This is a genomic window from Dactylosporangium sp. NPDC049742, assembly GCF_040674675.1.
Lineage (GTDB): Bacteria > Actinomycetota > Actinomycetes > Mycobacteriales > Micromonosporaceae > Dactylosporangium > Dactylosporangium maewongense.
The window spans coordinates 110,665-166,728 of the sequence record NZ_JBFANF010000016.1 but is presented as its reverse complement, the minus strand read 5'-3'; the positions used below and the strand labels follow the sequence as shown (position 1 = coordinate 166,728).

Sequence of the window (56,064 nt, the reverse complement as noted above, 5' to 3'; positions counted from 1 at the left end):
CCTGTTCGGCCCGTTCTACGTCGCCATGCCGATCCACGTCGCCACCGACCTGCACGGCTCGGCGACGCTCCTGGGCACCTACTACACCGCGTTCGGCGCCGGGGCGCTGCTCGGCGGCCTCGTCACCGGATACCTGCGACGGCTGTCACTGTGGCCGACCACGATCGGCATCGTCCTCGCCTTCGGCACCGCGATGCTGCCGCTCGGCCTCGACGTGCCGACCCCGGTGGCGATCGGCAGCTTCGCGCTCGCCGGCGCGATCTGGGCGCCGTACATGGCGACGTCGATGGCGCTCTTCCAGCGCACCACGCCCGCCGCCGACCTGCCGCAGGTCCTCGCCGCCAACGGCGCCGTCCTCGTGCTCGCGGTCCCGCTCGGCACGATGCTCGGCGGCCCGCTCGTCGCCCTGCTCGGCGCCCGCCCCACCCTCCTCGCTTGCGCGGCCGCGACGATCGCCCTCGGCGTTTTTGTCATACCCGTGTGGTGGTATCGACGGCATGGAAGCGGTGGCGGTCCGGCATGACACAGGTTCACACTCGGAGTTCCGGCTCACGCAGGTGGCCGACCCCCTCGTCCCCGCGGTGCGCAAGGCGGGCTTCACCCGCGAGGACGGCGTCTGGCTGAAGCGGTTCCCGGCGGACACCCCGCACCTGGACCGCGCCTGGGAAAACTTCGCCCGCCTGATCGTCATGATGCTTCGCCAGTCCGCCGGCCTGGACCCGGTCCCGTGGGACACCGCCCTCGACGAGGTCTGCCGCCGGCTCGACGCCGCAGGCGTCGACTGGTGGCTCACCGGCAGCGCCGCCCTCGCCGTCCGCGGCCTTCCGGTCACCCCGGGCGACCTCGACCTGGTCGTCTCCGCCGCCGACGCCCACCGCGTCGGCGACCTGCTGCTGGACGGCCTGATCGAGCCCGTCGCCCCGGCCGACTGGTTCTGCGACTGGTGGGGCAGGGCGATGCTCGGCGCCCGCGTGGAGTGGGTCGGCGGCGTCGGCCCCGCCGCCGACCAGCCCGCCCCGACCGACTTCGGCCCGACCGCCGCCGCCCACCTCGATCTCGTCCACTGGCGCGACCACGAGCTCCGCTTACCCCCGCTGCCCCTCCAGCGCGCCGTCAGCCTGCGCCGCGGCCTCCACGAGCGGGTCAAGCTGATCGACGCCATCGAGTGACCCGTGCCGCCACCCCGGCGGACGTGACCAGCCACCACGAGCAGCGGCGACGCCTGGGCGCCGTGGCCAGGGTTCCTACACCAACGGACCTCAAGGGCCCGCGATGTCATTGCACCCTGCCCTGCGCCGGGGCGGGAAGCCGTGTCCCGGCGTGTCATGTCCGTGCGGCTGTGCCACTCGCGCGAGGAGGTATCCGACCGATACCACCGACGCGCGGTGGGCAGTCCTCGGGCCGCCGCTGCCGGCGTCGGCTTGCCGCAACCCGAGCGGCGGCCGGTGGGCCGGCACCCCCAGCCCACCGCGGGGCGCATCGTCTCGCAGTCTGTGCACGAGACCGCCGAAGCAACCGTCCCGAACCGCGCGAGCGGCTCCGACCCGCACAAACGCGTCAACGGCCGCGTACGCCGCATCAGCGTCGACCCCCTCGGCCCATGACCCGCCGCCGAGCCCGACCAGCACCACCCATCACTACGGGCTGGACACAGGCTCCAGAGCGCACCCTCCCGGCGACGGCCGGTCGCACGGTCGTCGTGGCGCGTTCCTTGATAGTGGATACATCTCCGCTATAGTGGATTCGTGGCTGGTGGTGCTGGGTTCCTCTCCAGCGGGTTGTCGATGGCTGAGCTGGGGTTGCGGATACGGGCTCGGCGGCGTGCGCAAGGGCTTGCGCTGGAGCAGCTGGCCGAGCTGAGCGGCGTGAGCCGCAGCATGGTGTCGGATGTGGAGCGCGGCACGAAGACGCCGACCGTCCTGGTCCTGGACAGGCTTGCGACGGCGTTGGGCACGTCGATCTCCCGCCTGCTGGACGAGCCTGCCGGCAACGCGTTCGTGCTGCTGCGCAACGGACAACAACGGGTGGTCCGCGACCCGGCGGGGTGGGAGCGGCGCATCCTTTCGCCGGTGCTGCCCGGCGTCGAGTTCGAGTTCATGCGCACAGTGCTGGGACCCGGTGTCGACGCCGGGGAGTTCTCGCCGCACCGTCCGGGCTCGCGCGAATACGTGGCGGTCGAGTCGGGCCGTCTCACGCTCACGATCGACGGTCAGGCATCGACGCTGGAGGCAGGCGACTCGGTCTACTTCCCCGGCGACTGCCGGCACGCGTTCGCCAACAGCGGGGACGTCGAGTGCGTCTACTACCTGGTGATGGATCTCGGGCTGGCCGGGCCGCACGCGGCCCGGCCAGACGGGGAGCGGTGATGGACGAGCTGAGGCGGGTGGGCCGGCTCGCCGCCGACGTCACGGCCGATCATTTGAGTGGTGTCCGTGACCGGCCGGTCTGGCAACCGGTGACGGAGGCCGACCGTGCCTGGTTGATGGGTCAGGATCTGCCTTCGGCAGGGCGGCCGTTGACCGATCTGGTCCGCGACATCCGCACCCGCGTGCTGCCGTACCCGATGGGCAACGGTCATCCCCGGTTCTTCGGCTGGGTGAACTCCGCACCGTCCGCGGCCGGCGTGCTGGTCGCGCCGATCGCCGCCGCCCTGAACCCGAGCTGTGCCGGCGGCGACCACGCCGGCGTGCTCCTGGAGCACACCGTGCTGAGGTGGCTTGCCGACCTGGTCGGTTTCCCGCACCGTCCGGGCGGGGGACTGCTGACCAGTGGCGCCTCGATGGCGACCGTGGTCGCGCTGGCAGCCGCCCGGCAGCGCGCCGTGGGCCGGGACGGCGCCGACGTCCGTGAGGAAGGGCTCTACGGTCTCCCGCCGATGGTCCTGTACGTGTCCGCGGAGGGGCACAGCTGTCTGCGGAAGGCCGCCGAGCTGCTGGGTCTGGGCAGCCGTCACGTGCGGGTGGTGCCCGTGGACGGCGGGTTCCGCATGGACGTCGACGCGTTGCGGGCCTTGGTGACCCGTGACGCGCGGGCGGGGCTGCGACCGTTCTGCGTGGCGGCGAGCGCCGGCACCGTCAACACCGGCGCCGTCGACGCGTTGGACGAGATCGCGGACGTCGCCGCCGCCCACGGGCTCTGGTTCCATGTCGACGGCGCGTACGGCGCGCTCGGTGCGCTCGCCTCCGGCGCCGCGTCCGCCGGCTACGCGGGTATGGCGCGGGCCGACTCGCTCGTCCTGGATCCGCACAAGTGGCTCGGTGTGCCGGTCGACTGCGGATGCGTGCTCTGGCGGGATCCGGCGTTGACCCGGGCCACGTTCAGCCTCGTACCCGCCTACCTGCGCGACGACCACGAGGACGGGCCCGGATGGTTCTCCGAGTACGGCCCCGAGCAGACCCGCCCGTTCCGGGCGCTGCGGACCTGGGCCACCATGTCACACCTCGGCAGGGACGGCATCGTCCGGCTGGTCGGCACGACGGTCCGGCTCGCACACACCCTGGCCTCGATGATCGACGCCGCCCCCGACTTCGAGTTGCTCGCCCCGGTCAGCACCTCGATCGTCGCGTTCAGGTACCACCCCGCCGACCGGGACGACCGGCTGGATGACCTCAACCGCCGGATCCCCGCGATCGTCCAGCACCGCGGGCGCGCCTTCCTGACAGGCACCCGGCTGGCCGGGGCCGAGGCCCTTCGCGCCTGCCTGCTCAACCCGGCGACCACCGAAGACGACCTCGTCCTGCTGCTCGACGAGATCCGCGGCGCGGCGACCACCGCAACCGCCGAGATCCGCCCATGAGCACCGGGCACCTCGTCGTCGACCTCGGCGGTGTGGCGTTCCACTTCGATCACGCCCGCCGGCTCGACCGTTCACGAACACCGGACCGCTGGAAGAAGACGCGTTGACCCGCCGGTATCCCGACGTGTTCGCCCGGTTCGACCACCTGTTCTTCAGCCACCGCCTGCGCCACCGCAAGCCGGACCCGGCCGCCTTCACCGCGGTGGCCGCCCACCTCGGCGCACCCAGCGACGAGATCACCTTCATCGACGACAGCCCAGCGAACGTGGCTGCGGCCCCGAGGCCGGATGGCACAGCCACCAGTACCACGACGTGGCCCTTCTGCGACACGATCTCGCCGAAGCGGAGGTCGTCAATGGCCGCCGTGCAGCTCGGTGACGGTGACGCCGGTGGCGCGTAGGGCGGCGAGGTCGGCGGGTGGGAGGAGGGACAGCGGGGTCACCTGTAGGTGCTTGAGGTTGCGCAGGGACTCGATGCCACGCAGGGAGCGCAGGTCGAACTCGCCGGTCTCGCCGTCCCACTGGGGCCAGACGGCGTGCTGGATGTCGTAGCCGCCGCCGGTCCAGTGCAGCCGCTCGACGGAGTCCAGCTGCTGCTGGGTGAGCTCGATCGCGAGGACGCGGGTCAGGTTGGCGTCGTCCAGGGTGTACTCGTCGAACGGCTCGGGCAGGGGCAGCGGCACCCCGAGGAGGTCGAGGACGGCGAGCTTGAGGATCGGGTTGCCGAACGGCGCCGCGTCGCGGGCGGGCAGCAGCTGGTCGACGTGGACGCCGCGCGCGGCCAGCGCGACCAGCACGTCATGCTGCGCGGCGGGCGCCGGCACGTCGACGCGGGTGAGGCGCGGGCAGTCCAGCAGCGGCCGCAGGTCGGTGGCCGGGGTGACGCCGAGGCTGAGCAGGGCCAGCGAGGGCAGCTCCGTGAGCGGCGTGAGGTCGGGGACGGCCGACGCGGGCAGGTGCAGCACCCGCAGTTCGGGGAAGGCGGCGATGCCGTCCAGGCCGCGGATCACCGGGTCGGTGCCGGCGGGGACGGCGCTGCGCAGCAGGGCGTCCTCGGTCCAGCGGGCCTCGCCGACGCTCCCGGCGATCGGGGCCCGCAGCAGCTCCCCGTGGCGGGCCTGCCGGTCCTGGACGCTCTGCCGCGACAGCGACCCGCGCACGGGCGACGTGTAGTCGCATTCCAGCAGCGCCAGCCGCAGGCAGTCGTCCATGCGGGCAACGCTACTGGACGGCGGCGAGGGCCTTGACGATGTTGCGTTCGGCGAGGTCCAGCATGAAGTCGCGGCCCGGGAAGTCGGTGGCGGCGATCCGCAGCGGGCCTTCCACGAGCGAGAGGGTCTGCGCGTACTCGTACAGGCGCAACCGCCGCGGGTCGAGCTCGACGGGGCGCAGCGCGGGGTAGTCGTCGCCGAAGCGCAGCCGCAGGAACGCGTGCTCCCACTCGACGTCGAAGAACGTGAGTCCCTCGATGTCGATGACGACGGCCTCGCCCGCGGGGGTGACGAAGACGTGGTCGGGCCCGAGTTCGCCGTGGATCAGCGTGTACGACTGCCGCGCCGTCACCGCGCCGCGCAGCGCCCGCACGTGGGCGGCGATCCGGTCCCGGTGCGCGGAGAGCCGCCCGTCGAGCGCGGTAGCGGCGTCGAGGTGCGCCAGGGCCCGGTCGACGATGACGTCCTCGGCCGGTCGCTGCCCGGACCCGGTCGGGCCGAGCAGCCGCCCGTACCAGGAGGAGGTCGTCGTGTGCATGCGGCGCAGGGCGTCGCCGAGGGCTTCCAGCGGCGCCGCGGCGCCCGCCCGGTCGTCCCGCAGCAGCGTCTCGAGGCGCACCGCGCCGACGTCCTCGATGAGGGCCAGATCCGCGTCCAGGTGGTCGCAGGACCGGTCGAGCACGAGCAGGTGCGGCACCCTGACCCCGGCGCCGGTGAGCGCCGCGTGCGCGGCGGCGAACAGCTCGGCGCCCGACGCGTCGGTGAACGGGTCGTCCGGCACGGCCGACGGCGACGGCGGCCAGTAGTTCTCGCCGGCGGCCCAGACGTACAGGATCACGGCCTGACCGTCGTCGAGCCGGAGCCGGTACACGCCCTTCTTGGACCCGCCGGTCACCCGGTCCAGCGCCACCAGGCGCCGATCGGACCCGAACCGCGCCGCCACCAGGCCGCGCAGATCCTCCACCCGCAGAAACTCCCGCATCACGGCCCCCGTCCGTCCCCGCCGACCCGCCGACCCGCAATCGTGCCCGACCACCTCGCGGGCCGGCAACTCGATGACAGCCGGGGCGGTAGCCGTACACCACCTGCCGCAGCCGCCGCGTGAAGGCTCGTGTCACGGACGGGCCGGCCGTCTCGTCTCGGGTGTCGTAGGCCGAGCGAGCGGAGGGTCATCATGCGGGTGTCGAGGCGCCTGGCGGTGTTCGGCGCCAACGGGGCGACCGGGCGGGTACTGGTCGAGCAGGCGCTCACCGCGGGGCATCACGTCGCCGCGGTCGTGCGGCGGCCCGGCGAGTTCCCGCTGCGGCACGAGCGGCTCGAGGTGGTCGCCGCCGACGTCCTCGACGAGCGGGCCGTCGACGCCGCCGTCGCGGGCCGGGACGCGGTGCTGTCGGCGCTGGGGGTACGGGCCGGGAAGCAGCCGGTCAGCGTGTACTCGCGCGGCGCGGCCAACATCGTCGCCGCGATGCGGCGGCACGGGGTGCGGCGCGTGGTCGTGGTCACCTCCGCCGGCGTCGACCCGCGCCCGTACTCCGGCGGCGGGTTCCTGTTCAACCGGATCCTGCTGCCGTACCTGACGCGGGTCCTCGGCCGGACGCTGTACGACGACATGCGGCGGATGGAGGAGCTGCTGCGCGGCAGCGACGTCGACTGGACGGCCGTGCGGCCCAGCGGCCTGTTCCACCTGCCGGCGGCCACGGCGTACACGATGGTCGAGGGGTTCGCCGACGGCATGTACACCGCCCGCGAGGACCTGGCCGCCAGCATGCTCGCGCTGCTCGACGACGACCGGTTCGTGCGCACCGCGGTCAGCGTCGTCACCACCGAGGCGAACCCCGGGCTCCTGCAGTGGATCCGCAGCGAGGCGGCGGCCAGGCGTTGACCCGCCACGGCCACCCCGGCGCGCGTCGGTAGATTGCGCTGATGCGGCTCACCAAGTACGGCCACGCCTGCGTCCGCCTCGAGTCCGGCGACCTGGCCCTGGTGATCGACCCCGGCGTCTACTCCGATCCGGCGTGCCTGTCCGGCGCGACGGCCGTGCTCATCACGCACGAGCACGCCGACCACGTGGACGCGGCCGCCCTCGCCGCCCACCCGGACGTCACCGTCTACACCCATCCGGCGCTCGCCCCGTCGCTCGGGGCGGTCCCCGTGGAGGTCGGCGACACGTTCACCGCGGCGGGCTTCGATGTCCGCGTCGTCGGCGGCCGGCACGCCGAGATCATCGACGGGCTGCCCGGCTGCCCCAACGTCGGGTACATCGTCGACGGCGTCTACCACCCCGGCGACTCGCTCTTCGTGCCCGCGGAGCCGGTCGACACCCTGCTCGTCCCCGCGTCCGGGCCGTGGGTCAAGCTCGGCGAGGTCATCACGTTCGCCCGCGAGGTCCGGCCGGCCCGCGCGTTCCCGATCCACGACGTGAACCTCAGCGAGATCGGCCAGTCCCAGTTCGACGAATGGCTCGACGAGACCGCGGGCACCGCGTACGCCCGCATCCCCCTCGGCGCCTCGGCCGACCTCGCCTGAGCCCGGGCCCGGCGACTCGGAGACCCGGCGGCACCGGGCGGGCAAGGGCCGTGGCGTGCGGCGGTGGCGTGCGGCGGTGGCGTGCGGCGGTGGCGTGCGGCGGTGGCGTGCGGCCGTGGCGTGCGGCGGGGTTGCGCTGGCATGCTGGTCGCCTGACTGGACGGGCATCGGTGAGGCGGATGGGCAGGGCGGGCAGGAGGAAGGCGGCGCTGGTCGTCGCGGCCCAGGGCGGTGACGACCGGGCGCTCGACGGGCTCGTCGCGGCCCATCTGCCGCTGGTGTACTCGATCGTGCGGCGGGCGCTCGCCGGGCATCCGGCCGCCGTCGACGACGTCGTGCAGGACACGATGGTGCGGGCGCTGCGGCAGCTGCCGTCGGTGCGGGAGCCGGAGAGCTTCCGGGCCTGGATCGCGGCGATCGCCGTGCGACAGGCCGCCACGTTCCTGCACGGGGAGCGGGTCGCCGCCGGGCGGCGGGCGGCGCTGGACGACGTCGCCGGCGCGCCCGACGCCGGGGACTTCGAGGACCTCACCATGCTGCGGCTGGAGCTGGCGGCGCAGCGCCGGCAGGCTGGGCAGGCGGTGGCGTGGCTCGACCCCGACGACCGGCTGCTGTGGTCGCTCTGGTGGCTGGAGGTCGGCGAGGAGCTGAGCCGCGCCGAGCTCGCCGCCGCGCTCGGTGTGAGCGTCGCGCACGCCGCGGTGCGGGTGCAGCGCCTGCGCCGGCGCCTGGACCAGGCCCGCGCGCTGGTCGCCGCGCTCGACGCCCGGCCGCGGTGCCCCTGGCTGAGCACCGTCGTCGCCGACTGGGACGGCATCCCCGGCCCGTTGTGGCGCAAGCGGATCGGCCGGCACACCCGGTCCTGCGCCACGTGCGCGGGCGCCGCCGAGGACCTCGTGGACACGGAGCGGCTGCTGACCGGGCTCGCGCTGCTGCCCGTGCCGGTGACCCTCGCCGCCGCGCTCGCCGCCCGCGGCCTGCCGAGCACCGCATCGACCGCCACGTCCGCCGCCTGTTCGCCCGTACCGCCGGGTACGGGCGCCGCTCCGGGTGCGGGTGCGGGCGCTGCGCCGGGTGCGGGTGCGGGCGCTGCTCCGGGTGCGGGCGCCGCTCCCGGTACGGGTACAGGTGCCGCTCCTGCCGTAGGTACGGGCGCCCTTCTCGGCCCAGGTGCGGTTGGCGCCACGCCGCCCGCCGTCGTGGCCGGGCCGCCCGCCGCGGCCGGGTGGCTGGCGGGCGTCCCGGTCGCGAAGGTCGCGGCCGCCGTGACGGTCCTGGCCGGCGCCGCCGTCGCCGCCGTGGCCTGGCCCGGCCGCGCCGACACCCCGCCCCCGCCGGTGACCGCGCCGTCCCGGACACCCCCGCCGTCCCGGACACCCCCGCCGTCCCGGACACCCCCGCCGGAGTCCGCGCCGCCCGCCGCGCTGCGCCTCGGACCGGTGTCCCTGGAGTCCGGTGCCGTCCCCGGGCGGTACCTCGGCACGACCGGCCAACTGGGCGCCCTCGTCACCGCGACCGGCCCGGCGACGTTCGAAGTCGTGCCCGGCCTGTCCGACGCGGCGTGCTTCTCGTTCCGGTCGGCGAACGGGCAGTACCTGCGCCACCAGTCGTGGCGGCTCCGGCTGAGCCGCGACGAGGGCAGCTTCGTGTTCCGCGGCGACGCCACGTTCTGCGCGACCGCGACCGCGACCGCCACCGGCACCGCCACCGGCGAGGTGTTCCTGGAGTCCGCCAACTACCGCGGCCACTTCGTGCACCGCCAGGGTTACGAGCTGTGGGTCGACCAGGCGGACGGCAGCGCCGCGTTCCGCGCCGACAGCGCGTTCCGGGTGCGCCCGCCGCTGCCGTGAGCCCCGCGATCCCCTGGGATCCGGGCGAATCGGCGCCGGGCCGCGGGGCGGGCAACTACCGTCAGGACGGTGAGCTTGCGTGGCACGGTGGTCGCGATCGTCGTGTCGAGCGTGCTGCTGGCCGGGTGCGGCGCCGCGCCGAAACCGCCGGCCGGGACACCGTCAGGGCCGCCACCGTCCGGGGTGCTCGTCCTGTACGACACGACCGGGCCCTACGGTGACCTCGGCGAGCTGTACGCCGTCCAGGCCGGCAACCTCGCGTCCCACTTCGGGAAGTGGGAGGCCGCGCCGGTCACCAGGTACGCGAGGGGCAGCGCGGCACGGCACCGGCTGACGATCTACATCGGGTCGACGTACGACGAGCCGCTGCCCGACGCGTTCCTCGCCGACGTCGCCGGCGGCGCGCCCGTGCTGTGGCTGGGCGCGAACATCTGGCAGCTCATCGGCAAGTACGGGGGCACCGGCCTCAGCTCGGCGACCATCGACGAGACCGCCGTGTCGGCCGTCCGGTACCGCGGGACGGAGCTCACCCGCAACCCCGCCGCCGGCGCCATGGTCCGCATCGGCGTCGCACCCGACGCGAAGGCGGCGACCCTCGCCGGCGCCGTCCAGCCGGACGGTTCGGAGGCTCCCTATGCGGTACGGGTCGGCGCGCTCACGTACGTGACCGAGGTGCCGCTGACCTACGTGACGTTCGACGACCGGTACCTGGTCCTCGCCGACCTGCTGTACGCGCTGCTCGACCCGCAGACGCCGGACCGGCACCGGGCGCTGGTGCGCATCGAGGACGTCGGCCCGCACTCCGACCCGGCGCAGCTGCGCGCCATCGCCGACTTCCTGTCGGCCCGCAAGATCCCGTTCGCGGTGGCGGTGTTCGCGGTGTACGACGACTGGGCGGGCGTGTATTCCGGCGGCGTACCCGTACACCGGACGCTGAGCGGCACGCCCGCAGTCGTCGACGCGCTGCGGTACATGAGCGAACACGGCGGCACGCTCATCATGCACGGCTACACGCACGGCCTCGTCGGGGTCCGCAACCCGTACGGCGTCAGCGCCGAGGACTACGAGTTCTACCGCGCCCACGTCGACGACGCCGGCGTGGTCCAGCTGGACGGCCCGGTCCAGGACGACTCGCCGGAGTGGGCGCTCGGCCGGCTCACCGCGGCCCGCCAGGAGTGGACCGCGGCGGGCCTGCCGGTGCCGGACATCTGGGAGTTCCCGCACTACACGGCGAGCGCCACCGACTACCGGGCGATCGCCTCGGCGCCCGGCATCCGGGCCCGTTACGAGCAGGTCCTGTACTTCTCCGGCGTCCTGTCCGGCACGCCGGCCGGCACCCGGTCGGTCAGCCAGTACTTCCCGTACCGGGTGCAGGACGCCTACGGGACGCCGGTCATCCCCGAGACGCTCGGCAACGTCGCCACCCAGCGGTTCAACCAGCACGGCGTGCGGCTCGCCGCGGACCTGATCGCCTCCGCGCGCCGCCAGCTCGTCGTCCGCGACAACGTGGCGAGCTTCTTCTACCACCCGTTCCTCGGCCTGCAGTACCTGCCGGAGCTCGTCGACGGCATCCAGCAGCTGGGCTACACCTTCGTGCCGGCGACGTCACTCCTGTGAGGCGGGAGCCCACGCCTCGCCATCGACTCGTCGGCGCGGCGCTTCGGGTCGTGGAACTGCAGGGCCGAGCCACCGGATCGACCCGCGGACCCGGCTGAACGGCCGGACGGCAGCGCGCCCAGGGCCGGCCCGGGTCAGCCGGGAAGCAGGCGTCCGGCGATGGCGTGGGCGACGGTGTCGAGGCGTTCGGGGTTGCCGCGGATGGCCCAGCTCAGCTCGATGTGCAGGAACGGCGCGCCGATGTCGGCGGCGGCCCTGCCCTGGACGTTGGTGGTGCCTTCGAGCCGGCCGAGGGTGGCGGTCCAGGCGCGGCGGACGACGACGCCCGCCTCCTGCAGGCCTGCGGCTACGTCGCGGGCGAGCGGCGAGACGCGGCCCGCGCCGGTCGACACGACCGCCTGCGCGCCGGGAAGGTGCTTGTCGGCGAAGCCGTGCAGCTGCACCTGGCTCAGGCCGCCGCGGGCCAGCTCGGTCGCCAGGACGTGGAACATCGACCTGTCGTTGTGGGCGACGTCCGCGCCGCCGTTGCCGGCCATGCGGTGGGCGCCGGCCATGAGCAGGACGCTGCCGGGGACCATGCGGTGGAGGGCGACGCCGAGCCTGTCGGTGTTGATGTCGAAGCCGGGGTGCGGCACCTCGATGACGTAGCGCGGCGGCGCGGACCGGTCGGCGAGGACGAGACCCCAGGCCGGCCCGTAGGTCACGCTCATGGAGAACATGCTGTGGCGGCGTCCGGTCGCGGCGTCGACGCTGTGGGAGGAGTCGTACCCCAGACGGCCGAACGCGCCGTCGAGGTCCGTGACGTCGCCGGAACCCGCCAGCAGCAGCCGCGCGGCGGCCCGCCCCTGTGCCCGCTCGGCCTGGTCCGGGTCCCGGTAGGGCCCGTCACGGGACAGCAGCGCCGTGCGCTCCGCGACCACCGCCAGGAGGTCGTCGGACGGCACGGGCGCCCGCCCGGCATCAGGGCCACCACGACCGCGGGGCTGCACGGGACACTGTCCAAGACTATCCAACGATTGGAGCCCGGTATGCGAGAGCGCGCTCTGCGAGCCCTGCGGGCGCACGTTCCCGAGCTGGCCGACGTCGCGGTCACCGAGCTCGGCAGGGGCCTGGACAACACGGCGTTCCTCGCCGGCGGCCTGGTCCTCCGGGTTGCGGAGGCTGCCACGGTACGACGTGAGGCGGCGCTGCTCGACGCGCTGGCCGGACGGGTGTCGCTGCCTGTGCCGGCGGTGCGCTTCGCCGACGCGGAGACGGGTGTGCTGGCCTATCCGCTGCTGCCCGGCCGCCCGCTGCTGGGCCGGTCGGCGCCCGCCGCGCTGGCCGGGCCGATGGGGTGGTTCCTGCGCGAGCTGCACGCGATCGAGCCGGCCGACGTGCTCGGCCTGGTGCCGGTCGAGGACGCCGACCCGGCCGAGTGGCTGGAGGACCTCGACGGCCCGCCCGAGCTGCTGGACCGGCTGCACACCGGCGTCCCGGCGCCGGCGCCCCGCAGGGTCCTGGCCCACGCCGACCTGGGCGCCGAGCACATCCTGGAGCGGGACGGCACGGTCACCGGGGTCATCGACTGGACCGACGCGGCCGTCACCGACCCGGCGCTGGACTTCGCCCGGCTGTACCGCGACTTCGGCGCCGACTTCCTCGCCGCGGTGCTGGACGCCTACGGCGGCCCCACCGACCCCGCGTTCGGCGAGCGGGTCGTGTTCTTCGCCCGGTGCGCGGCGCTGGAGGACATCGCGTACGGCGTACCCGAGTACGTGCGAGCCGCCCAACGCTTTCTGTCAGTTGACGCTAACGTCGGTGATGACCTGGCAGGAGGAGCGTGGGCATGGGACACGTGAAGATGGGCGCGGTGGTGTCGCTGGACGGGTTCATCGCCCGCGACGACGACACCGTCGGGCCGCTGTTCGACTGGTTCGGCAACGGCGACGCCGAGTGGCGGTGGTCGCCGCGGCAGGACGAGCCGTGCCGCACCACCCTGGCGTCGAAGTACTTCGTCCAGTCCGTCTACCCGAACATCGGCGCGGTCGTGATCGGGCGGCGCCTGTTCGACCTGACGGACGGGTGGGGCGGCGTCCCACCCGCGGGTGAGCACGTCTTCGTCGTCACCCACACGCCGCCGACCGGCTGGAAGCACGCGGACACCGCGCCGTTCACGTTCGTGACGGGTGGCGTCGCGGCCGCGATCGAACAGGCCCAGGAGCTGGCCGGCCCCGACCGGATCGTCGACGTCGCGGCCGGGCAGATCGGCGGGCAGGCGCTGCGCCTCGGCCTGATCGAGCAGATCGTGCTGCACGTGGTGCCGGTCGTGTTCGGCTCGGGCCGCCCGTTCTTCGGCGGCGCCGGCACCGGCGACCCCATCACCCTCGGCAACCCGTCCCGCATCGTGCAGGGCGACCGCGTCACCCACCTGCTGTACGACGTCGCTTGACAGCGGGCCGCGGGCTGGGTTCGCTTGACAGCGCGGCCCGGGATGGGGGACTGTGGCAGTCGGCCACGCAGACGGCGTGGACAGTGGTGCACGAAGGACTGAAGCCTGTGATCCGGGTAGGCCGAGCGGCCGCCTGAGCGTCGATGTGACGACGCGTGCGTTGGGCGGCCCCATGCGTTGTTCGCCCATCGTTGGTCTTCTCACGTCTTGAGGTATCACCGTGTCCTTGGATGCCCGCATCCAGCAGTCCGTCGTCGTCAACCTCTCCAGCCGCCCCGCACCCGTGCGGGTCGGGCCGTTCGTGATCGGGGTCGACCCGACGACGGCGAGCCCCAGCATCAACTACGCCACCCCGCGCCCCGACGCCCCGATCACCGCCGGCGACGTCGCCGACCTGGTCGCGGCGTTCCGGGCCGCCGACCGCACGCCGCGGTTGGAGTACGTCACCGGCTGCGCCCCGTCGCTGGAAGGGCTGCTGCGCGCCGCCGGTTTCGTGGTCGAGGCGCGGCACACGTACCTGTGCTGCCGCCCGTCGACGCTGCGGACGCCCGCCGTGCCCGACCCGTACCAGCTGCGGACACCGGACACCGACGAGCTGCTCGCGGCGCTGATCGGCGCGCAGAACGCCGCCTTCGGCGCGGAGCCCGTCGCGTCCCCGGCGGATGTTGCCCGGGTCCGCCGCCTGCAGGCCGCCGGCGGCGTCGCCGTCATGGCCGTCACCGGCGACGAGTGCGCGGGCGGCGGCCAGGCGGTCCCACCCGCCGACGGGGTGAGCGAGGTCGCCGGGATCGCCGTGTGTACGCCACACCGCCGCCGCGGCCTCGCCGGTGCCATCACCGCCGACGTGACGGCCCGCCTCTTCGCGTCCGGGGTGGACCTCGCCTGGCTGGAGGCCTCCGGCGAGGACTCCTGGCGCGTCTACACCCGCGTCGGCTACGAGCGTGCCGGCGAACGGCTGTACATGACGATGACCTGATCGCAACCCCAGCGGCGGTCCTGGCCTGCGCCGGGGCCGCCACCGGTCAGGGGTTGGTGGCGAAGCGCTCGGGGCGGATCAGGACGGCGACGCGACGGTCCTCCAGCATCGCCCGGTCGTACTCGTCGAGGTCCGGGTGCACGCCGCCGGCGGCGTGGTAGACGTCGCGCAGCAGCAGCCTGAGCGGCTCGGCGCCCACCTCGGGCCCGACGACCTCGGCGGCCCCGGCCACCGAGATCCACTCCCAGCCGGCCCGGAAGACGAGCGTCGCCCGCGGGTGACCGGCCAGGTTCCGCAGCTTGGCCGTGTCACCCCGGGAAACCAGCGCGACGACCGGCTCACCGGTGCCCGGGTGCGGCAGGACGCCGGCGTTGACGACCGACGTCGACGCCTCACCGTCCGGCCTGATCGTCACCAGCACGGCCAGCCAGTGCTCCCGCCCGGCCAGCTCCGCCACCCGCCGCAGCCCCGCCTCGATCGTCGTCATGCCGCCACCCTAACCACCGCCGCCGGCTCAGGCGCCCGCATCGTAGGCGTGCAGGCCGAGCAGGACACCGGCCGGATCGGTGATGTAGCAGCCGTGACCGAGACCCGGCAGGGTGAACGGCTCGACGACGACCGTGCCCCCGTGGGCGCGGACCACCTCGAGGGTCTTCGGCAGGTCGTCGACCCGGATCACCGGCACGGTCCGCGGCTGCCCGTCGCGGGAGGCGAGCAACCCGGTGTCGACCCCGGCCCCGTCCCCATGTGGCGCGACGAGATAGTCGGCCGCGGCGAACGGCTGCGCGTGCCACCCGAACGCCGCCGCCATGAACGCGTTCGTAGCGGCGAGGTCCGGGCTGTTGATCTCGACGTAGGTGACGGGCTGGGTCATGTGGGCTCCTCAGGTCGCAGTGTCGGTGCGTGCGCGTGGCGGCCGGCCAGGTCACGGGTCCAGGCGCCGATCGTGTCGAGCGGCCCGGTCAGCAGCTCGTGCCACCGGTGCCGCCCGCGCGTCTCGGCCCGCACGAGCCCGGCGTCGAGCAGCACCCGCAGATGCTGCGACACCGCCGGCCGGCTGATCGGAAAAAGCTCGGCCAGCTGCCCGGTCGTCGCCGGCCCCAACGCCAGCCGCTGCAGCATGGCCCGCCGGGTCGGATCAGCAACCGCCGCGAGGGTGATGTCAAGGTCAGTCATTGGTAAGTCAAAACTTACGCGTTCCTACCCCGCCGCGCCACCCCTTGCGTCGGCGCATCACGACCTGCGCGGACGGGAGGAGTTCGAGGCGCCGGCCGCGGAGCCTGGGCCGTCGGGCGCGTCATGCGGCCGTCGGTCTGCCCGCCGGGACCGCGTTCGTGAGCGCCGTCTGCGTCGTGATCCCGGCGCGCGGAATCCGACGAATCCATGTGCCCGAATTGACGGGATCACCGCCAGTGAATTTGTGTGAAGGTTCGCCACGCGGTTTCGGTCGCCGTAGGTGATCTTGGCTGGTCGATGGGCGTCCTGACGGGCCGGCCAGCGTGACGGGCTGTGTTCCCTGCCTGCCAACGGGTTCGAAGCCCGTTGCGCGGGTGTGTCGCGCTGCCGTAGGTTGCCGAGGTCTTTCAGCGATTACGGGGGATCGATGTGACCGGCAGGTCGTCTTTTGGTGTGCGCAGAATCGTTTCTTCGGCGATTGTGGCCGGTCTGCTGACGTCGGTGCTGCAGGTTGTCGGCGTCGGTTCCGCTGGTGCGCAGGTGCCGTGTGTGGCGTCGCGCAACGATGTCGCGGCGGCGCTGGCGTCGGCGAAGGCGTGTGGTGGTGCGGTCGAGGCGATCGACCGGCGGACCCCGACGTCCCGGACCGTCATCGGGAAGAACGGCACTGCGACCGTCGAGCATCATGTGAGCCCGCGCTGGGTGCGCCGGGCCGACGGCTCCTGGACGGACCTCGATACGACGCTGCGGTTCGATGGCGGCACTCTGGCGGCCGCGGCGACGCTGCTGCCGGTGACGTTCTCGCCCGGCGGGTCGGGACCTCTGGCGACGCTGACCGACGGCGGCCGGAAGCTGGCGATGACGTGGCCGGGCCGGGCGTTGCCGAAGCCGGTGTTGTCCGGTGCGACCGCGACGTATGCCGAGGTGCTGCCGGGCGTGGATCTGCGGCTGACGGCGCTGGCGGAGGGGTTCTCCGAGGTGCTGGTGGTGCATTCGGCGCAGGCTGCGGCGAACCCGGCGCTGGCGCAGTTGTCGTTCGGGTTGCAGACGACCGGGGTGACGCTGGGCACCGACGCGGACGGCGGCGTGCACGCGAAGGACGAGCGCGGCGCTGTGGTGTTCTCCTCGCCGCGGGCGACGATGTGGGACACCGCCGACGCGGTGGTGAACGAGCGGACCGAGATCCGGTCGGCGCAGTCGCAGACCGCTGGTCGTGCGGCGCCGCGGGTCCGGGCGATGGGTGAGACCCTGACCGGCAGCACGCTGAAGATCGTTCCTGACAAGGGTTTCCTGACCGATCCCGCGACGCGGTATCCGGTGTACATCGATCCGACGTTCACCGGGAACAAGGCGAGCAACGCGTGGGCGGTGGTGGCGTCGCGGTCGGACCTGGCCGGGTCGAAGTTCTGGCAGACGACGTTCATGTCCAACAGCGCGACGTACGGTGACGCGGGTTCGGGTCTGACGTGTGACAACTTCACCGGGAACACCTGCACCAGTCCGACGTACAGTGTGCGGTCGTTGTTCCGGATGGAGACGTACGGCGCGGCCGGCGCGACGGTGCAGAGTTCGAACTTCGAGATCCTGCAGAAGTGGTCGTGGACGTGCAACCCGGCGTCGGACGCGAAGCTGTGGATCGTCGGCGGGTTCGACAGCAATACGACGTGGAACAACCAGCCGGCGTGGGACGGCGGGCACACCGCGACCGTGCCAGCCAACCGCGCAGTGGGTTCCCCGGCCGGCTGCGCGAACGCGGGCACGGTCAGCTTCGACACGACGTCGATGGTGCAGTACGCCATCGGTCAGGGCTGGACGTCCCTCAGCGTAGGGCTGCGGGCGGTCAGTGAAGGTACGAACCTGCAGTGGAAGCGGTTCGATCAGAGCACGGCGGTGCTGCACATCCAGTACGACCACGCGCCGTCCGCGCCCGCCCTGGCGGATCTGAAGGTCGGTGACAACGCGCTGACCAGCTGCGGTGTGTCGGCGAGCGCGCCGACGCGGGTGAACACCACGAACGGGTTGAAGCTCAACGCGATCCTCAACGATGCCGACGCCGCCCAGGGTGACCTGGTCAAGGCGGAGTGGGCGGTCACCGGTGTCGCGGCGCAGCACGTGCCGGCGGCCGAGACGGCCGGGCTGACGTCCGGGTCCAACCATCAGGCGACCATCCCGGCGGCCGCGTTCACCAACGGCGCGGCGGTGTCGTGGCGGGTGCGTGGGGTCGACACCGACAGCAGCATGGCGGGTGGCTGGAGTCCGTGGTGTTACGTGCTGGTGGACAACACCGCGCCGAGCCCGCCCGGCATCGCCAGCACCGACCTCGCGTTGCGTGTCGGTGGCGGCATCGTGCCCGGCGCGGCGGCGACCGCGGTGGTCGGCCGCAGCACGACGGTGACGTTCACGCCGAACGCCGCGGATGCCGGGTCGATCGTCGGGTACCGCTACGGCGTCGCCGCGGACATGGACGCGGAGCCGACGATCTGGTTGCCGGCGAATCTGGGCAGCACTGTGACGGCCGCGGTGGTGCCGTTGCAGGCGGTGTTCTACAACAGCATTGTCGTGACGGCGGTGAAGGCTGACGGCACGGCGGGCACGAACACGTCCGCGCGGTTCCGGGCCAACCCGGGCACGGTGACCCCGGCGGTTGCCGGTGACGCGACCGGTGACGGGCGCGCCGACCTGACCGCGTTGTCCGACGTCGGCGGTGGCAAGAGCGCGTTGTGGCGGTGGGACTCGACCGCCACCGGTTCGGGGCTGAACGCGCCGCTCGCGCCGCAGGGCAACGCGGGTGTCTTCACCAACGGGCAGAGCCTGACGGTGCCGGGGGACTTCGACGCCGACGGCCTGTCCGACACGGCGGTGTTCGCACAGTCCGGCTCGGACGTGACCGTCGCGGTGCAGCGCTCCGACGCCAACCGGCTGCTGACCCAGCCGGTGTCGCTGACGATGTCCGGGTGGACGATCGCCAAGATGAAGCCGGTCGGCGGTGACTTCAACGCCGACGGCAAGGCCGACCTCGCCGTCGGCTACGACCTGGGCAACGGTAACTGGAGCATCAACGTCCTGCTGTCGACGTCGACGCCGGGTGCGGTGAGCTTCGCGGCGCCGGTGGCATGGTTCCAGTACCCGGCTGGTGCGTCGGACCCGACGCGCGTGAAGCTGCTGTCCGGGGACTTCAACGGTGACGGGCGCACCGACATCGCCCAGTTCTTCGATTACGGCGCCGCCCAGACGAAGCTGTGGGTGCACTGGGCGCAGACCAACTCCACGTTCGGCAGCCCGATCCTGCAATGGGACTCCGGACCCGGCTACTGGTACTGGTCCGACAGCAACTTCGTCGCCGGCGACTTCACCGGCGACGGCAAGACCGACATCGCTGCGATCGTGGCACCGAACCACACGTTCAACGGCACGACCGCGACCGCGACATTCTTGGCCAAGACCGACGGGACCGGCGTCAACGGTCCGGTCGTCCAATGGAACTCGGGTGCGAACGCCTGGGACTGGGCCAAGGTCACCGGCTACCCCGGCGACTTCGACGGCGACGGCAAGACCGACCTCGGCCTGCTGTACCGGTGCTGCGGCCCCTACCAGGCGCAGGTGTGGATCTCCACGTCGACCGGCACCAACCTGCCTGAACCGGTCAGGGCCAGCACCGGCGGCATCGGACCCGTCGGCAGTGCGTCGGTCGTCCTCGGACCCGGCAGATACCAGCTGGTCAACGCCGCCTCGCAGACCTGCGCCTCGTTGGCGCTCTCGCCAGGGGGCCCGCCTGTCAACGGCCAGCCGTGCGCCGCCACCGACTCCGTGCAGAAGTTCACCTTCACGCCGCACAGCCCGCAGTACGTGTCGATCCATTCGGTGGGGATGGTGATGTCGTGTCTCGCCGGCTCCGGAATCGCCGACAGCACTGCGGTGGGCTACGGCCCTTGCGAGGGAGTCGAAACGTGGCCGACGCCGGCCCAGTACTGGACCGTCGAGTACGTCTCCGGCGCACCCTCGGCCGCGGTCGTCAGGCTCATCGCCCTGCCGTCCGGCAAGTGTCTCAACCTCGACGGCGCGCTCGCCGCCCCGTTCACGCCCATCTCCCAGCGGACCTGCGACAGCCAGCCGGCTCAGCAGTGGCTGCTGCGGCCAGTCGCCTGACCGCCACCACCGGCACGGAGGAGTTGAATTGATGCGCACCACCATGCCCAGTTGGCGGCGGACCCTGACGGTCGTGCTTCCGCTGGTGATCGCCGCGACGATCGGTGTGGAGACACCGGGGTTCGCCGCGCCGCCGAAGAAGATCGCCAAGCCGAAGGCGGTCGCCTCCGTTCCGGGGCGGTACGTGGTGCCGTCCGGGACGACCGGCGACCCGACCGCGGACAAGAACATGCGCTCGGCCAAGGCGGTGCGCTGGCCCACCGCGGCGACCGCCGAGGTGCGGCTGCCCGTCGCATCGGACCCGGGGCCGATGGTCCAGGCCGACGCCGTGGACCTGGCGCCGGTGACCGGCATGCCGGTGAGCGTGGGCTCGACGGCGCAGAGCGGCAAGCGCACGGCCCTCGCCGGCGGGGGCGGCAGCCCGGCATCGGTGCGGGTCGAGGTCCTCGACCCGGCGGCCGGGAAGGCCGGCAAGGCCAACCGGTCCGTCGTCACCCGGATCACCCGCACCGACGGGGTGAGCTCCGGCGGCGCGGTGCGCGTCGCGCTGGACTACAGCGGGTTCCGGGACGCGGTCGGTGGTGACTGGTCCAACCGGCTGCGGCTCGTACAGCTGCCGGAGTGCGCGCTGGAGAACCCTGACGCGCCGCAGTGCCAGGCGACGGCCCTGCCGACGGTCAACGACCCGGCGACCGGCAAGCTGACCACGACGGTGTCGCTCACGTCGGTGGCGCCGGCGAAGACGGCCGCGGGCGCCTCGACGATGTCGGCGGCCGCGGCGAGCGGGTCGGCGGGCGCGGTGGTCGCGCTGGCCAGCTCACCGCAGTCCTCGACCGGCGGCGGCGACTACGCGGCGACCCCGCTGAAGGCGACCAGCAGCTGGTCCGGCGGCGGTCAGTCCGGCGACTTCACCTGGTCCTACCCGATCGAGGTCCCGACGGCGCTCGGTGGACCGTCCGCGCAGGTCGGCCTGTCCTACTCGGCGCAGTCGATGGACGGCAAGACGGCCGCGACGAACAACCAGCCGTCGTGGATCGGCGACGGGTTCGACTACGCGGCCGGTGCGGTGAGCCGCGTGTACCCCGCCTGCGTCGACGACGGCAAGACCGGCATCGGCGACCTGTGCTGGGGGACCGACAACGCCACGCTGACGCTGCCCGGCCACGCCGGCGAGCTGATCCAGGTGTCGACCAGCCCGGACGTCTGGAAGATCAAAGAAGACGACGGCAGCAAGGTCGAGCGGCTCACCGGTGCGACGAACGGGGCGCGCAACGGGGAGTACTGGAAGGTCACCACGACCGACGGCTGGGAGTACTACTTCGGCCTGAACCAGCTGCCCGGCTGGTCGAGCGGCAAGTCCACGACGCAGTCCGTGTACACGGTGCCGGTCTTCGGCAACAACGCCGGCGAGCCCTGCTACAACGCCACGTTCGCCAACGCCTCCTGCGACCAGGCATACACCTGGAACCTCGACTACGTCGTCGACCCGCACGGCAACAGCATGTCGCTGTGGTACGCGCAGCAGCTCAACCACTACGCGCGCAACGTGACCAATAGCGCCGTCTCCACGTACGTGCGGGCCGGGCACCTCGACCACATCGACTACGGCACCCGCCGCGACAGCAACGTCGACAGCATCTACTCCGTCGGCGCGGCGCCGGCCCGGGTCGAGTTCGGCCTGCAGGACCGGTGCGTCACGCAGGGCGCGACGTGCGTGAAGTCGACGCCGTCGAACTGGCCGGACGTGCCGTGGGACCAGCAGTGCGACTCCACGACGTCGTGCCCCGACGTATACACGCCGGCCTTCTTCACGCAGAAGATGCTGTCCACGATCACCACGAAGGTGTGGACCGGCACCGGCACCACCTACCGCGACGTGCGCCGCTGGACGCTGAACCACCAGTTCAAGGACCCCGGCGACGGGCACGCGAAGACCCTGTGGCTCAGCGGTATCTCCGCCGCCGGCCTGGCCGCGACGCCGAACCTCACCACCCCCGACGTCACGTTCGCCTCGGTGCAGCTCAGCAACCGGGTCGACACCGCGGTCACCAAGGACCCGATCATCCGGTTCCGCGTCTCGTCGATCACCAATGAGGCCGGCGGCGTCACCGCGGTCACGTACTCGTCGCCGGAGTGCGTCAAGAACACGAACATGCCCGCCGCGGCGGACACGAACACGAAGCGCTGCTACCCGGTCTGGTGGACGCCGTACGGCGGCACCACCGCGACCTTCGACTGGTTCCACAAGTACGTCGTCACCGGCGTGACCGCCAGCGACCCGACCGGTCTCGCGCCCGCCGAGGTCACCTCCTACTCGTACGACACGCCTGCCTGGCACTACGACGACAACGAGATCGTGACGCCGAACCACAAGTCGTGGGGCCAGTGGCGCGGCTACTCCAAGGTCCGGACGCTGCACGGTGCATCCGGCACCAACCAGGAGCAGACCGACACCATCTACTTCCGCGGCATGCACGGCGACAAGCTGAGCACCGGCACGCGGACCGTCACGATCCCGGCCGACGCGACCTTCGGCGGCGCCGCGATCAACGACGAGGACTGGCGGCGCGGCCTGACCCGTGAGGTCATCCAATACAACGGCGTCGGCGACAACGCACCGGTGGTGTCCAAGAGCCTGACGGAGCCGTGGGAGTCCGGGCCGACCGCGACCCGCACCCGCAACAGCGTGACCGTCAACGCCTACATCACCAACACGAAGTCGTCGACGACGAAGACCGCGCTCGACGGCAACCGGGGCTGGCTGACGGCGAAGTCGACCAACACGTTCGACACCGAGACCGGCCTGGCCGACCCGATCGGCCGGATCATGAAGGTCGACGAGACCAACGACGACACGTCGGCCAACGACAACCGGTGCACGATCAACACCTTCGCCACCGACCCGAACGGCAAGATCCGCACCGTCGTCGCGCAGCAGCGCAAGCTCGCGGTCTCCTGCTCGGCGACCCCGAACCTCGCGACGGACCTGATCTCCGACGTACGGACCTGGTACGACTACGCGACGTCCTTCAACTCGACGGTCACGAAGGGTGACGTCACCCGGACCGAGCGGCTCGCCGACGTCGTCGCCGGCGCCGCGACGTACATCAACAGCGCCGAGGCGACGTACGACGTCTACGGCCGGACGCTGACGTCGAAGGACGTCCTGGGCAACGTCACCACCACCGCCTACACGCCCACCACCGGGTCGCTGCCGACCAGCATGACGTCGACGGCCGCCAACGGCTGGGTCTCCACCGTGTACTCCGACCCCGCGTACGGCAACCCGACCGCCAAGGTGGACCCGAACAACCGGCGTACCGACCTGGAGTACGACGCCTTCGGCCGGCTCACCAAGGTGTGGGAGCCCGGCCGCGCCAAGGCGACGCAGACCCCCAACCTCAAGTACACCTACGTGATGGGCGGCACGACCGGCGCCACCTCCGTCGCGTCGTCGAAGCTGAACCCCGCGGGCACCGGCTACAACACCACGTACCAGGTCTTCGACAGCCAGCTGCGGCCGCGCCAGACCCAGGTGCCGGCGCCGGGCGGCGGCGTGATTCTGTCCGACACGATCTACGACTCCCGCGGCCTGACCGTCCAGACCAACAACGCCTACTTCCAGGCGGGCGTCTCGTGGGGCTCCCTGTTCGTGCCGTCCAGCCCGGTGCCCGGCCGGATGCTCGCCACGTACGACAACGCCCGGCGCCAGATCGCGTCGATCTTCCAGAAGAACGGCGTGGAGCAGTGGCGGACCACCACCGCGCACGGCGGCGACTACAGCGACGTGACCGCGCCCCCCGGCGGGGTCGGCACGACCACCTACGTCAACGCCACCGGCCAGGCCACGAAGATCATCAACTACCACTCGAACGTGCCGAGCGCCGACAAGCTCTCCACGGCCAACCGCGCGATCACCACGTACGAGTACGACAAGCGCGGCTACCCGTCGAAGATCATCGACCCCATGGGGTCGATCTGGACCTACGAGTACGACGTCCGCGGCCGGATGAAGCTGTCCAACGACCCGGACCGCGGCCAGACCACGTACACCTACGACGACGCCGACCGCCAGGTCACCGTGACCGATTCCCGGCCGGTCACCCGGACCACCGTCTACGACCAGCTGAGCCGGCCGACCGAACGCTGGCAGGGCGCCGCCGGGACCGGGACGCTGCTGGCCCGCACGACGTACGACTCGCTCGCCAAGGGTATGGCCGACACCAGCACCCGCTACGTCGGCGGCGCGACCGGCGCCCAGTACACCAGCAGCGTTCTGGGCTACGACGCCGCCGGCCGGGTGACCAGCGCCGCCGTCACGATCCCGTCGACCGAGGGCCTGCTGGCCGGCACGTACACGACGAACACCACCTACAACGCCGACGGCAGCGTCAACACGGTGCAGCTGCCGGCCATCGGCGGCACCGCGCTCGGCGCGCAGCCGGCCGAGACGCTGACCTACGGCTACGACAGCATGGGCCTGCCGACGACGCTGTCCGGCGCGAACACGTACCTCACGAACAGCGCGTACGACAGCCTCGCCCGGCTCAGTGCCACGCTGAACAACGACGGCGGGTCGAAGAACCTCGCCCAGATCTACGCCTACGAGGACGGCACCGGCCGCCTGCTCGAGCACGGCGTCTACGACAACGACACCAGCAACGTCTACCAGGACGCCTACTACGAGTACGACACCATCGGCAACGTCACGGGCATCAAGGACCTGACCAACCAGTACGGTGCCGGTCCCGACGACAACCAGTGCTTCCGCTACGACTACTTCCGCCGGCTGGTGCACGCCTGGACGCCCGCCAACGGCGCCTGCGGCACGACCGACCCGACCAACCCGACCCTCGGCGGCCCGGCACCCTACTGGCAGTCCTGGACCTACGACGAGGTCGGCAACCGCAAGACCCAGGTCGACCACGTCAGCGGCGGCACCACCACGGCCACCTCGACCATCCCGGCGCCGACCGCGGCCCACCCGCACTCGCTGAGCAAGGTCGACTACGCCGGCGTCGGCGGCGCGAAGACCAACACCTACGCCTACGACAACGCCGGCAACATGACCACGCGTGCGGTCGCGGGCAAGCCCTCCCAGACCCTCCACTGGGACGCCGAGGGCCACCTGGACTCGGTCACCGACACCAGCGGCGCCTCCGCCACCTACGTCTACGACGTCGACGGCAGCCGGCTCATCTCGCGCGACTCGACCGGCGCCACGCTGTACATCGGCTCACAGCAGCTGCACCTCTCCACCAGCAACGTCGTGTCGACCACCCGCTTCTACGGCGCGACCGCCTTCCGCACCAGTGGCGAGGGCCTGTGCTGGACGGCGTCGGACCCGCACGGCACCAGCACGCTGAGCTTCAAGGCCGCGACGCTCACGAAGACCCAACGCCGGATGACCCCGTTCGGCCAGTCCCGCGGCACCGCCGCGACCTGGCCGACGAACCTGGGCTTCGTCGGCGGCACCGACGACCCGACGGGCCTGACCCAGCTCGGCGCCCGGCCCTACGACGCCTCCATCGGCCGCTTCGTCGCCATCGACCCGATCTTCACCTCCACCGACCCGCAGACCTTCAACGGCTACTCATACGCCCACAACAGTCCGATCAACGCCGCCGATTCCAGCGGCCTGAAGGACGACTTCTACCTGTACGTCGGCACCACGGTCGAACGGTGGACCAAGGGCAACTACCGCTACACCAGGATCATCGACTGGTACGTCGGGTGCTCTTTCGACGGCTGGTGCAACATCGGTGTGTTCTACGGCGAGTTGGTGGCCTTCTTCCGCACCTACGTCCCGCCGGCTGGGGTGCCGTACGTCCCGCCCGCGGTGTACAAGGCCCAGGCCGCGATCCCTCGATGCCCCAGCATCATCACGCCACCGCCGCCGCCGAGCTGCTTCGTCCTCGACCTGAAGTGCGCCTTCAAGGACCCCGGGGCCTGGTGGCGGACCAACGGCAAGCCCCTCGCGGTCGGCGCTTCCGTCATCGGCCTCGGCACCTGCCTCTGGTCCCTTGGCCTCGGCTGCGCGCTCGCGGGCGGTGCCGCCTCGACCCTGAGCATGACGGACCGAACATACGACTTCGTCCAGAACAAGGAGTACAACGACGGCTTCTGGGCCAACGCCAAGTACGGCGGCGGCATGGCCCTGGACACCCTGGGCTTCCTTCCTGGCCTCGGCCTCGCCCGTGGCTTCGCAAGCAGTGATCGGGCCGCTTCGGCGGCGGGGCGCGGCGCCGGCGCCTCCGGGGCTTCGGAAGCTGCGTTCGTGGAAACGACCAACGCCGCCGGCGGCAAGGTCTGGCTCTCCACCATCGATGACATCAAGCAGGTGCACTTCCAGCACATCGTTGACGGCAACCGGGGTGCCAATATCCACATCCTCACCGGAGTCCACGGAAACGAACAAGGTGCATGGTGGGCCGAATACATGTTTTACTCGCAAGATGCGGCGCGATGGGGTTCTAGGCCAGGAGTCCGGCTCTATGACATGTCGGTGATGGGTGATGACGAAATCACCGCTGTCCTGCGGAAGCCGGACTTGGTCATTGGCGCGTTCTGCTTCAGTCGGAACTGCCTGACGGATCTCATGTAGCGGGAGGTGGAATCATGAGCAGCAACAGCGATCCGCCGCTGAAGGAGTACATCGGTGAGATCGAGATCGGGGACGATCCCCCCGTTCCGTTGAGCGTCTGGGCCGTCAACGCCTCGACGGCGTACCACATGGTGGTGCAGCAGTATGGAGAGGGGCACGTGATCTCGCTCTGGAACGAGGACGAGGCCAACACTGTTCGGTAGTGCGGCGCGTCGGGGCGCCGTATCCGGTCGTCGAAACCGGAATACGGCGCCTTGTCCCTCCATCTCCGCCGGACGGCGCGGTGCGGCGGCGATTCTGCGACAGCGGCATCCGAGGGGAATCTTGCAGGTGATGACGGAGCCTTCTGCCACAGTGCCGTGTGCCTTCTAGATTTATGTGGCCCGGACGGGAGAGGGACATGAGCATCGAAGAACCCAGTTTCCGGCCCGGTAGCCGTCCTCAGCGTTACGTCCCTGGTCCCCAGCGTCGTCATGTCGGTGCCGAAGAACCGGCGACGCGGGAGTACATCGGCTGGATCAACCTCGGCGACGGGAATCGGATCTCGCTGAGCGTCTTGGCCGCAGATGTCGACGAGGCATACGAGCGCGTGGTGGAGCAGCACGGAGAAGGGCACGAGCTGTCCATCTGGAACGAGGAAGAAGCGCACACCATGCGGTAGGTTGGCATCCGGACCGGAGCTGGGTGTTTGAGAAGTGGGTCTGTTTGTCGTCAGGCGCAACCGCTTGCGTCGATGCCGCCAAGGTAAGCCGGACGTCCCAGCTGCGGCGATGCTCATCGGGTCTGACCGACGTGCAGGTCTTGACCGTATGACCGACCTCATCGCCGGTTATTGCACCCAACGCCGTATCTTGCCGCGGTGACCTACTTCGCGGACCTGACGCACGCGTACTCGCTCTTCGACCACGACACCGTCAGATACGAATGGGGCACGCTGGACTACCGGCCGCGGTACGAGCGGCTCAGCGTCGGCTGGTTGGATGGCTCGCAGCCGTTCGACACGGGCCCGGTCCCGGACGGGTTCGCCGATGCGTTGCTCGACATCGTCGGCAACCCGGCCGTCAACGAGACGCGCGGCCTGCACGGCTGTGAGTTCTGCCCGTCGGACACGAGTCTCATCGCCGATCCGCGGTCGGACGGCGAGTCCTGGCTTGCGTTCCGCGAGATCAGGGTGCCGGCCCGGCCGGGCGTGATGTTCGCGGCGCCGGCGCTGATCTGGCATTACGTCTCCGCTCATGCTTACCGGCCGCCCGCGGAGTTCGTCGAGGCGGTGCAGCGTTATGACGCCGGCTGGGCCACCGAGCCGAGCCCCTGGATCCCGCCCGACGGGGAGCGCGCGGTCTGGGGCCGCACCGCCAGGAACGTCATGCTTCGGTGTGTGAGGTGCGGCCAGAAGTTCGAGTTGCACTACACGCCGGACGAGCCTGGTCGCAGGGCGTTATCGCTGGCCACCCAGCAGCTCAGGGAACAGTGCCCCGACCACGCCAAGGAATGGGAATTCTGGGACAAGATCCGATGATGCATCGGCGTGCCCGCGTGACCGCCGATGCCGCCGACGTGGCCAGATGCTCCGGCCGCGGCGGTACCCCTCGGACCTGACCGACGAACACTGGGCGCTGGTCGGGTCGCTGCTTCCCGCGCCCAAGCACGGTCCGGGGTGCCGGTGAGCCACAGGGAGTCGGTGCCGGTGTCTCGTTCGCGGCACGGGTGTCGCCGGGCGCGAGGGAGACATGCGACAGTGCACACCCGCCTGCCGGTTGTCGGTGGGGCCGGGTGGAATCATGAGCAGCAACAGCGATCCGCCGCTGAAGGAGTACATCGGTGAGATCGAGATCGGGGACGATCCCCCCGTTCCGTTGAGCGTCTGGGCCGTCAACGCCTCGACGGCGTACCACATGGTGGTGCAGCAGTATGGAGAGGGGCACGTGATCTCGCTCTGGAACGAGGACGAGGCCAACACTGTTCGGTAGTGCGGCGCGTCGGGGCGCCGTATCCGGTCGTCGAATTTATGTGGCCCGGACGGGAGAGGGACATGAGCGTCGAAGAACCCAGTTTCCGGCCCGGTAGCCGTCCTCAGCGTTACGTCCCTGGTCCCCAGCGTCGTCATGGCGGTGCCGAAGAACCGGCGACGCGGGAGTACATCGGCTGGATCAACCTCGGCGACGGGAATCGGATCCCGCTGAGCGTCTTCGCCGCAGATGTCGACGAGGCATACGAGCGCGTGGTGGAGCAGCACGGAGAAGGGTACGAGCTGTCCATCTGGAACGAGGATGAAGCGCACACCACGCGGTAGGTCCGGCCCAGCGGCAGGCCTACGCGGTGGGGGTGGTGGCGCAGGCCCAGTCCTGCTGGCCGGGTGGGGAGTAGGCGGAGACGCCGGCGGCGCCGGAGGCGCGGACCTTGAAGCACATGTATGTGCCGGGGGTGAGGCCGTCCCAGGTCAGTGACGTCGAGTTGGCGCCGGTGGTGCGGGACCTGGAGCCGTCGATGACGGTGAAGCCGGTCTCGTCGGTGGAGTTGTCCGTCCACTGGAGACGGATGGCGGTGGGGCTCACGGGGGTGGCGGTCAGGTTGGACGGGGCGGCGGGGCCCTGACCGGCGAGGCTGGTGGCGCAGACCCAGTCCTGCTGGCCGGCCGGGTGGTAGGCGGACGGGCCCGCGGCGTTGAAGGCGCGCACCTTGAAGCACATGTACGTGTCCGGGGCCAGGCCGTCCCAGTCGAGGGTGGTCGCGTTGGCGGCGGTGTCGCGGGACTTGGCGCCGTTGAGGACGCTGAAGCCGGTCTCGTTGCTGGAGGCGTCCGTCCAGCGGAGGCGGATCGTGGTGGTGCTGATGGGGGTCGCGGTCAGCTTCGACGGCACCGCGGGCGCTCCGGCGACCTCGGCCCTGCTGGGCGGTGGCGACGGTGGGGTGGGGACCGCCGCCGACGGGCCGCGGGTGGCGGGGACGGACGCGGCGGGGGAGCCGGGGGCCCCGGTGAGGCCTGCGGCGCCGGCGGCCGGGCCGGGCTCGGTGGTGCCGGCGGCGTGAGCGGGTGTCTGGGGGTCGCCGCCGGGCAGCAGCGCGACGGTAGCGGCGGCCGCGGCCAGCAGCAGCACCACACCGGCGGCGGCCAGGATGACCCGCCGGCGGCCGCGGGCGGGTGCGGCGGTCAGGGGGCGGGTCGGCTCCGCGGTCAGCGCCTCCCGAGCGGCGGCGGCGAAGGCGGAGCCCGAAGGCCACCGGTCCGCGGGATTCTTGGCCATCGCCCGCGCGACCACCGAGCGGACCGCCGGAGCTAAGGAAGCAGGCAAGGGTGGCGGCTCGTCGTGGGCGTGGCGGAGCGCGATCTGCAGCATGCTCTCGCCGGTGAAGGGCAGTTCGCCCGCGAGGCAGCGGTACGCGACGACGCCCAGCGAATAGATGTCCGACTGGGCGGTCGCCGGCTCGCCGGCCGCGCGTTCCGGCGCGATGTACGACGCGGTGCCCAGCAGCAGCCCCATCGACGTCTCGTGGGTGCTGGTGGACGAGCGGGCGATGCCGAAGTCGGTGAGCACGGTGCTGCCGTCGGGGCGGATCAGCAGGTTCGCGGGCTTCACGTCGCGGTGCGTCACGTCCTTCTCGTGCGCCGCGTGCAGCGCGAGCGCGGCCTCGGCGACCAGCCGCATCGTGGTCTCGGCGGACAGGCGCGGCGAGCGGTCCAGGGTGCGGGCCAGGGACTCGCCCTCGATGTACTTCATGACCAGGTACACGCCGGCGGTGGGGTCGTCGCCGAAGTCGTACACGTCGACGACGCCGGGGTGGCTGATCGTGGCCATGGTGCGCGCCTCGGCCCGGAACCGCTCGATGAACGACGGGTCGCCGGCGGGTGCGCGTAGCAGCTTGACCGCGACGGTGCGCCCGAGCACGCGGTCGTGCCCCTGCCACACGTCGCCCATGCCGCCGGAGGCGATGTGCTGCCCGATCTCGTAGCGCCCCGCCAGTACCGTGCCCGAACGTGTCATCCGGCTCACCCACCCCTCCGTACGCAGGCGATCGTAGTGGCTGTGTGCGTTGACACATCGCCAGGGATCTTTCCGGGCGGGGGTGCGCGGCGCATGATCAGCGCATGGCGTTACAGGCCCGGGCGAGGCGAATCGCCGCTGCGTTGGTCATCCTGCCCCTGCTGCTCGGCTGCGGCTGCTGCGAGGGGGCCGGGGTCGCTGCCGACTCGGTCTTCGGCGGGAGCCGCAAGCCGTTCACCGAGCAGGACGTGATCGGCGACTGGTCCAGCGACTGCGACGGCACGATCAGCATCCGCGCCGACGGCACGGCCACCGTCAAGGGCCTGCCGACCAGCGAGGACACCAACGACGTGCGGACCTACGCCGACGGCGAGTTCACCTGGAAGATCGCCGCCGCGGACAAGAACCACGATCAGGAGGTCCAGTTCGCCAGCAAGGGCAGCGTGGAGTTCAGCGCCCACGCGGAGCGGACCTGGGGCGACTTCGAGGACCTCGAGTACTACCTGACCCGGCCGAGCGACCCGATCTACTGCGTGCTGAGCAAGCAGTAGCGTCAGGCGGGCTGGTCGCCGGGCACGTCGGTGATGAAGCCGACCTGCGGCGGCGCCTGGTCGCGGCACACGGCGGGCGAGACAGGTACGGACGCCGTGCCGCCCGCCAGCCCGACGCGGAACGTGCCGGGAGCGCCGGTGCAGGACGTCGCGGTGTACGTGATGCGGGTGCTGTCCGGTGTCCACGCGGGTGCGGTCCCGGTGCGGTCGCTCACCTGGTGCTTGCCCGCACCGTTGACGCGCATCACCCAGACGGTGTTGTTGTGCACGTACGCGATGCGCTTGCCGTCGGGGGAGAGGCGCGGCTCGGCGTTGACCTCGTCCTCGGTGAGGCGCACCTCGTGGCCGCCGGTGCTGGCGTAGACCACGCCGGCGCGGGCGTAGACGTCGGTCCCGGCGGCGGCCGCGTGCGCGGGGGAGGACGCGAGAAGGCTGCCCAGCCCGGCAGCGGCGGCGAGTCCGACGAGCGTGATCGTGGTGCGGTTCATCCGTGGCCTCCTGTGGTGCGTCGCTTCCCGGTGACGCAGTGACCATCGGCGCAACCGCGCTGCACCTGAACGGTTCCCGCCCGAAAACCGGTGTGACGGTCAGGGCGTCACACGGAACATCTCCAGCGCCAGGCGGTTCGAGCCCGAGCCGCGGGTGGTGGCGACCCAGTCGTCGCCGAGCCCGGCGAGCCAGCTGCCGAACCGGCCGCGGTCCTCGCCGGAGCGCGCCGCGTACACCCGCACGAACGGCTTGTCGCCGGTCGCGCCCTGCACGGCGACGAGCCCCGCGGTGAGCGCGCAGTCCCAGCTCGCCGACAGCCCCGACAGGCCGCTGTCCGGCGCCTTCCAGCGCACCGCTCCGGTCTGGAAGTCCAGCAGCCGGAAGCCGCCCTCGTCGGCGGTGTCGCGCACCAGCAGCGTCGTGCCGTCGCTCTCCAGCGGCACGCCCCGCTCGTCGGAGCGCCAGACGGTGCGGCCGGTCGCGAGGTCGTACACCTGGACCGCGTCGCCGGAGGTCGCGGCCGCGATCCTCGTGCCGGCGCCGATGAGGACCGCCCCCGCGTGGCGGTCGCCGAACGCCCGCTGACACTCGCCGCCGCGTTCGTGGCCGCTGTAGACGGCGCCGGAGGTCGTCTTTTTCCCGGTGTCGCCACTGTACGAGGTGACGGCGACCGTGCAGTTCGAATCGCCGGCGGGCGGGTCGTGGTCCGTGGTGACGATCAGGTCCCCTGCGGCGAGCGCGAACCAGCCCCGCTCCCGCGGTACAGACGCCGCCGACGCCACACCGGTCGCCGGGTCGAGCAGGGTCAGGCCGCCCTGGGGTGCCCCGGTCAGCAGCAGCCGCGGACCCGCCTTCGGTGCGAACGGCCCCCGCCGCCCGATCGTGTCGGCGCCCACGTTGCCGGTCGCCTTCGGCAGCCGCCACAGCTCCCGCCCGTCGCGCATGCCGAGCGCCACCAGCGTGCACACCACCCCACCGGCCGGGCAGTCTCCACTGTAGACAGCGTCGGCGTAGACGACGGGCCGCCACAGCGACGGCGGCGTGCCCCAGACCGGGGTCCCGGTCGCGGCGTCGAGCACGAACACGCGATGGGTCAGCGCCGCCGCGTCCGCCTCCTGGAGGACGACCCGGTCGCCCGCGACGACGGCCACGTGGGCGGCCTTGTCCCGGCGCCACAGCTCTCGCCCGGTCTGCCTGTCCAGCCCGAGCAGCGTCTGGTCGCCGATGACGACTGCGACGTCCCCGACGACCGCCACGTCCTGCGCCCCGGTCTCGACCTGCACCGTCCACAACGGACGCGGCCCGGGGTCGGGCGTCTCGCCGTGGCCGCAGGCAGCCGTCGCCAGGATGATGCCGATCGTGCCCGCGACAGCCCACCGCATGCACCTCACCGTAGTCCCTGGCGCGACAATTGCCACATGACCGGCGACGACCTGGTGCGGGCGGGCGGGGTGTTCGAGGACGACGCCCTCATCGCCCGCGTGAACGGTGCGCTGCGGGGCATGTGGTCGCGGCTCGACGCGGTGCCCCGCGACGACCCGTTCTGGTCGCGGACCAACCACCGGACCACGTGGTTCAAGGTGCACGACCACGCCCGCGCGTGCCTCGACCGCGACCCGTCGGACGCGGAGGCCCGGCTCGCGCTGGTCGGGTTCGCGATGCGGGCCGGCACGTTCGACGGCCTCGACCTGCTCGCCGACGACGCCATGGCGCGCGACGGCGCGGTGCACGACCTGATCGCGGTCACCGAGTGGGTGTGGCTGGAGGTTGGCGTCGACCCCGGCCCGACGCTGGAGCGGGCGCTGCTGATGGTCGGCGGACCGGCGCTGCGGCGGCTGTCGGCGTCCGGCATGCGCGCGGCGGCGGCCGGTCTCGCGTTCCTCGGCGGGGCGTCGTTCGCCGAGTCGATCGGGCGCGATCGGTGGCAGCTGCTGCTGTACGCGCTGGTGGACCCGTCGTTCGACGAGCGGGCGCGGGAGTGCCTGCGCGACGATGCGTCCGCCGTCGGCGAGCTGATGGACGCGGCGCGGTGGTGGGCGACCTACCGCGACACCGACGTCACCGGACGCCTTCGGGAACTGCTCGTGAACGCGGCGCCGACAGCAGGTACCGGCGGACCTCCGTCGCCACGATGACGGCGCCGGCGCCGGGCCCGCCGGTCGCCGGGCCGAGCATGACCGCCACCGCCAGCCGCGCAGCGACGTTCATCGAGACCTCCCGTCAAGGGGTCCGGCCGCGCCGTGGCGAGGTCAGTGGACGCCGGACAGCAGGCGGCGGATCGTGGGGATGAGGGCGGCGAGGACGGCGGCGAAGAGCAGGGCGGTGCCGCCGAGCGTGCCGAAGTACCAGGTCTCGCGCGCCTCGTCGTAGTAGCGGGCGAGCACCCCGGACATGGCGGTGCCGAGCGCCACGGACAGGAAGAACAGCGCGACGGTCTGGGTGCGGAACGCCACCGGCGCGACCTTCGTCGCCAGGGACAGCCCGACCGGCGACAGCAGCAGCTCAGCGATCGTGAACACCAGCAGGATCCCGGCGAGGGCGAGCAGCGGCGCGCTGTTGGGCCCGCCGCCGGCGAGCGGCAGGAACAGCAGGAACGCCAGCCCCATCACGGCGGTGCCGGCGGCGAACTTGGCGGGGGTCGACGGCTGCCGGTCGCCGAGCCGCGTCCAGAGGGCCGCGAACGCGCCGGACAGCACGATGATGAACACCGGGTTGATCGCCTGGACCCACGAGACGGGCATCTCCCAGCCGAGGATGGTGCGGTCCAGCCGCCGGTCGGAGTAGATCGTCACGACGGTGAACTGCTGCTGGTAGAGCGACCAGAACACCGCGCTGGCCAGGAACATCGGGATGAACCCGAGCATGCGGCGGCGCTCGACGGCGGTGACGGCGCGGCTGGTGAGGATGACGGCGAAGTAGGTGGCCGCGGCGACGGCGCTGACGACCACGACGGCCGTCGCGAGCCGGTCCGCCGGCAGCAGCCCGCTGACCACGACCGCCCCGATCGCGGCCGCCCCCGCGACGGCGACCGCGGCGACGAGCCATCGCCGCGAGGCGGGCAGCGGGTTGGGCACCTCGCGGGCGGCGCCCTTCAGGTCGCGCCGTCCCAAGGTGTACTGGATGAGCCCCACCGCCATGCCCGCGGCCGCCAGCCCGAAGCCGTAGTGGAAGCCCACGTTCTCCTGCAGCAGCCCCGTCAGCAGCGGCCCGGCCAGCGCGCCGAGGTTGACGCCCAGGTAGAACAGCGAGAACCCGGCGTCCCGGCGCGGGTCGTCCGCGGCGTACAGCGACCCCACCAGCGACGTCGCGTTTGCCTTCACCCCACCCGAGCCGACCGCGATCAGGACCAGGCCCACGCTCACCCCGGCCAGCCCCGGGATCAGGGCGAGGGCGAGGTGCCCGGCCATGACCAGCACGGCGCTGCCGAACAGGACCCGTTCCGGCCCGAACAACCGGTCCGACGCCCACCCGCCGAGGATGGTGGACAGGTAGACGGCGCCGCCGTACGCGCCGACGATGCCGGCGGCGGTAGCCCGGTCGATGCCGAGCCCGCCGTCGGCCGCCGAGTAGTACAGGTAGATGAGCAGGATGCCCTGCATGCCGTAGAACGAGAACCGCTCCCACAGCTCGACCCCGAACAGGTTCGCGAGCACCCGCGGCTGCCCGAAGAACGTGCGCTCCCTGGTTCCCCCCACCGTCATACCGCGTACGCCTACCCGCACCCACCCCGTCCAACCACCCCTGGCGAGGAAATATCGACGTCTGTGAAAGCTAGTCGCGCAGCGGTGGCGATTCCAGGAGCGTGAGGACGGCCGTGCCGATGCCGGCGGGAGTCGCGTCGCCGCCGATGGTGAGGTCGTACGTCCAACCGTCGCCGGGCGCGTCGACCGGGCGGGGCTCCCATCCGCCACCGCCGAGGTCGGGCAGCCAACGCCGGAGGTGCACCGCGTCGGCCGTGACGTGGACGCTGACGTACCGGGCCGCCCGCTGCCACGAGCGCCACGAACGGTAGCGGCGCGGGGAACTGGCCAGGTGCGGCGCCGTCACCTCCCGCATCGTCGGCCACGACGCCGGCCACGGGATCTCGCGCGATCTGGCGAGGGCGACCCCGATGGCGTCGCCGAGCGCCTCGGCGGTGACGTCCGGGTACCCGTCGAGCACGTCGACGTGGCGCTCCGAGATGCCCGCACGGCCCGAACGGTGCACGGTCTGCAGCAGCAGCCTGCCGTCGATCTCGTACACGGCCGCGGCACCCCGCACGGTCAGACCCCGAACGGCGCGGCGTACGCGATCGTGCCGGAGGGGACCTCGACACCGTCCCGCAGCGCCATCGCCATCAGCGCCTCGTCGGGCACGTCGAACGGCGCCCTGATGCCGAACTGCGAGGCCCGGCCGAACCCGAACCGCGGGTAGTAGTCGGCGTGCCCGAGGACGACCACGGTCTGCTCGCCCATGGCCCGCGCCGCGTCGAGCGCCGCCCGGATCGCCGCGGACCCGGCGCCCTGCCGCTGCACCCGCGGCAGGACCGAGCACGGCGCGAGCGCGAGCGCCGGCTCCCCGCCGATGTGGCACCGGGTCAGCAGCGCATACCCGACCGCCTCACCGTCCTCCCCGGCCGCGACGACGGACAGCCCGTCGATCCACGCCGGGTCCGCCCGCAGCGCGTCGACGAGGTCGGCCTCCTCCGCCGTCGGGAACGCGGCCAGGTTGATCGCCCGCACGGCCGGCCCGTCCGCCGCGGTCTCGACCCTGGTCACCCACCTCGTCACGCCCGCCATCCTATCGACGCCCGCTGTGCCGAGACCGGCGGATACTCAGACGTCGTTGAGTACCGCGACGGATGGTCTCTGCTGTTCGAGCCGTGATGCTGGTCGGTATGGGGAAGCGGCACGCGCTCGTGGCCGGGCAGCTCGCCGGGGTGTGGATGCTGGGCTCGGTCGGGCTGCCCGCCGCGGTCGGGGTCGCGGTCGCCGCCGCGTTCGCCCACAGCCCGGCAGGTCTCATCGGGGGCGGCATCGTGGTCGCCGGTGTCTTCCTGCTCGTGCTGTGGCTGATCGTGAAGGCGACCGCGGCGGCGTCGGTGCTCGGCGGGACGACCGGGCGGCAGGTGTGGTGGGTGCTGCTCGTGCTGGGGTTCGGTGTGGCGCTGTGGGGGTTCGGGTGGGCGCTGACCGACGAGGCCGGGCTCGGCGTGAGCCGCGACGGTGCGCTCACCCAGCTGTGCAGCGGCATTCCGTTCGCCCTGGTCGCCGGGGTACTGCTGCGCGGCTGGCCGGCCCGGCTGACCGCGGCCGGGACCCTGGTGGCGCTCGTCGGGGCCGGGCTCGTCGCCCTGGCCCGGTCGTCGCCGGCCCTTCCGCCCGCCGTTGAGCTGCCCCACGATCCGCCGTACGTCGTCAGCATCCCCGGCTACCGTCCCACCGACCCCTCGTTCGGCGGGGTCGTCGGCACCCGGACGTTCACGCCCACCGACCCGGCGGCGATCCCGCAGCCGCGCTGGATCACCGTCCTCGCCTACGCCCGGCAGTACGCGGTGACCGACCCGGCCCCGTGCGGCGAGACGGCGTACGACTCGAGCCTCCGGAGCGCCGAGTGCACCGCCGAGCCGGACGGCTGGGTCTACCGTCGCGGCGTCGCGGAGCACGGCTACCAGGTCACCTCCGGCCAGTCGCTCGTCGTGGTGGCCGGTCCGCTCGTCGTGGACCGCCAGGTGCTGCGGGCCGCCGCCGCGACGGTCCACCCGGCGTCCCCGGCGGAGCTGACCGCGCTCAGTTTCGAGGGCGAGGAGGGCATCTTCTTCGCGTCGTCGCCCGGCTTCATCCCACGCAAGCAGGGCATCCCGCCCGGCCTCCGGCTCGAACCCGCCGACCCCGCCGCCTCACCGCAGAGCGTCGTGATCGACGTCTTCGCCGACCTGTCGGAGAACACCTGCGGCGTGGCCACCTGCACCGCGGAGCCCGGCGGCCTGCTGTACCGCCGCACCGACGACACGCACGGCTACGTGATCGCGCGCGGCCACGTCTACGTGTACGCCATGGGCGGCCTCAGGGTCGACAAGGCGCTGCTGCGCCAGACCGTCCTCGACGCACGCCCCGCGACCGAGGACGAGCTCCGCCGCTCCCTGCCCCCACCACCCCCACCTTCCAGGAACGCCATGTCCCGCCTCCGCGACTGGCTCCGCGGCTGACCCCGTCATCGGGAAGCCGATCGGGCGGCGCGGTCCGACCGCTGTCGTCACGCTGTCGCCGCTCACGGACGCCGGTGCCGGGTCCGCCACTGGTGCACGGCGAGGACCACGGCGGCCTCGACGGTCCAGGCGGCGAGGACCATGGCGGCGTCGCGAGCGTCGGTGTGCTGGTCGACGGTGCTCCGCGCGACCTCGCCGAGCCAGTACGTCGGCAGCGCCTTCGCCACGTCGACCAGCCAGCCCGGGAACAGTGCGAGGGGCACGAGCAGCCCGCCGAGCAGCGCGCCGACGGTGAGCGCCCCACCGGCGACCGCGGGCTGGTCACGGGCCGCGACGAGCTGGCCGAGCACCAGCCCCAGCAGGGCGAACGGCAGCGTCGCCAGCCAGATCCCGGCGACGATCCGGGTCCACGCGCCCGCGGCCAGGTCGACCTGGTCGACGAACCGGGCGAGCAGGCACACCATTGCGATCGGCGTGGCCGACACCAGCATCGCGGTGAGCGCCTTCGCGGTCAGGTACGCGCCCGGGGTCAGCGGCGTGAGGCTGAGCTGCCGCTGCCAGCCGCCGGCGCGCTCCAGCGCGATCCGCGCGATCGGCAGGGTCGCGGCGATGTACGCCCCGAGCGCGGCCAGGGTCGGCACCAGGTAGGCGTCGCCGTCGAACGGCATGACCAGCCGGTAGCCGAGGAACAGCACCGCCGGTAGCGCGACCGCCAGCAGCAGGTAGCGGCGGCAGCGCAGGGCCCGCCGGGTCTCCAGCGCGAGATATCCGAGCATGCGGTCCCCCTACGCGATCGCGGCGGCCGGCAGCGCGACGACCTGGTCGAAGACGGCATCGGGCAGGGACCGGGCGGTGACCAGGACGGCCGTGCCGCGCCGGCCGAGGACGCGCAGCGACTCGTGGAAGCCCCGGAACGCGGGCGGCTCGTCGAGCACCACGACGTCGGGGCAGCCGGCGAGCGCCAGCGCGTACCGGACCTGCCGCCGCTCGCCGGGGGACAGCGTCCCGCAGCGGCGCCCGGCGAGGGCCCGCACGCCGGCGAGGTCCAGCGCCTCGGTGACCGGCCGCGCCGAGCGGTGCAGCGAGGCGATCATCGCGGCCGTCTCGTGCACGCTGCAGTCGTCGAGCAGGGTGCCGTGCTGGAGCATCGCGCCGACCCGCCCGGCGCGGACCGCGTCGCGCGGCGGCCGGTCGTGGATGCTCACCTCGCCGGCGTCCGGGCCGGTCAGGCCGAGGACGATCTCGACCAGCGCGGACTTGCCGGCGCCGGGCGGGCCGAGCACCGCGACCAGCGCGCCGGGTGGCACCGACAGGTCGACCCCGGCGATGACGTGCCGCTTGACGAGCCCGCTGATCCGGATGGCGTACACGGCGATCTCCCTCGCATCGAACCGTCCAACCTCGACGATCCGATGCTGCGGGCGCCGCTTATCGGGGCGGCATCGCGCGCTTATCCCGCGTCGAGCTCCGCCAGCCGGGACCGCACCTGCGCCTCCAGCCGGGGTGGCCGGACGGCCTGGAGCAGCTCCAGCGCCGCCCGCAGCTCGGCCGCGGCCAGCCCGGGGTCGCCGGCCGCCGTCGCCAGCTCGGCGCGGGCCACCAGCACCCGCGCCTCCACGATGCGGTCGCCGGCCTCCCGCGCCAGCCGGAGCGCCTCCCGCAGCGCCACGCCGGCGCCGGTGAGGTCGCCCATCCGGACGGCCGCCGTGCCGGTGCCGTGCAGCGCGTACGCCTCGCCGACCCCGTCGCCGAGCTCCCGCACGACGGTGAGGGTCTGCGCGAAGACGTACGCCGCGGCCTGCGGCTCCCCGGCCTGCAGGTGCAGCTGGCCGAGCCGGTACAGCACCTGCGCCTCGACCCGGCGGCTGCCGGCGCGGCGGGTGTCGTCGAGGGCCTCCGGCAGGATGGCCCGGGCCGCCTCGATGTCGCCGAGCTCGAGCTTGATGTGGGCGAGGCCGTGCAGCACGTACGCGGCGGCCGCCGGATCCCCGATCCGGCGGAACGTGTCGAGGGCCCGCATGTAGCGGTCGGTGGCCTCGTCCTGCCGGCCGAAGACCCGGTCGATGAAGGCGATGTGGCCGTCGACCAGCGCCACCCCCTGGTCGTGGCCGATCTGGTCGAACAGCGCCCGGGCCGTGTCGAAGGCCGCCAGGGCGTCGTCGAAGCGCTGCTCGAACATGAGCAGCGAGCCGATCGAGTACCGCATCGCCGCCTGCCCCCGCACGTCGCCGGCCGCGGTGGCCGCTTCCAGGGCGACCCGGTGCGTCTCGCGCCAGTCGCCGAGGTAGTTGCGGGACTCGAACAGGGTGACGGCGGTCATCGCCAGCCCCCAGCCGTGCTCGACGCGACCGGCCCGGGCCGCGTGCCGGACCGCCGCGACGATCACCGGCCGTTCGCGTTCGAACCATTCCAGCGGCGGGCTGGTCCGCACCGGCAGCGGAAGCAGCGACGCGGGCGAGCGCAGCCGCAGGAAGTCGCCGCCGTACATGGCGATGTGCGCCTCACCGGCGAGGAACAGCAGCGCGCCCAGGTAACGCTCCAGCGCCCCGGTCTCGTCGTCGTCCGGGGTGAGCCGCTCGCGGGCGAAGACCCGGATGAGGTCGTGCAGCCGGTACTGCGTGGCCTCCCCGCGGCTCGACCCGCCGGTCTCGACCAGCTGCGCGTCGGCGAGCTCGTCGAGGAGGTCCTGCGCGTCCGGCAGCGGCATGTCGAGCAGCGCCGCCGCGGTCCACCCGGAGAAGTGCGGGACGTCCGGGACCGTCAGCAGCCGCAGCAGCCGCTGGGCGTCGCGGCCGAGGTGGTCGTACGTGAGGGCGATGCTGGCCCGCACGCCCATCCCGCTGTGCGCGAGCTCGTCGAGGCGGCGGGTCTCGACCGCGAGCCGGCGCAGCAGCTGGTCGACGCTCCAATGTGGACGGGCGGCGAGCCGGGCGCCGGCGATCCGCAGCGCCAGCGGCAGGTGCCCGCACAGCTCGGCGAGCTCCGCCGTCGAGTCCGACTCGGCCTCGATCCGGTCGGCGCCGACGACCCGGGACAGCAGCTGCACGGAGTGGGCGGCGTCGAACACGTCGATGTCCACGTGCACCGCGCCCGGCAGCCCGGCGAGCCGCCCGCGGCTGGTGACCATCACCGCCGACCGCGACGAGCCCGGCACCAGCGGGCGGACCTGGCTCTCGCTGCTGGCGTTGTCGAGCACGACGAGCATCCGCCGGTTGGACAGCAGCGCGCGGTAGCGCTCCGCGCACTCGTCCAGCGTCGTCGGGATCTGCGTGCCGGGCACGCCCAGCGCCCGCAGGAACCGTTCGAGCACCTGCATCGCGCTGACCTGCTCGCTGTGCCGGCCGTGCAGGTCGGCGAAGAGCTGGCCGTCGGGGTAGCGGGCGGCGAGCCGGTGCGCGGCGTGCACCGCGAGGGTGGTCTTGCCGACGCCGGGCTTGCCGGGCATCACCACGACCGGCACCGCGAAGCGGGACGCGTCCTGCGCGGCGAGGGTCAGCTGCCGCTCGATCGCGTCGAGCTGGGTGCGGCGGCCGGTGAAGTCGGCGATGTCCGTCGGCAGCAGGTGCGGCGCCGCCGGTGCCGGCGCGACCGCCGCCCGCTCCGGCAGGGCCAGCCGCGGGTCGTCGGTCAGGATCGCGTGCTCGAGCCGGCGCAGCTCCTCCCCGGGCTCCAGGCCCAGCTCGTCGGCGAAGTACCGCCGGGCCGCCCGATATGCCTCGAGGGCCTCCGGAGCGCGGCCCGACCGGTACAGCGCCAGCATCAGCTGCCCGCGCAGCTTCGTGCGCAGCGGCTGCTCCGCGACCTGGCTCGCCAGCTCGTCGACCAGCTCCCGGTGCCGGCCGAGGCCGAGCTCCAGCTCCACGCACTCCTCGACCGCGGTGAACCTGCGCTCGGTGAGCCGCGCCGCGGCGGACTGGATGAGCCGGCTGTCGATGCCGTCGGACGCGGGGCCGCGCCACAGCGCCGCCGCCGCCCGGTAGCCCGCGACGGCCTCTGTGGCGCGGTTCACGGACTGCGCCTGCCGCGCCAGGCGTAGCTCCTCCTCGAACCGCCACAGGTCCAGCTCGCCGTCGCCGATGCGCAGCCGGTACCCCTGTGCCTGCGTCACGATCGCGTCAGGGTCACCGTGCGTAGCGAACAGGCGCCGCAGCGCTGACACGCAGATCTGCACCTGCACCCGCGCCGTCGACGGCGGCTCCTCGCCGTAGAGCGTCTCGACGAGCCGCTCGAGCCGCACGGCCTTGTCGGCGTCCAGCAGCAGCGCGGCCAGCACCGTGCGCTGCCGCTGGCTGCCGAGGTCGAGGCGCTCCCCGTCGGCGGCCAGGACCTCGAGCGCGCCGAGCGCGAGATACCGCATGCACACTCCCCGATGATCGGGTCAACGGTACCGGAGGAGGCGGCGACCGTCGGTAGCCGCGGGTGCTGACTTCCGGCGGCTTCTCGGGTACTGTCCGCGTGGCATTCTGCACCCGCCCCCCGCTCGCGGCCGGTTCGCGGCCGGAGTGCGGAATCGCCATCGAGGAGGGCAGGGACCATGACGCAGCACGGGATGCGACCGTACGACGATCGGCTCGCGAACGGTCACGCGCAGCTGAACAACACCGCGGAGCAGCAGGCGCCCCGCCCCGACATGAACACCATCAACGCACAGCACCAGGCGCTGCAGGTGCTGACGATGGCGCAGCGCACCGCCGAGGAGCACCTCGACGGCGCGAAGCGCGAGGCGGAGCAGATCCGCGCCGGCGCCCACGCCGAGGCCGGGCAGATCGTGCAGAAGGCCCAGGCGCGCGCCGACGCGCTGCGCGCCGAGGCCGAGAAGATCATCGCCGACGCGCGGGCGCAGGCCGACAGCATCGCCCAGTCGGCGGAGCAGTTCGCCGCCGAGACGGAGCAGAACGCCTCCGACGTCCTGGCCGAGGCGCAGGACCGTGCGGACAAGATCATCCAGCAGGCCCGCGCCAGCGCCCACGAGATCAAGCAGCGCGCCGAGCAGATCTACGAGGACGTGGTCGGTGGCCTGACCTCGAAGCGGCAGGCCCTGCAGCAGCAGATCGAGGCCCTGGAGCGCTTCGACCACGAGTACCGGTCGCGCCTCACCTCGTTCATGCAGCAGCAGATGCGCGCCCTGTGGGTCAGCCAGCCGCAGGTCGAGGCCGACATCGAGGACGCCGAGGCGGTCGCCGGCGAGCTGGTCGCCGGGCCCCGGCACGAGCAGCAGCCCGAGCCGGAGCCGTCCCGCGACGTGTGACCCGCCGTTACTCCCAACGGGTGCCCGCGGGCACCCGAAGGGTGGTGTTGATGCGGTTGAAGAAGTTCGTGACCGCGACCATCAGCACGAGCGCGCCCAGCTGCCGCTCGTCGTAGTGCTTCGCGGCCTCGGCCCAGATCTCGTCGGTGACCGCGCCCGGCCGGTCGGCGAGCCGGGTCGCGGCCTCGGTGAGCGCGAGCGCGGCCCGTTCGGCGTCGTCGAACGCCGGGTGCTCGTACCAGGCGGCGACGGCGAGCAGCTTGTCGGTGCTGACGCCGGCCTTGGCGCCGCTCACACCCCCGGCGTCCACGCAGGCGCTGCAGCCGTTGATCTGGCTCGCCCGCAGGTGCACCAGTTCGAGCGTCTGCCGCGGTACGCCTCCCGCGTACACCTGCTTGTACAGGTGCTGGATCGCGGTGGTGATGTCGGGCTGGGTCGTGGTGTTCTGGATTCGTGGTGTCGTCATGCCATTGCGACGTCCGCCGCGGCCGGAAGGTAACGCGTTACCTTCCCGGTCCCGTGGACGTCGTGATGGTGACACCGCATCAAGGGGGAACGCCGTGACCGACGAGTTCGATGTCCACCGGCCGTATCTGCACGCCGTCGCGTACCGCATCCTCGGCAGCCACGCCGACGCGGACGACGCCGTGCAGGAGGCGTGGCTGCGGCTGGCCCGGACCGGACCCGAAGGCATCGACGACCTGCGCGGCTGGCTCACCACGGTCACCTCGCGGATCTGCCTGGACACGTTGCGGGTCCGTGGCCGGCGCGGCGAGGAGCCGCTGGAGCTGCTCGTCGGCTCCCTCTCCGACGACGCCGACCCTGAGCGTGAGGCGATGCTCGCCGAGTCGGTGGGTCTCGCGCTGTACGTCGTGATGGACGCGCTCACGCCGGCGGAGCGGGTGTCGTTCGTGCTGCACGACGTGTTCGACGTGCCGTTCGACGCGATCGCCGGCGTCCTCGGGCGCAGCACCGCCGCCACGAAGATGCTCGCCAGCCGCGCCCGGTCCCGCGTGCGCCTCGGCCGCCCCTCAACCGGCGACCAGGCCGGCGACCAGGCCGCCGCCCGGCAGGTCATCGACGCGTTCCTCGCCGCCGCCGGGCGGGGCGACGTCGCGGCGCTCCTGACCGTCCTCGCCCCCGACATCGAGCTGCACGCGGCCGGCACCCTCATCCGCGGCGCCACCGCCGTCGCCACCCAGGCCACGACGTTCGCCCGCCCCGACGCCGTGGTCCATCCCGCGCTCATCGACGGCGTCCCCGGCGTCCTCGTCACGGTCGGCGGCCGGCCGGTGACGGTCATGGCCTTCACCGTCACCGGCGGCGTCGTCACCAGGATCTCGACGCTGACCGACCCGGCCCGGCTCGCCCAGATCGTGCCTTCCTGGGTCGCCTGACCGCCCGCGCTTTTGTCCGTCGTTCATCCGTCGAACGGGTCCCAGTGGGCGGCGTACCGCAGCAGGGAGCGGGCCAGGTCGGGGTGCGCCGCCGCCCAGCGGGTGTCGAAGACGAACCACTGGTCGAAGCCGAAGAAACTGTCGATGTGCCGGGCGACCTGCGCGATGTGTGGCGCCAGGCCGACCCGCGTCCCGGCGAGCGGCTCGGCCGGCAGGTCCTTGAGCACCCGCTGGTGGATCAGGTCGTGCTCCGCCACGGTGTCGATCCCGGCCGGCTCTGGGTCGTAGCCGCCGAGCCGCGCGAACCGCTCCATCGCCGGCCCCATGTCGCCGTCCTGCGGCCCGACGAGGGCGCGCAGCAGCCGCGCGTCGTGCGGCCAGCCCAGCGCCTCCGGATCGGCGGCGTCGCGGAGGTACCCGGCGAGCTCCGGTAGCGTCAGCCCGGGGAACGCCACCGCGCCCGCCAGGTCCAGGTTCGTTCCGGTGCCGGGGTGCTGCCAGCAGACGCGGACCGAGTAGACACAGTCCGGTCCGGCACCCGCGGGCCGTACGGTCTGGACCGGCACGTCGTGGTCGAAGACCGCGTCCGACGTTCCCGCGGGCAGCGGCCACTCGTCCCACAGCAGGAACGCGACCCGGTCCGGCGCCGCGGCCACGTCCTCGATGAAGTAGTAGGCCAGGTCGACCTCGTCGTCGTCGGTGCGCACCCGCAACGTGTGCTCGTCGAGCCGGATGAAGGTGCCGTCGTCGTCGCCTTCGACCCAGAGGTGCTCGTCGAGCAGCCCGCGGAGCTCGTCGACGGTCTCGGGGCGGGGCAGGTCTTGCGCCTTCTCGAAGATGGACTCGAGCCCGTAGACCCCGCCGTCGAGCTCGCCGCCGACCCAGTCGTCCGGGTCCTCCTGGTCCCAGCCGCGCCGGAACCACTCCAGCACCGTCGCGTCCGCGACCCTGATCACCCGCTTGCTGAGCGGCGACTCGTCCCGCCACCGGCGCACGAAGTACACGCCGCAGAGCTTATGTCCTTACCGGCGTCAGGACGGGCCTGCCCAGTGGCGGGGCGTCGCGTCCGGGACCAACGGTGATGCGCACATGTGGGGGGTTCCTGTCGGTGTGGGGCCTCTGTGGCTGAGTGGACGCGTTGGCCGGTTCAAACGGTTGCGACCTCGATCGTGACGGGGACCACGTTGGTGAGGACGTCGAGGACGGCCGAGCGGGCCCGGGCGTGCTCGACCAGGTCGCGCAGCTGGTCGGCGGGGGCGTCGCCCGTGACGGTGAAGCGGACGGTGATCTGGCCGAAGCCGTTGCGGACGGCCGGGTCGAGGCCGAGGACGCCGTTGAGGTCGAGGTCGCCGGTGACGGTCGAGCGGACCTCGGTGAGGCGGATGCCGCGGGCCGCGGCGGCGGTCGCCAGGCCGGCGGTGAGGCAGGACGCGAGCGCGTGCAGGACAAGCTCCGGTCCGGTCGGTCCGTTGTCGCGGCCGGCGAGGACGGCCGGGTGGTCGGCGTCGAACTGGAACGTGCGCTCGTGCGTGCGCTCCTCGCCGCCGCCGGAGTAGTCGTGGATCGTGCCGCGGTTGTGGGTGCCGCTGATCCACTCGTTGTGGGCGCGGAACTGGAACGCGGCCGCGGCCGGGTCGCCCCGGACCGCGTCGGCGGTGGCGGAGAGGGCGGCGACGTCCACGCCGTTGCGGCTGGAGTCGTCGCGCGTCGCGGTCATGCCGGCGCCGGTCACGAGGCGACGGGCCGGCCGAAGGTCACCGCGTCGCGCACGGCGGCCGGGGTCGAGGCGTGCAGGGCCTGGTCCGGGCGGGCGCCGAGCGCGTCGTTGACCGTCGAGAACGCCAGCCGCAGCGCCACGAACACCGTCATCGTGAAGATCTGCGGGTCGCTGAAGCCGGCGTCGCGCAGCGCCTGGACGTCCTCCTCGGTGGTGCCGTTCGGGTCGCGGGCGACCTTGCGCGCCCAGCCCGCCATCGCCCGTTCCTCGGGGCTCAGCCCGGCGTCGCTGCCGGTGAGCACCCCGGCGGCGGTCTCCGGTTCGCTGAGGCCGGCCAGCTTGCCGCCCCAGGCGAGCGCGCAGTACGAGTCGCCGAACGCCGACGCGCAGGCGGTGACGAGGATGCCGCGCTGCCGCAGGCTGAGCCGGTCGCCGGCGTTCGCGGTCCGGAGCAGCTCGAACAGCCCCGACAGCGTCTCCGGCTGGTACGCCCACAGGCGCGAGTTGTTCATGACGTACCCGAGTTCGGCGACGTCGTCGTCGAACAGGCGCTGCGCCTCGGCGGTCGGCTCGGGGGTCGCGAGAAAGCCTGCGGTGTCCATGCTGCTCCTGTCCGGTGGTGTACTGACGGCATCAGCTTCGCCGATGGGCCCCGCCGGGTCATCCGTACGTTGCACGGAACCTCCTACGGAGTTTTGTCAGACCCGGCGGGGAGAATGCGGGCATGAGCGTCGAGGGGCAGGGCCGGGCGGCCGGTGTCACCGATCGCGAGGCGGAGGTGCTGCGCGCGGTCGGTGAGCGGCTGCGCAACCGGGAGATCGCCGAGCGGCTGCACCTGTCGGTGCGGACCGTGGAGAGCCACGTCGCGGCGCTGCTGCGCAAGCTCGGCGTCGCCGACCGGGCGGCGCTGGTCGAGGCCGGTGCCGCGCTGCGCCGCCCGGCCCGCTCCACGCCGGCCCTGCCCGCGCCGCTGACCAGCCTCGTGGGCCGGGACCGGGAGACCGGCGAGGTCGGGGCACTGCTGCGCGAGCACCGGCTCGTCACGCTGACCGGGCCGGGCGGGGTGGGCAAGACCCGGCTGGCGTTCCGGGTCGCCACGGCCGACGCGGTCGGCGCGGGTGGCGTCGGCAGTGCGGGTGGCGCGGGTGGCGTCGGCAGTGCGGGCGGCGTCGGCAGTTCGGGCGGGGTGGGCGGCGCGGATGGCGTCGGCGGCGTGGGCGGTGCCGTGTGGCTCGCGGATCTGGCGCCGGTCACGCCGGACCTCGTCGGTGACGTCGTCGCGCGGGCGTTGGGTGTCGTGCCGGAGCCGGGCTGGTCCCTGACCGACATCCTCGGCGACGCCGCCGCCGGCCTGCCGGGCCTGCTGCTCGTCGACAACTGCGAGCACGTCGTGGCGGCCGCCGCCGACGTCGTCGCCACGCTGCTGCGTGCCGGTGGGCCGCTGCGGGTCCTCGCCACCAGCCGCGAGCCCCTCGGCGTGCCCGGCGAGGTCACCTACCAGGTGGACCCCCTCGATGTGCCGGCCTCCCTGGATTCGGCGGACATCGCGGGCAGCGCCGCGGTGCGGCTGTTCGTGGACCGGGCCGCGACCGCCGCGCCGGGGTTCGCCCTGACCGACGGCGTCGCCCCCGCCGTCGCCGCCCTCTGCCGGCGGGTCGACGGCCTGCCCCTCGCGATCGAGCTGGCCGCGTCGCGGCTGCGCACGTTCGGGCCGGCCGAGCTCGTCGAGCACCTCGACCAGCGCTTCGACCTGCTGTCCGCGGGCGCCCGCACCGCCGGTCCGCGGCACCGGACCCTGCGCAGCGCCATCGATTGGAGCTATGAGCTGCTCGATGCCGACGAGCGCGCCCTGTTCGACCGGCTCGGTGTGTTCCCCGCCGACTTCGACTTCGACGCCGTCCAGGCGGTCCACGGCGACGCACGGGCGGCCGTCAGGGTGCTGCCGGCGCTCGTCGACAAGTCGCTCGTCTCCACCGCCGGCGGGGACCTGCGCCGGTATCGGCTGCTGGAGACGATCCGCTCCTACGCCGCGGAGCGCCTCGGTGCCGGCGACGCCGAACCCGGCACGCGCCGGCGCCACGCCGCGCACTTCCTGGCCTTCGGCGAGCGCGCCGCCGAGGGGCTCAGGCACGCCGAGCAGCGGGCCTGGTTCCTGCGCGTCTCGACGGAGCAGCCGAATGTGCGCGCCGCGTTCTCGTACAGTGTGGACACCGGCGACACCGAGTCGGCCTGGCGCTGGATCGCGGCCCTGGAACGGTTCTGGGACCTGGCCGGGCAGCGGCGCGAGGCGCAGGAGTGGATCCAACGGACCCTGGCCGCCGGCGAGCCGCCCGCGACCCCGGCGGCGGTCGCCGGGCTCGCCGCGGCCAGCGCCGTGCTGCACCCCAGCGACGCCGGCACCGCCTTCGACCTCGCCGAGCGGGCGCAGCGGCTCGCCGCCGGCCACGACCCGCTGACCCGGGCGACCGCCGCCCGCGCGGTCGGCATGTGCTCGACGTGGATCCGGCCTGAGCTGAGCCACCCCGCGCTGCGCGAGGCCCTCGACGGGTTCCCCGAGGACCGCGGGTGGGACCGGGCGCTCACGATGCAGGGCCTCGTGCTGGCATCGCGGGCGCTGAGCGAGGCCCTGCAATGGGGCCGCGACAGCGTCACCCTGTTCCGCCGCGCCGGCGACCACGTGTATGCGGCCAACACCCTGTTCATGATGGCGCAGCGGGCCATGGCGGCCGGCGTCGCCGACGACGACATCCACGCCTGGCTGACACAGAGCCGGGCGATGGCCGAGGCCGCCGGCAGCGAGGCCGACATCGTCCACGCCGACGTCGGCCTCGCCCAGTGGGCGTTCGTCCGCGGCTCCACTGCTCACGCCGCCGAGCTGATGCACGACGTGCTGCCGGCGCTGCGCAGGCTCGGCGACCGCCGCTGCGCGGGACGGGCGCTGTTCGTCCTCGGCGAGCACGCCAGGCACACCGGCGACCTGCCCCGCGCCGCCGAGCTGCTGCGCGGCTGCGCCGAGGCGGTCCTGGTCGCGGGCCAGTCGGTGGTGCTCGTGCAGTCCCTCGAGGCGCTCGCCGCGCTCGCCGCCGCGCAGGACCGCCCCCGGCCCGCCGCCGTCCTGCTCGGCGCCGCCCACCGCCAGCGCGAGTTGTCCGGCCCCCACCTCCGCCCCTCGAAACCGGCCGACGAGGACCTGCACCGCGACCTCGCAACCACGCTGGGGCGCCCGGCGTTCGACGACGCCTACGCCGAAGGCCGCACCCTCACCCCGGCCGACGCCCTACGCCGCGCATTACCCGAACCGGACGCGTGACGACTCACGCCATCGGCGGACGCCTGCCGCGCCGAGCTCGGCGGACGCCTGCAGCGGCGAGCTCGGCGGACGCCTGCAGCGGCGAGCTCGGCGCCGCGCACCGCCAGCGTGAGTCGTCCGGCCCCCACCCGCGCCCGTCGAAGCCAGTCGACGAGGTCCTGCACCGCGACCTTGCGACCGCGCTGGGACGCCCCGCCTTCGACGACGCCTTCGCCGAGGGCCGCACCCTCACCCCGGCCGACGCCCTACGCCGCGCATTACCCGAACCCGACGCGTGACGACTCACGCCATCGGCGGACGCCTGCAGCGGCGTGCTCGGCGACGCGCACCGCCAACGCGAGTCGTGCGGCCACCATCTGCGCCTGTCGAAACCGGCCGATGAGGACCTGCATCGCGACCTTGCGGCCATGCTGGGACGGCCGGCGTTCGACGACGCCTACGCCGAAGGCCGCACCCTCACCCCGGCCGACGCCCTGCGCCGCGCATTACCCGAACCCGACGCGTGACGACTCACGCCATCGGCGGACGCCTGCCGCGCCGAGCTCGGCGCCGCGCACCGCTAGCGCGAGTTGTCCGGCCACCATCTGCGCCTGTCGAAACCGGCCGATGAGGACCTGCATCGCGACCTTGCGGCCATGCTGGGGCGTCCGGCGTTCGACGACGCCTACGGCGAAGGCTGCACCCTCACCCCGGCCGACGCCCTGCGCCGCGCATTACCCGAACCCGACGCGTGACGACTCACGCCATCGGCGGACGCCTGCCGCGGCGAGCTCGGCAGCGCTCGGTTGACCCTGCAGTCGGCGGCGGCCACGCCTGCTGCGGACGAGTCGGCGCCGCTTCGATTGACCCCGCCGGCGGTCATGCCTTGCGCAACGGCGTGGTGGGACGATGGCTGGGTGGAGCTCGAGTCGCTGCTGCCTGCCGGGGCGCGGTCTCCGGCGGACTACCTCCGGGCGGCGCAGGACCCCCGGGCTCGGCCAAGCCGGGCTCGACGCGCTCGCGGGCAGCGGGTATTCGTTCGTCCGGATGGCGGTGGCGCGGCGACCGCAGGCCGCTGCCGGCACGCTGGTGCGTGTGCTGGACGGCGATTATGAAACGTGGCAGTTCAACGATCTGCTGCGCGTTGTCGCCGGGCATCCCAATGCCGACCGTGGCGTGCTGCTGCGCGTCCTGCACCATGTCGTGAGGCTGCTCGAGGCGGCGGAGGTCCGGCCGTACGTCGCGGCGTTGGCCCTGGCGGGCCGGCACGAGCTCACCGAGGCCGAGGTGCTGCGGTTGGCGGCGTTGCCTGGGAGCTCGCGGCGGCTGCGGCGGCGGCTGCGGACGGTCGTCGCGGGGCGGGGTGGTCAGCTCTTGCCCGGGACGGTCACCCACTTGATGCCCCAGTTGTAGGCGGCGTCGACGGCGTCGTTGCGGTACTGGCCGGGGGCCTGGACGATGTACCGCGACTCGCGGCGGACGACGAGCTCGCCGTTGATGTTCTCGATGAGGAACAGGGCGGCGGCGCGGGACTCGACGGTGCATTCGTCGAGGCGCATCTCGATCGGGGCGCCGTGCTGGGGGAACAGGGTGGCGACGGCGTCGAGGCCGGCGAACGAGGTGGCGCCGGCGTAGATGCTCGCGAAGATGAGGATCCGGCGGAACTTGTCGGTGTGGTCGAGGTTGATGGTGAGGTTCTCGCCCGCTTCGTTGGCGCCGGTGCGGTCGTCGCCGTCGAGCATGATGTACGGCGGGCGGTCCAGCTCGCCGAAGCTGTCGCCGATCGGGTGGACGATGCCCTTCCGGCCGTCCATGAGCTCCCACAGGCAGCACAGGTCGAGGTCCAGGTCGGGCAGGTGGGCGGTCTTCTGCTTGCCGAAGAGGCCGCGCTTGCCGAGGGAGCGCATGCTCCAGTTGAGGTTGACCCGCAGCGAACCGGACCGGCCGCCCTGCTTGGCGAGCGACACCGTCGGCGCCTGCTTGGTCAGTGTCACCTTCGTCAACCGCACCGGCGCGGCGGGCGCTGCGGGTGCGACCGGCGGCGCGACAGGAGCCGGTGCCGCGACAGCAGCCGGTGCAGCGACAGGAGCCGGTGCAGCGACAGGAACAGGTGCCGCGACAGGAACAGGCGGCGCGACCGGGGGCGTCGGCGACATGGGCAGGTTCGAGGTGGGCGGCGGGTATGACGCCGGCTGCGCGGGAGCGGCGGGCGTGGGTGGGGGAGCGTCGTCGACCGAGATGCCGAAGTCGCGGGCCAGTCCCGCCAGCCCCGAGGCGTACCCCTGCCCGACCGCCCGGAACTTCCACTGCCCGGCCCGCCGGTACAACTCGCCGAAGATGAACGCCGTCTCGCTCGTGGCACCGGGGCTGTCGAAGCGGGCGACCTCCGCACCGCTCGTCGCATCGAGGAGCCGGATGTGCAGCCCCGGCACCTTCCCGAACGTGCCACCGTCGGCGGACGCGGCCAGCACGATCCGCTCGATCGACGGCTCCACCCGGCCCAGATCGACGAACACCGTGTCGGTGACCTGGGTCCCCGCGGTCGCCTTCCCCTCGTGCCGGACCGCGCCGGCCGGGTGCGACGGCTGGTTGTAGAACACGAAGTCGCTGTCGTCGCGGACTTTGCCGTTGACCAGCAGCAACGCGGAACCGTCGGCGTCGGGCACGCCGGCGCCGGACTGCCATCCCAGGACCGCGCGGACCGCCGGCGCCTGCACCGGCAGGTTGGCGCCCTTGAGCATCGACATGGTGAAACCCCTCCCCGTAGGGGCCAGTATGCCTAAAACGCCGTCCGGCCACCCGCCGCCGCCCTCACCCTGTAAGCCGTAAGACTGGACCGGGTCGTTACATCGTTTGGCCGGCGATGACGGCGGGGAGCGCGCCGGGTGAGGTGACCGTGCGGCCGGTGGTTCGCTGGTACCGGGCGACGAGGTCGTTGTGGCGCGAACGGTGCCACAGGCGGCGGTCCGCGCGGAGGATCAGGTTGCGCCGCGGCGGCGGGAAGGACCGGCCGAGGTCGGCGAGGAGCCCGGCGAGGTCCACGCCTGCGGTGTCGAGCGTCCAGGCGGCGCCGGGGTCGAGCGCCGTGAGCGCGAACGCGAGGTGCTCCGTGCGGTGGTCCCGCTCGCGGCGGGCGAGGGCGAGCCGGAGCGACGCCTCGAAGGCGGCCTGCGCGTCGAGCCCCATCGGCGGCCGCATCTGCGCGGCCCACCGCCGCGCCTTGGCCGCGCCGAGGGGCAGCAGCGGCTCCCGCCAGGTGACCCGGTCGAGGGTCGCCGGGGTGACACCCTCGAGGAGCCGGTCGACGTCGAGCCCGAGCGACCCGAGGACCTGGCGGTCGTCGGCGACGCCGGCCCCCAGCGGCGCGGCCCGGCACACGGCGTCGAGGACCGCGGGCTCGGTCGCGCCGTGCCGGGCGAGCACCGCGGCGACCTCGTCGGTGCCGGTGGTGAGCGCGAGCAGCAGGTGCTCGCTGCCGGTGCGGGGGTGGCCGAGCTCGCGGGCCCGCAGCACGGCGCGGCCCATGGTCCAGCCCAGGTCGGGGTGGCTACCGCGGAACATCAGTCCTCCTCGCGACGACGTTGCGATCGGTGATGGCGACCGGCGTTCGCGGTCGACGGCAGCAGTAGCGGCGCATCAGTCGTCGCCGGCGCTGCGATGCTTGCGGTGCACGGTCTGCTTGGTCACGCCGAGCCGCAGCGCGATGTCCTGCCACGACCAGCCGTCCCGGCGGGCGGCGGCGACCCGCTCGGCCTCCAGTTGCTCGGTCAGGCGGCGCAGGCGGGCGACGGCCCGCAGTGCGACGTCGTGGTCGCTGTCGTGCGCGGCGCGACCGAGCTCGTCGATCACAGTCATACCGTCAGCATAAGCTGACGCCGCCGACATCGTCAACATGTGCTGACGCCATCCCGATCGTCAACGAGCGCCGACGACCGGGCTTCCGCTGTACCGACGCCGCAAACGCCAACGGCACGTGCCGGCACCCACCTGAGGCGCCGGCACGTGCCACGGACGGGTCAGCCGGCGCGGACCTCGGCGGCGGCCGCGACGAGATGCCGCAGCGACGCCTCGACCTCGGCGTAGCCGCGGGTCTTCAGGCCGCAGTCGGGGTTGACCCACAGCCGCCGGGCCGGGACGGCCGCGACCGCGTGGCGCAGCGCCTCGGCCATCTCCTCCCGCGACGGCACCCGCGGCGAGTGGATGTCCCACACCCCGGGTCCGACGCCGCGCCGGTACCCGATGGCGGCGAGGTCGTCGAGCACCTCCATCTTCGACCGTGACGCCTCGATGCTGGTGACGTCGGCGTCGAGGGCGTCGATCGCGGTGATGACGTCGCCGAACTCGGAGTAGCACAGGTGGGTGTGGATCTGCGTGCCGTCGGCGACGCCGCTGGTCGCGAGCCGGAACGCGCCGACCGCCCAGTCCAGGTACGCCCCCTGTGCCGTCCGGCGCAGCGGCAGCGTCTCGCGCAGCGCCGGCTCGTCCACCTGGATCACCCGGATGCCGGCGGCCTCGAGGTCCCGGCACTCGTCGCGCAGCGCGAGCGCGACCTGGTCGGCGGTGCCGGCGAGCGGCTGGTCGGTGCGGACGAACGACCACGCGAGGATGGTGACCGGGCCGGTGAGCATCCCCTTGACCGGCCGGGTGGTCAGCGACTGGGCGAACGTGGCCCACCCGACCGTCATCGGCGCCCTGCGGGCCACGTCGCCGTGCAGGATCGGCGGGCGGACGCAGCGGGAGCCGTACGACTGCACCCAGCCGTGCTCGGTGGCGGCGAACCCGGACAGCTGCTCGGCGAAGTACTGCACCATGTCGTTGCGCTCCGGCTCGCCGTGCACGAGCACGTCCAGGCCGAGCTCCTCCTGCAGCCGGACGACCCGCCGGACCTCGGCCCGCATCAGCGCGGCGTAGCCCTCGTCGTCGAGGGTGCCGGCGGCCAGCGCGGCGCGGGCCCCGCGCAGCTCGGCGGTCTGCGGGAACGAGCCGATCGTGGTCGTCGGCAGGTCGGGCAGCCCGAGCAGTTCCTGCTGGCGGGCGGCGCGGGCGGTGGCGTCGCCGCGCCGCCGGTCCGCGGCGGTGAGGGCGGCGAGCCGGGCGCGCACCTCGTCGTGCCGCCACGCCGCCGGGGGCGGGGGCAGCGGCGCGGGCAGGTGGGCCGTGCCGTCGCGCAGCGCGCGGCCGAGGAGCACGACCTCGTCGACCTTCTGCCGCGCGAACGCGAGCCGCTCGTGCAGGCTCGGGTCGAGGCGCGTCTCGACGGACAGGTCCACCGGCACGTGCAGCAGCGAGCAGGACGTGGACACCGCCACGTGGTCGGCCAGGCCGGCGACGACCGCCCCGGCGGCGACCGCGGCGCGCAGGTCGGTGCGCCAGACGTTGTGGCCGTCGACGAGCCCCGCGACGATCGTCCTGCCGCCGAGGGGTCCGGCGGCCGCGAGCCGGTCGAGGTTGCCGGGGCCGGCGACCAGGTCGAGGCCGATCGCCTCGACCGGCGTGTCCAGCAGGGCCGGCAGCGCGTCGCCGATCTCGCCGAAGTACGTGGCGACGAAGAGCTTCGGCCGGGCCCTGAGCGCGCCGAGTCGGGCGTAGGTGCGGCGCAGCGCGTCGATCTCGTCCGGGCCGCGGTCGGTGGCGTAGGCGGGCTCGTCCAGCTGTACCCACGAGACACCCGCATCCGCGAGGGCGGCGAGGATCTCGGCGTAGACGCCGACCAGGTCGCCGAGCCGGGCGAACGGGTCGTCGCCCTTGGCCAGCAGCAGGAACGTGGCCGGTCCGACCAGCACCGGCCGGGTCTCGATGCCCAGGGCGCGGGCCTCGGCGTGCTCCCGCAGCGCCTTGGCCGGGTCGGCGGCGAAGACGGTGTCGGGCCCGATCTCCGGCACCAGGTAGTGGTAGTTGGTGCCGAACCACTTCGTCAGTTCGAGGGCGGGCTCGGCGTCCACGCCGCGGGCCATGGCGAAGTACGTGTCGAGCTTCGACAGCCCGAGCGCGGTGAACCGCGTGGGTGTCGCCCCGACCGCGACGGCGGTGTCGAGGACGTGGTCGTAGTAGGAGAACGTGTTCGACGGGATCGCCGCGAGGCGGGCGTTGCGCAGCGTCTGCCACACGTCGGCGCGCAGCGTCGCCGCCGTGCGCTCCAGGGTGTCCTCGTCGATGGCGCCGGCCCAGTAGGCCTCGACGGCCCGCTTCAGCTCGCGGTTTCCGCCGATGCGCGGGTAGCCGAGCACGGTGCTCAGCCCGAATGTGGTGCTCATGTGTCCCCTCGGTGCACAGTCACGACGGCCGGACTGGCACGGGGGGACGCCACCGGCCGCGCGCCGCGTGGCCGGTCGATGGCGTCGGCCGTCCCGCGCGGCCTCCGACCACCGCACGCCGGGCGGCGCGCGGTGCGCTGGCAGGTCTTCGGACTCGCGGGCGTGACCCTGGATGTCGTCCAGGGTCGCCTACTGGCCGTCGCTTCCCAGGCCTCGCGGCCCAGTGCTCAATGACGGCGGTCGTTCCCACTCACCGCTGCGGGGCAGTCCCGGATTCGCACCGGATTCCCTGTTGCCACGGCCGGTCCCGGAGGACCGGCCGAACCAGCTGCACTCATCACCATACATACGCACCGCCGCGGGAGCGGGTGTCGGCTGCGTCACTGGTGCGTGGGGTCGCTCCAGCGGCCGATGCTGCGGGAGCGGACCGGCTCGATGAACCGCGGCGCGGCGCTGTGCGGGAAGCCGTCGCCCCAGTTGGTGGCGTCGCCGTGCATCTGCACGCGGGCGTTGTCGGTGTACCAGTCGACGAGGTCCGCGTCGGAGCGCACGATCCACGTGCAGCCGGCCTCGGCGTCGGCGGTGAAGTCGCCGTGGCGGATCAGCGGCGGGCGCCA

At 72.9% G+C, this 56,064-nt stretch carries 52 protein-coding genes and 1 riboswitch (2 of these 53 cut by a window edge); of the genes, 28 read left to right on the top strand and 24 right to left on the bottom strand.

Annotated elements, in window-relative coordinates:
- From AB0J72_RS21850 to AB0J72_RS21830, 5 genes are all read left to right on the top strand, one after another.
- Window positions 1-523, top strand: partial view of an MFS transporter gene (locus AB0J72_RS21850; protein ID WP_363401400.1) — the end only. The gene continues 710 nt to the left of window position 1, outside the view; the window shows 523 of its 1,233 coding nt (coding positions 711-1,233); the start codon falls outside the window, past its left edge; its stop codon occupies window positions 521-523.
- 34 nt (window positions 524-557) lie between these two features.
- Entirely contained in the window at window positions 558-1,169 is a 612-nt protein-coding gene (locus tag AB0J72_RS21845; protein ID WP_363401398.1) for a hypothetical protein, read from the top strand.
- A 615-nt stretch (window positions 1,170-1,784) separates the two neighbouring features.
- Window positions 1,785-2,366 (top strand): XRE family transcriptional regulator, encoded by a 582-nt coding sequence (locus AB0J72_RS21840; protein ID WP_363401440.1) that lies wholly within the window; start codon window positions 1,785-1,787, stop codon window positions 2,364-2,366.
- Window positions 2,366-3,796, top strand: coding sequence for a pyridoxal-dependent decarboxylase (locus tag AB0J72_RS21835; RefSeq protein WP_363401396.1), 1,431 nt, complete (start codon window positions 2,366-2,368; stop codon window positions 3,794-3,796). Before AB0J72_RS21840 ends, AB0J72_RS21835 begins: the two co-directional genes overlap by 1 nt.
- Before the next feature lie 103 nt (window positions 3,797-3,899).
- On the top strand, window positions 3,900-4,196 hold the full coding sequence (locus AB0J72_RS21830) for an HAD-IA family hydrolase (protein WP_363401394.1): 297 nt from the start codon (window positions 3,900-3,902) through the stop codon (window positions 4,194-4,196).
- On the opposite strand, the gene AB0J72_RS21825 is transcribed toward AB0J72_RS21830, so the two are convergent.
- A complete protein-coding gene (locus AB0J72_RS21825; protein WP_363401392.1) occupies window positions 4,149-5,006 on the bottom strand; it encodes a hypothetical protein in 858 nt (285 codons plus the stop codon). The genes AB0J72_RS21830 and AB0J72_RS21825 overlap by 48 nt on opposite strands.
- 10 nt (window positions 5,007-5,016) lie before the next feature.
- Complete coding sequence (locus tag AB0J72_RS21820; RefSeq protein ID WP_363401390.1) at window positions 5,017-5,991, bottom strand: aminoglycoside phosphotransferase; 975 nt, start codon at window positions 5,989-5,991, stop codon at window positions 5,017-5,019.
- A gap of 189 nt (window positions 5,992-6,180) precedes the next feature.
- Between AB0J72_RS21820 and AB0J72_RS21815 the strand changes: the two genes are divergently transcribed.
- The 4 genes from AB0J72_RS21815 to AB0J72_RS21800 all read left to right on the top strand — a co-directional run bounded on the left by AB0J72_RS21815 (window position 6,181) and on the right by AB0J72_RS21800 (window position 10,999).
- Complete coding sequence (locus AB0J72_RS21815; protein WP_363401388.1) at window positions 6,181-6,888, top strand: NAD(P)H-binding protein; 708 nt, start codon at window positions 6,181-6,183, stop codon at window positions 6,886-6,888.
- Window positions 6,889-6,929: 41 nt separating this feature from the next.
- Window positions 6,930-7,532 carry an MBL fold metallo-hydrolase gene (locus AB0J72_RS21810; protein WP_363401386.1) on the top strand — a complete coding sequence of 201 codons (603 nt, stop codon included), beginning with the start codon at window positions 6,930-6,932 and terminating at the stop codon, window positions 7,530-7,532.
- 179 nt (window positions 7,533-7,711) lie between these two features.
- Window positions 7,712-9,382 (top strand): sigma-70 family RNA polymerase sigma factor, encoded by a 1,671-nt coding sequence (locus tag AB0J72_RS21805; RefSeq protein ID WP_363401384.1) that lies wholly within the window; start codon window positions 7,712-7,714, stop codon window positions 9,380-9,382.
- A 69-nt stretch (window positions 9,383-9,451) separates the two neighbouring features.
- Window positions 9,452-10,999: a polysaccharide deacetylase family protein gene (locus tag AB0J72_RS21800; RefSeq protein ID WP_363401382.1), complete on the top strand. Its 1,548-nt coding sequence runs from the start codon at window positions 9,452-9,454 to the stop codon at window positions 10,997-10,999.
- A gap of 134 nt (window positions 11,000-11,133) precedes the next feature.
- Here the strand turns inward: AB0J72_RS21800 and AB0J72_RS21795 are convergent, their stop codons facing one another.
- Window positions 11,134-11,943 (bottom strand): hypothetical protein, encoded by an 810-nt coding sequence (locus AB0J72_RS21795; protein WP_363401380.1) that lies wholly within the window; start codon window positions 11,941-11,943, stop codon window positions 11,134-11,136.
- A gap of 84 nt (window positions 11,944-12,027) precedes the next feature.
- Here AB0J72_RS21795 and AB0J72_RS21790 point away from each other — a divergent pair, with 84 nt between their 5' ends.
- The 3 genes from AB0J72_RS21790 to AB0J72_RS21780 all read left to right on the top strand — a co-directional run bounded on the left by AB0J72_RS21790 (window position 12,028) and on the right by AB0J72_RS21780 (window position 14,406).
- Window positions 12,028-12,840 (top strand): phosphotransferase, encoded by an 813-nt coding sequence (locus AB0J72_RS21790; RefSeq protein ID WP_363401378.1) that lies wholly within the window; start codon window positions 12,028-12,030, stop codon window positions 12,838-12,840.
- The gene (locus AB0J72_RS21785; protein WP_363401376.1) at window positions 12,828-13,430 is read left to right on the top strand and encodes a dihydrofolate reductase family protein; all 603 of its coding nucleotides are present in this window, start codon (window positions 12,828-12,830) and stop codon (window positions 13,428-13,430) included. The genes AB0J72_RS21790 and AB0J72_RS21785 overlap by 13 nt, the downstream gene beginning before the upstream one ends.
- 220 nt (window positions 13,431-13,650) lie before the next feature.
- The gene (locus AB0J72_RS21780) at window positions 13,651-14,406 is read left to right on the top strand and encodes a GNAT family N-acetyltransferase (protein ID WP_363401374.1); all 756 of its coding nucleotides are present in this window, start codon (window positions 13,651-13,653) and stop codon (window positions 14,404-14,406) included.
- Between the two features lie 46 nt (window positions 14,407-14,452).
- Here AB0J72_RS21780 and AB0J72_RS21775 read toward each other — a convergent pair whose 3' ends face one another.
- From AB0J72_RS21775 to AB0J72_RS21765, 3 genes are read right to left on the bottom strand one after another with little or no spacing between them, the layout of a single operon-like run.
- The gene (locus AB0J72_RS21775; protein WP_363401372.1) at window positions 14,453-14,893 is read right to left on the bottom strand and encodes a TIGR03618 family F420-dependent PPOX class oxidoreductase; all 441 of its coding nucleotides are present in this window, start codon (window positions 14,891-14,893) and stop codon (window positions 14,453-14,455) included.
- Between the two features lie 27 nt (window positions 14,894-14,920).
- Window positions 14,921-15,280, bottom strand: coding sequence for a VOC family protein (locus tag AB0J72_RS21770; protein ID WP_363401370.1), 360 nt, complete (start codon window positions 15,278-15,280; stop codon window positions 14,921-14,923).
- Window positions 15,277-15,582 carry a metalloregulator ArsR/SmtB family transcription factor gene (locus AB0J72_RS21765; RefSeq protein WP_363401368.1) on the bottom strand — a complete coding sequence of 102 codons (306 nt, stop codon included), beginning with the start codon at window positions 15,580-15,582 and terminating at the stop codon, window positions 15,277-15,279. The genes AB0J72_RS21770 and AB0J72_RS21765 overlap by 4 nt, the downstream gene beginning before the upstream one ends.
- Before the next feature lie 549 nt (window positions 15,583-16,131).
- On the opposite strand from AB0J72_RS21765, the gene AB0J72_RS21760 reads away from it, so the two are divergent.
- The 7 genes from AB0J72_RS21760 (at window position 16,132) to AB0J72_RS21730 (ending at window position 28,625) form a co-directional block, all read left to right on the top strand.
- Window positions 16,132-19,728 carry an FG-GAP-like repeat-containing protein gene (locus AB0J72_RS21760; protein ID WP_363401366.1) on the top strand — a complete coding sequence of 1,199 codons (3,597 nt, stop codon included), beginning with the start codon at window positions 16,132-16,134 and terminating at the stop codon, window positions 19,726-19,728.
- Between the two features lie 31 nt (window positions 19,729-19,759).
- Window positions 19,760-26,332, top strand: coding sequence for an RHS repeat-associated core domain-containing protein (locus tag AB0J72_RS21755; RefSeq protein WP_363401364.1), 6,573 nt, complete (start codon window positions 19,760-19,762; stop codon window positions 26,330-26,332).
- Between the two features lie 14 nt (window positions 26,333-26,346).
- Window positions 26,347-26,535, top strand: a complete 189-nt coding sequence (locus tag AB0J72_RS21750; RefSeq protein WP_363401358.1) for a hypothetical protein — start codon at window positions 26,347-26,349, stop codon at window positions 26,533-26,535.
- Between the two features lie 197 nt (window positions 26,536-26,732).
- Window positions 26,733-26,993, top strand: a complete 261-nt coding sequence (locus tag AB0J72_RS21745; protein WP_363401362.1) for a hypothetical protein — start codon at window positions 26,733-26,735, stop codon at window positions 26,991-26,993.
- 198 nt (window positions 26,994-27,191) lie between these two features.
- Complete coding sequence (locus tag AB0J72_RS21740) at window positions 27,192-27,851, top strand: hypothetical protein (protein ID WP_363401360.1); 660 nt, start codon at window positions 27,192-27,194, stop codon at window positions 27,849-27,851.
- A gap of 262 nt (window positions 27,852-28,113) precedes the next feature.
- The gene (locus AB0J72_RS21735) at window positions 28,114-28,302 is read left to right on the top strand and encodes a hypothetical protein (RefSeq protein ID WP_363401358.1); all 189 of its coding nucleotides are present in this window, start codon (window positions 28,114-28,116) and stop codon (window positions 28,300-28,302) included.
- A 62-nt stretch (window positions 28,303-28,364) separates the two neighbouring features.
- Window positions 28,365-28,625, top strand: coding sequence for a hypothetical protein (locus tag AB0J72_RS21730; protein WP_363401357.1), 261 nt, complete (start codon window positions 28,365-28,367; stop codon window positions 28,623-28,625).
- 19 nt (window positions 28,626-28,644) lie between these two features.
- Here the strand turns inward: AB0J72_RS21730 and AB0J72_RS21725 are convergent, their stop codons facing one another.
- On the bottom strand, window positions 28,645-30,315 hold the full coding sequence (locus AB0J72_RS21725) for a protein kinase (RefSeq protein WP_363401355.1): 1,671 nt from the start codon (window positions 30,313-30,315) through the stop codon (window positions 28,645-28,647).
- Between the two features lie 104 nt (window positions 30,316-30,419).
- On the opposite strand from AB0J72_RS21725, the gene AB0J72_RS21720 reads away from it, so the two are divergent.
- Entirely contained in the window at window positions 30,420-30,866 is a 447-nt protein-coding gene (locus AB0J72_RS21720) for a hypothetical protein (RefSeq protein ID WP_363401353.1), read from the top strand.
- A 2-nt stretch (window positions 30,867-30,868) separates the two neighbouring features.
- Here AB0J72_RS21720 and AB0J72_RS21715 read toward each other — a convergent pair whose 3' ends face one another.
- Both AB0J72_RS21715 and AB0J72_RS21710 read right to left on the bottom strand, forming a co-directional pair.
- Complete coding sequence (locus AB0J72_RS21715; RefSeq protein WP_363401351.1) at window positions 30,869-31,354, bottom strand: hypothetical protein; 486 nt, start codon at window positions 31,352-31,354, stop codon at window positions 30,869-30,871.
- 99 nt (window positions 31,355-31,453) lie between these two features.
- Window positions 31,454-32,737, bottom strand: a complete 1,284-nt coding sequence (locus AB0J72_RS21710) for a PQQ-binding-like beta-propeller repeat protein (RefSeq protein WP_363401349.1) — start codon at window positions 32,735-32,737, stop codon at window positions 31,454-31,456.
- Between the two features lie 36 nt (window positions 32,738-32,773).
- Between AB0J72_RS21710 and AB0J72_RS21705 the strand changes: the two genes are divergently transcribed.
- A complete protein-coding gene (locus AB0J72_RS21705; protein WP_363401347.1) occupies window positions 32,774-33,490 on the top strand; it encodes a hypothetical protein in 717 nt (238 codons plus the stop codon).
- Window positions 33,491-33,604: 114 nt separating this feature from the next.
- Here AB0J72_RS21705 and AB0J72_RS21700 read toward each other — a convergent pair whose 3' ends face one another.
- The 3 genes from AB0J72_RS21700 to AB0J72_RS21690 all read right to left on the bottom strand — a co-directional run bounded on the left by AB0J72_RS21700 (window position 33,605) and on the right by AB0J72_RS21690 (window position 36,124).
- Window positions 33,605-35,050 carry an oligopeptide:H+ symporter gene (locus AB0J72_RS21700; RefSeq protein ID WP_363401345.1) on the bottom strand — a complete coding sequence of 482 codons (1,446 nt, stop codon included), beginning with the start codon at window positions 35,048-35,050 and terminating at the stop codon, window positions 33,605-33,607.
- 76 nt (window positions 35,051-35,126) lie between these two features.
- Complete coding sequence (locus AB0J72_RS21695; protein ID WP_363401343.1) at window positions 35,127-35,615, bottom strand: hypothetical protein; 489 nt, start codon at window positions 35,613-35,615, stop codon at window positions 35,127-35,129.
- A gap of 2 nt (window positions 35,616-35,617) precedes the next feature.
- Window positions 35,618-36,124 (bottom strand): N-acetyltransferase, encoded by a 507-nt coding sequence (locus tag AB0J72_RS21690; protein ID WP_363401341.1) that lies wholly within the window; start codon window positions 36,122-36,124, stop codon window positions 35,618-35,620.
- A 107-nt stretch (window positions 36,125-36,231) separates the two neighbouring features.
- Between AB0J72_RS21690 and AB0J72_RS21685 the strand changes: the two genes are divergently transcribed.
- On the top strand, window positions 36,232-37,542 hold the full coding sequence (locus tag AB0J72_RS21685) for a hypothetical protein (protein ID WP_363401340.1): 1,311 nt from the start codon (window positions 36,232-36,234) through the stop codon (window positions 37,540-37,542).
- Window positions 37,543-37,604: 62 nt separating this feature from the next.
- Here the strand turns inward: AB0J72_RS21685 and AB0J72_RS21680 are convergent, their stop codons facing one another.
- The 3 genes from AB0J72_RS21680 to AB0J72_RS21670 form a co-directional block, all read right to left on the bottom strand.
- Complete coding sequence (locus AB0J72_RS21680) at window positions 37,605-38,318, bottom strand: ABC transporter permease (RefSeq protein ID WP_363401338.1); 714 nt, start codon at window positions 38,316-38,318, stop codon at window positions 37,605-37,607.
- Between the two features lie 9 nt (window positions 38,319-38,327).
- On the bottom strand, window positions 38,328-38,912 hold the full coding sequence (locus tag AB0J72_RS21675) for an ATP-binding cassette domain-containing protein (protein ID WP_363401337.1): 585 nt from the start codon (window positions 38,910-38,912) through the stop codon (window positions 38,328-38,330).
- 80 nt (window positions 38,913-38,992) lie between these two features.
- Window positions 38,993-41,899, bottom strand: coding sequence for a BTAD domain-containing putative transcriptional regulator (locus tag AB0J72_RS21670; RefSeq protein WP_363401335.1), 2,907 nt, complete (start codon window positions 41,897-41,899; stop codon window positions 38,993-38,995).
- A 177-nt stretch (window positions 41,900-42,076) separates the two neighbouring features.
- Between AB0J72_RS21670 and AB0J72_RS21665 the strand changes: the two genes are divergently transcribed.
- Entirely contained in the window at window positions 42,077-42,790 is a 714-nt protein-coding gene (locus tag AB0J72_RS21665; protein ID WP_363401334.1) for a hypothetical protein, read from the top strand.
- 7 nt (window positions 42,791-42,797) lie between these two features.
- Here the strand turns inward: AB0J72_RS21665 and AB0J72_RS21660 are convergent, their stop codons facing one another.
- Window positions 42,798-43,256, bottom strand: a complete 459-nt coding sequence (locus tag AB0J72_RS21660; RefSeq protein WP_363401333.1) for a carboxymuconolactone decarboxylase family protein — start codon at window positions 43,254-43,256, stop codon at window positions 42,798-42,800.
- Between the two features lie 94 nt (window positions 43,257-43,350).
- Between AB0J72_RS21660 and AB0J72_RS21655 the strand changes: the two genes are divergently transcribed.
- Entirely contained in the window at window positions 43,351-44,187 is an 837-nt protein-coding gene (locus tag AB0J72_RS21655) for a sigma-70 family RNA polymerase sigma factor (RefSeq protein WP_363401332.1), read from the top strand.
- Window positions 44,188-44,210: 23 nt separating this feature from the next.
- Here AB0J72_RS21655 and AB0J72_RS21650 read toward each other — a convergent pair whose 3' ends face one another.
- From AB0J72_RS21650 to AB0J72_RS21640, 3 genes are all read right to left on the bottom strand, one after another.
- Window positions 44,211-45,191, bottom strand: coding sequence for a hypothetical protein (locus tag AB0J72_RS21650; RefSeq protein WP_363401331.1), 981 nt, complete (start codon window positions 45,189-45,191; stop codon window positions 44,211-44,213).
- A gap of 143 nt (window positions 45,192-45,334) precedes the next feature.
- Entirely contained in the window at window positions 45,335-45,904 is a 570-nt protein-coding gene (locus AB0J72_RS21645) for an OsmC family protein (protein WP_363401329.1), read from the bottom strand.
- 11 nt (window positions 45,905-45,915) lie between these two features.
- Entirely contained in the window at window positions 45,916-46,506 is a 591-nt protein-coding gene (locus AB0J72_RS21640; RefSeq protein ID WP_363401327.1) for a hypothetical protein, read from the bottom strand.
- 122 nt (window positions 46,507-46,628) lie between these two features.
- Between AB0J72_RS21640 and AB0J72_RS21635 the strand changes: the two genes are divergently transcribed.
- From AB0J72_RS21635 to AB0J72_RS21620, 4 genes are all read left to right on the top strand, one after another.
- Window positions 46,629-49,214, top strand: a complete 2,586-nt coding sequence (locus tag AB0J72_RS21635; RefSeq protein WP_363401325.1) for a LuxR C-terminal-related transcriptional regulator — start codon at window positions 46,629-46,631, stop codon at window positions 49,212-49,214.
- Window positions 49,211-49,492 carry a hypothetical protein gene (locus AB0J72_RS21630; protein ID WP_363401323.1) on the top strand — a complete coding sequence of 94 codons (282 nt, stop codon included), beginning with the start codon at window positions 49,211-49,213 and terminating at the stop codon, window positions 49,490-49,492. Before AB0J72_RS21635 ends, AB0J72_RS21630 begins: the two co-directional genes overlap by 4 nt.
- 33 nt (window positions 49,493-49,525) lie before the next feature.
- Window positions 49,526-49,720, top strand: coding sequence for a hypothetical protein (locus AB0J72_RS21625; protein ID WP_363401321.1), 195 nt, complete (start codon window positions 49,526-49,528; stop codon window positions 49,718-49,720).
- A gap of 520 nt (window positions 49,721-50,240) precedes the next feature.
- Window positions 50,241-50,606, top strand: coding sequence for a hypothetical protein (locus AB0J72_RS21620; protein ID WP_363401319.1), 366 nt, complete (start codon window positions 50,241-50,243; stop codon window positions 50,604-50,606).
- Here the strand turns inward: AB0J72_RS21620 and AB0J72_RS21615 are convergent.
- The 5 genes from AB0J72_RS21615 to AB0J72_RS21595 form a co-directional block, all read right to left on the bottom strand.
- A complete protein-coding gene (locus AB0J72_RS21615) occupies window positions 50,561-51,940 on the bottom strand; it encodes a TerD family protein (RefSeq protein ID WP_363401318.1) in 1,380 nt (459 codons plus the stop codon). The two genes, AB0J72_RS21620 and AB0J72_RS21615, sit on opposite strands and share 46 nt — an antisense overlap.
- A 97-nt stretch (window positions 51,941-52,037) precedes the next feature.
- Window positions 52,038-52,754, bottom strand: a complete 717-nt coding sequence (locus AB0J72_RS21610) for a Clp protease N-terminal domain-containing protein (protein ID WP_363401317.1) — start codon at window positions 52,752-52,754, stop codon at window positions 52,038-52,040.
- Between the two features lie 75 nt (window positions 52,755-52,829).
- Complete coding sequence (locus AB0J72_RS21605) at window positions 52,830-53,048, bottom strand: helix-turn-helix domain-containing protein (protein ID WP_363401316.1); 219 nt, start codon at window positions 53,046-53,048, stop codon at window positions 52,830-52,832.
- Window positions 53,049-53,209: 161 nt separating this feature from the next.
- Window positions 53,210-55,447 carry a 5-methyltetrahydropteroyltriglutamate--homocysteine S-methyltransferase gene (gene metE / locus AB0J72_RS21600; RefSeq protein WP_363401315.1) on the bottom strand — a complete coding sequence of 746 codons (2,238 nt, stop codon included), beginning with the start codon at window positions 55,445-55,447 and terminating at the stop codon, window positions 53,210-53,212.
- Between the two features lie 121 nt (window positions 55,448-55,568).
- Window positions 55,569-55,791, bottom strand: a riboswitch (cobalamin riboswitch).
- 36 nt (window positions 55,792-55,827) lie between these two features.
- Window positions 55,828-56,064, bottom strand: the end of a protein-coding gene (locus AB0J72_RS21595; protein WP_363401313.1) for a DUF4437 domain-containing protein. 657 nt of this gene lie beyond the right edge of the window; 237 of the gene's 894 nt are visible here — the last part of the coding sequence; its start codon lies beyond the right edge, outside the window; the stop codon is at window positions 55,828-55,830.

What these genes read in the sequence shown, in the direction of transcription:
- AB0J72_RS21840 (WP_363401440.1), top strand. Translation starts at nt 1,785, where the DNA reads ATGGCTGAGCTGGGGTTGCGGATACGGGCTCGGCGGCGTGCGCAAGGG.
- AB0J72_RS21835 (WP_363401396.1), top strand. Translation starts at nt 2,366, where the DNA reads ATGGACGAGCTGAGGCGGGTGGGCCGGCTCGCCGCCGACGTCACGGCC.
- AB0J72_RS21825 (WP_363401392.1), bottom strand. Translation starts at nt 5,006, where the DNA reads ATGGACGACTGCCTGCGGCTGGCGCTGCTGGAATGCGACTACACGTCG.
- AB0J72_RS21815 (WP_363401388.1), top strand. Translation starts at nt 6,181, where the DNA reads ATGCGGGTGTCGAGGCGCCTGGCGGTGTTCGGCGCCAACGGGGCGACC.
- AB0J72_RS21810 (WP_363401386.1), top strand. Translation starts at nt 6,930, where the DNA reads ATGCGGCTCACCAAGTACGGCCACGCCTGCGTCCGCCTCGAGTCCGGC.
- AB0J72_RS21805 (WP_363401384.1), top strand. Translation starts at nt 7,712, where the DNA reads ATGGGCAGGGCGGGCAGGAGGAAGGCGGCGCTGGTCGTCGCGGCCCAG.
- AB0J72_RS21790 (WP_363401378.1), top strand. Translation starts at nt 12,028, where the DNA reads ATGCGAGAGCGCGCTCTGCGAGCCCTGCGGGCGCACGTTCCCGAGCTG.
- AB0J72_RS21785 (WP_363401376.1), top strand. Translation starts at nt 12,828, where the DNA reads ATGGGACACGTGAAGATGGGCGCGGTGGTGTCGCTGGACGGGTTCATC.
- AB0J72_RS21775 (WP_363401372.1), bottom strand. Translation starts at nt 14,893, where the DNA reads ATGACGACGATCGAGGCGGGGCTGCGGCGGGTGGCGGAGCTGGCCGGG.
- AB0J72_RS21770 (WP_363401370.1), bottom strand. Translation starts at nt 15,280, where the DNA reads ATGACCCAGCCCGTCACCTACGTCGAGATCAACAGCCCGGACCTCGCC.
- AB0J72_RS21765 (WP_363401368.1), bottom strand. Translation starts at nt 15,582, where the DNA reads ATGACTGACCTTGACATCACCCTCGCGGCGGTTGCTGATCCGACCCGG.
- AB0J72_RS21755 (WP_363401364.1), top strand. Translation starts at nt 19,760, where the DNA reads ATGCGCACCACCATGCCCAGTTGGCGGCGGACCCTGACGGTCGTGCTT.
- AB0J72_RS21750 (WP_363401358.1), top strand. Translation starts at nt 26,347, where the DNA reads ATGAGCAGCAACAGCGATCCGCCGCTGAAGGAGTACATCGGTGAGATC.
- AB0J72_RS21745 (WP_363401362.1), top strand. Translation starts at nt 26,733, where the DNA reads ATGAGCATCGAAGAACCCAGTTTCCGGCCCGGTAGCCGTCCTCAGCGT.
- AB0J72_RS21735 (WP_363401358.1), top strand. Translation starts at nt 28,114, where the DNA reads ATGAGCAGCAACAGCGATCCGCCGCTGAAGGAGTACATCGGTGAGATC.
- AB0J72_RS21730 (WP_363401357.1), top strand. Translation starts at nt 28,365, where the DNA reads ATGAGCGTCGAAGAACCCAGTTTCCGGCCCGGTAGCCGTCCTCAGCGT.
- AB0J72_RS21725 (WP_363401355.1), bottom strand. Translation starts at nt 30,315, where the DNA reads ATGACACGTTCGGGCACGGTACTGGCGGGGCGCTACGAGATCGGGCAG.
- AB0J72_RS21720 (WP_363401353.1), top strand. Translation starts at nt 30,420, where the DNA reads ATGGCGTTACAGGCCCGGGCGAGGCGAATCGCCGCTGCGTTGGTCATC.
- AB0J72_RS21715 (WP_363401351.1), bottom strand. Translation starts at nt 31,354, where the DNA reads ATGAACCGCACCACGATCACGCTCGTCGGACTCGCCGCCGCTGCCGGG.
- AB0J72_RS21710 (WP_363401349.1), bottom strand. Translation starts at nt 32,737, where the DNA reads ATGCGGTGGGCTGTCGCGGGCACGATCGGCATCATCCTGGCGACGGCT.
- AB0J72_RS21705 (WP_363401347.1), top strand. Translation starts at nt 32,774, where the DNA reads ATGACCGGCGACGACCTGGTGCGGGCGGGCGGGGTGTTCGAGGACGAC.
- AB0J72_RS21685 (WP_363401340.1), top strand. Translation starts at nt 36,232, where the DNA reads ATGGGGAAGCGGCACGCGCTCGTGGCCGGGCAGCTCGCCGGGGTGTGG.
- AB0J72_RS21680 (WP_363401338.1), bottom strand. Translation starts at nt 38,318, where the DNA reads ATGCTCGGATATCTCGCGCTGGAGACCCGGCGGGCCCTGCGCTGCCGC.
- AB0J72_RS21670 (WP_363401335.1), bottom strand. Translation starts at nt 41,899, where the DNA reads ATGCGGTATCTCGCGCTCGGCGCGCTCGAGGTCCTGGCCGCCGACGGG.
- AB0J72_RS21665 (WP_363401334.1), top strand. Translation starts at nt 42,077, where the DNA reads ATGACGCAGCACGGGATGCGACCGTACGACGATCGGCTCGCGAACGGT.
- AB0J72_RS21660 (WP_363401333.1), bottom strand. Translation starts at nt 43,256, where the DNA reads ATGACGACACCACGAATCCAGAACACCACGACCCAGCCCGACATCACC.
- AB0J72_RS21645 (WP_363401329.1), bottom strand. Translation starts at nt 45,904, where the DNA reads ATGACCGCGACGCGCGACGACTCCAGCCGCAACGGCGTGGACGTCGCC.
- AB0J72_RS21640 (WP_363401327.1), bottom strand. Translation starts at nt 46,506, where the DNA reads ATGGACACCGCAGGCTTTCTCGCGACCCCCGAGCCGACCGCCGAGGCG.
- AB0J72_RS21635 (WP_363401325.1), top strand. Translation starts at nt 46,629, where the DNA reads ATGAGCGTCGAGGGGCAGGGCCGGGCGGCCGGTGTCACCGATCGCGAG.
- AB0J72_RS21620 (WP_363401319.1), top strand. Translation starts at nt 50,241, where the DNA reads ATGGCGGTGGCGCGGCGACCGCAGGCCGCTGCCGGCACGCTGGTGCGT.
- AB0J72_RS21615 (WP_363401318.1), bottom strand. Translation starts at nt 51,940, where the DNA reads ATGTCGATGCTCAAGGGCGCCAACCTGCCGGTGCAGGCGCCGGCGGTC.
- AB0J72_RS21610 (WP_363401317.1), bottom strand. Translation starts at nt 52,754, where the DNA reads ATGTTCCGCGGTAGCCACCCCGACCTGGGCTGGACCATGGGCCGCGCC.
- AB0J72_RS21605 (WP_363401316.1), bottom strand. Translation starts at nt 53,048, where the DNA reads ATGACTGTGATCGACGAGCTCGGTCGCGCCGCGCACGACAGCGACCAC.
- metE (WP_363401315.1), bottom strand. Translation starts at nt 55,447, where the DNA reads ATGAGCACCACATTCGGGCTGAGCACCGTGCTCGGCTACCCGCGCATC.